This is a genomic window from Microcoleus sp. PH2017_34_RAT_O_A (assembly GCF_020737885.1).
Taxonomy (GTDB): Bacteria; Cyanobacteriota; Cyanobacteriia; order Cyanobacteriales; family Microcoleaceae; genus Microcoleus.
This window is the reverse complement of the sequence record NZ_JAEQDD010000086.1, coordinates 1-42,519: the sequence shown is the minus strand read 5'-3', so window position 1 is coordinate 42,519 and position 42,519 is coordinate 1. Positions and strand designations below refer to the sequence as shown.

General features: G+C 45.7%; 18 protein-coding genes and 1 pseudogene. 11 read left to right on the top strand and 8 right to left on the bottom strand.

Annotated elements, in window-relative coordinates; translation table 11 throughout:
- Nucleotides 1-274 precede the first annotated feature (274 nt).
- A complete protein-coding gene (locus JGK11_RS24785; RefSeq protein ID WP_293204727.1) occupies nucleotides 275-2,032 on the bottom strand; it encodes an alpha/beta hydrolase in 1,758 nt (585 codons plus the stop codon).
- A gap of 412 nt (nucleotides 2,033-2,444) precedes the next feature.
- Between JGK11_RS24785 and JGK11_RS24780 the strand changes: the two genes are divergently transcribed.
- The 4 genes from JGK11_RS24780 (at nucleotide 2,445) to JGK11_RS24765 (ending at nucleotide 8,249) form a co-directional block, all read left to right on the top strand.
- Complete coding sequence (locus JGK11_RS24780) at nucleotides 2,445-3,431, top strand: Npun_R2479 family HD domain-containing metalloprotein (protein WP_293204729.1); 987 nt, start codon at nucleotides 2,445-2,447, stop codon at nucleotides 3,429-3,431.
- A 293-nt stretch (nucleotides 3,432-3,724) separates the two neighbouring features.
- Nucleotides 3,725-4,789: a vWA domain-containing protein gene (locus tag JGK11_RS24775; RefSeq protein ID WP_293190629.1), complete on the top strand. Its 1,065-nt coding sequence runs from the start codon at nucleotides 3,725-3,727 to the stop codon at nucleotides 4,787-4,789.
- A 350-nt stretch (nucleotides 4,790-5,139) separates the two neighbouring features.
- Nucleotides 5,140-7,410, top strand: a complete 2,271-nt coding sequence (gene ligA / locus JGK11_RS24770) for an NAD-dependent DNA ligase LigA (RefSeq protein ID WP_293213235.1) — start codon at nucleotides 5,140-5,142, stop codon at nucleotides 7,408-7,410.
- A gap of 410 nt (nucleotides 7,411-7,820) precedes the next feature.
- The gene (locus tag JGK11_RS24765; RefSeq protein WP_293183047.1) at nucleotides 7,821-8,249 is read left to right on the top strand and encodes a hypothetical protein; all 429 of its coding nucleotides are present in this window, start codon (nucleotides 7,821-7,823) and stop codon (nucleotides 8,247-8,249) included.
- 461 nt (nucleotides 8,250-8,710) lie between these two features.
- On the opposite strand, the gene JGK11_RS24760 is transcribed toward JGK11_RS24765, so the two are convergent.
- The 3 genes from JGK11_RS24760 to JGK11_RS24750 all read right to left on the bottom strand — a co-directional run bounded on the left by JGK11_RS24760 (nucleotide 8,711) and on the right by JGK11_RS24750 (nucleotide 18,520).
- Complete coding sequence (locus tag JGK11_RS24760; RefSeq protein ID WP_293213237.1) at nucleotides 8,711-9,823, bottom strand: CHAT domain-containing protein; 1,113 nt, start codon at nucleotides 9,821-9,823, stop codon at nucleotides 8,711-8,713.
- A gap of 482 nt (nucleotides 9,824-10,305) precedes the next feature.
- On the bottom strand, nucleotides 10,306-17,250 hold the full coding sequence (locus JGK11_RS24755) for a filamentous hemagglutinin N-terminal domain-containing protein (protein WP_293213233.1): 6,945 nt from the start codon (nucleotides 17,248-17,250) through the stop codon (nucleotides 10,306-10,308).
- Nucleotides 17,251-17,365: 115 nt separating this feature from the next.
- A complete protein-coding gene (locus tag JGK11_RS24750) occupies nucleotides 17,366-18,520 on the bottom strand; it encodes a transposase (protein WP_293190622.1) in 1,155 nt (384 codons plus the stop codon).
- Between the two features lie 70 nt (nucleotides 18,521-18,590).
- Between JGK11_RS24750 and tnpA the strand changes: the two are divergent.
- Nucleotides 18,591-18,974, top strand: a pseudogene (gene tnpA / locus JGK11_RS24745) (IS200/IS605 family transposase); the annotation flags it as partial.
- Nucleotides 18,975-19,040: 66 nt separating this feature from the next.
- On the opposite strand, the gene JGK11_RS24740 reads toward tnpA, so the two are convergent.
- Nucleotides 19,041-28,580, bottom strand: a complete 9,540-nt coding sequence (locus JGK11_RS24740; RefSeq protein WP_293213231.1) for a CHAT domain-containing protein — start codon at nucleotides 28,578-28,580, stop codon at nucleotides 19,041-19,043.
- Nucleotides 28,581-29,500: 920 nt separating this feature from the next.
- Between JGK11_RS24740 and JGK11_RS24735 the strand changes: the two genes are divergently transcribed.
- The 3 genes from JGK11_RS24735 to atpC all read left to right on the top strand — a co-directional run bounded on the left by JGK11_RS24735 (nucleotide 29,501) and on the right by atpC (nucleotide 32,456).
- Nucleotides 29,501-30,301 (top strand): PEP-CTERM sorting domain-containing protein, encoded by an 801-nt coding sequence (locus tag JGK11_RS24735; RefSeq protein WP_293190619.1) that lies wholly within the window; start codon nucleotides 29,501-29,503, stop codon nucleotides 30,299-30,301.
- Between the two features lie 126 nt (nucleotides 30,302-30,427).
- Complete coding sequence (gene atpD / locus JGK11_RS24730; protein WP_293183033.1) at nucleotides 30,428-31,885, top strand: F0F1 ATP synthase subunit beta; 1,458 nt, start codon at nucleotides 30,428-30,430, stop codon at nucleotides 31,883-31,885.
- Nucleotides 31,886-32,048: 163 nt separating this feature from the next.
- Nucleotides 32,049-32,456, top strand: a complete 408-nt coding sequence (atpC, locus tag JGK11_RS24725) for an ATP synthase F1 subunit epsilon (protein ID WP_293151311.1) — start codon at nucleotides 32,049-32,051, stop codon at nucleotides 32,454-32,456.
- A gap of 179 nt (nucleotides 32,457-32,635) precedes the next feature.
- Here atpC and JGK11_RS24720 read toward each other — a convergent pair whose 3' ends face one another.
- Nucleotides 32,636-32,935, bottom strand: a complete 300-nt coding sequence (locus JGK11_RS24720; protein WP_293151314.1) for a hypothetical protein — start codon at nucleotides 32,933-32,935, stop codon at nucleotides 32,636-32,638.
- A gap of 460 nt (nucleotides 32,936-33,395) precedes the next feature.
- Here JGK11_RS24720 and JGK11_RS24715 point away from each other — a divergent pair, with 460 nt between their 5' ends.
- The 3 genes from JGK11_RS24715 to JGK11_RS24705 all read left to right on the top strand — a co-directional run bounded on the left by JGK11_RS24715 (nucleotide 33,396) and on the right by JGK11_RS24705 (nucleotide 41,469).
- On the top strand, nucleotides 33,396-34,316 hold the full coding sequence (locus JGK11_RS24715) for an aliphatic sulfonate ABC transporter substrate-binding protein (RefSeq protein WP_363319660.1): 921 nt from the start codon (nucleotides 33,396-33,398) through the stop codon (nucleotides 34,314-34,316).
- 120 nt (nucleotides 34,317-34,436) lie between these two features.
- Nucleotides 34,437-37,712: a response regulator gene (locus JGK11_RS24710; RefSeq protein WP_293213229.1), complete on the top strand. Its 3,276-nt coding sequence runs from the start codon at nucleotides 34,437-34,439 to the stop codon at nucleotides 37,710-37,712.
- 358 nt (nucleotides 37,713-38,070) lie between these two features.
- A complete protein-coding gene (locus tag JGK11_RS24705) occupies nucleotides 38,071-41,469 on the top strand; it encodes an ATP-binding protein (protein WP_293213227.1) in 3,399 nt (1,132 codons plus the stop codon).
- A gap of 446 nt (nucleotides 41,470-41,915) precedes the next feature.
- Here JGK11_RS24705 and JGK11_RS24700 read toward each other — a convergent pair whose 3' ends face one another.
- Nucleotides 41,916-42,188 carry a peptidoglycan-binding domain-containing protein gene (locus JGK11_RS24700; RefSeq protein WP_293213225.1) on the bottom strand — a complete coding sequence of 91 codons (273 nt, stop codon included), beginning with the start codon at nucleotides 42,186-42,188 and terminating at the stop codon, nucleotides 41,916-41,918.
- Nucleotides 42,189-42,258: 70 nt separating this feature from the next.
- A complete protein-coding gene (locus tag JGK11_RS24695; protein WP_293213223.1) occupies nucleotides 42,259-42,441 on the bottom strand; it encodes a peptidoglycan-binding domain-containing protein in 183 nt (60 codons plus the stop codon).
- Between the last annotated feature and the right edge of the window lie 78 nt (nucleotides 42,442-42,519).

The window sequence follows — 42,519 nt, the reverse complement described above, 5'->3', positions numbered from 1 at the left end:
AATGCGGTTGTCGGTGCTGGTGACCCAGTTGCAAAACTGCGACCACAGGTTGGCGCTTTCGCGCTGCTGTAAGGTAGCTGTCATGGTTTTATGATTGCTGTATTTGGTTTTCAATGTTCGTGACGGCTTTGTGTTCCGCCATGTAAATAAATATAAACCTTTTATTTCGGTTTGTAAAGGGGTGTGACAACAGCTTAACTGATGAGAGTCATCAGGAAAGCTGATGAAACGATAAAGAGGCGAAAAGATTGCGTCGCTTCGATCGCACTTAACCCTAACGGGGAACAGGAGCTACCCGAGGTGGAGCAACTGGAGAAGGTGGAGCAACTGGAGCGATCGCAGGTGCAGGTGCAGGGCTGCGAGGAGGTGGAGCACTGCTGAACTGTTGCAGTTGCTGGGGGGTGAGCGATCGCAAAATTCTCAGTCCCAAAGTATTTCGGGAGATGCCCAGGGCGTAGTTTGGCTCTAAATACGGGCGGAACTTTGATTTGTTGTTCAAATAGCTTTCCATGAACGCTAGGCTGAGTCCGTTGAGGTAGCGGCGGGCTAAGGCGGGTTCGGGCCCGATCGCCTGTGCTGGTGGCAAAAAGACGCTTTGAGGGGATTGGTCGATCGTGGAAAAGTGAGTCCCGTTGTTCATCAGCACCAGATATTTGTTCGGCGATGTCAGCCATGTGAAGGGTTGAATTTGTTCGAGCAAAGCGGGGGCGACGGTATCGGCGGTGCCTGCGATTACCATGACTGGGATTTGGATTTTGCTGAGGTTTGTTTCTCCTAAAATGCTGCTGACGATCGGGTTGATGGCGATCGCAGCTTTGACGCGCGGATCGCCGAAATTGTACTGGTTGCGATCGAGGCTGCGGGCGCGGCACTGCAACAGCAGCGAGAGGTTCCAAGTTTCATTTTCCAGCTTGCAGTCTTTGTCTAGCTGTGCAAAGTTAATCTCGGCTCCCGCTAATGTTAAAGCCGTATAGCCTCCGAAAGATTGGCCGATGACGCCGACTCGCTGCAAGTCTAGCTGTCCTCGGTAGACCGGATTGGTTGTCGAAAGTTGGGTTAAATAATCGAGCAGGTCTTTGATGTCTAGGGGGCGGTTGACAAATTCTGCTGGTTCTGCTACTTCGCTGGCTCTACCTGTTACTAGGTCTTGGATTTGTTGGGCGTTGCTGCCGGGGTGTTCGGGGACGGCGACCGCAAAGCCGTAGGAGGCTAGGTGTTTGGCTAAATACTCGTAGGAAATGCGATCGGAACCTAAACCGTGAGAAATTACTACGACTGGAGCCGGTTGCGGACTTTTGAGCGGCAGGTAAATGTCGATATCAAAGGTACGATCGCGATTTGGACTCGTCAGAGTTACCGATGATTTTTTCCAATTATAGGGGCCCTTTTCCTGGATCTGTAGCATTTCGGCGGGCGGTATCCCAGACTCCTCGGCTGCTTGTGTTTCCGACAACTTGGCGACTCCGGCGATCGTCCGATTGGAACGGTTGATCAGCGATGTCAGCTCGTTGGCGATACCCAAGCCGCGCGCAATGTCAATCCTGATGCCGTAAGTGGGGAATTTCCGCAGCACGTTGAGAATTGTCATGCCTTCTGGATCTGAGGCTGCTAAAATTAGGGCCGCTCGGATGGCATAAAATCCGGGCTGCCGAGCTTTGGTTTGAATTACTCGCCCCAAGCGTTCCAGCAGCAATTCTCCTTGAGGCGTGTAGAGGAATTGGGCGATCGTCACGTGGCTGATTTCTGCTTTCGCTTGCAGGCCGTTGCGAATCTCCGCTAGCTGTGATTTTTTGGCGTACTGAGCGAAGCCGTCCAAGTTTGAGTCTATTTTGCCTTCTTTGGCGAAGAGTGTCAGCGATTCGATCGGCACTGATACTTCTAGCGGCCCGTAAGTTATATAGATTCGTTCTGCTCCCAAGGCCGGTGCAGCAGTGCAAACAGCCGTGAATGCAAACAATCCTAGGTATTTTGGGGCGATCGACCGCCGAGCGCGAATTGCCGCAGTAGAGATACTCGGAAACAGACAGTTCATAACTTTAACACCTAGAACTTCTAATAATTAGTCGGTGAAACGATGTAAATTGTTTCACTAATATTTAATACCAAAAAATCGATCTTTTACTGGGGAAATTAGGTTATCGTGGGAAGTATATCCAAAAGAGCAATTTTCTGACCTAACAAGACTAGCTGAACTTTAAAATTCAACGCCGAGGGGTGAGTGGATTTGAGAGTTGAGAGTTGAGATTTGAGATTTACTCGGCAGATGAATCTGGAAGCTGAAACTTGGGTCTAAAATTTGGGTAGCATCTAGGACTTAAGCCGACGCTTGTATCCGTCTTTGGGCGAGGGGTCAAACCTATTCTAATGCCCATTGATTATTGTTTCAGCTATCCCAGATATTTGCGATCGAGTTTGCAACTATAGCCTGAGTGAGAGAATTTATCATGTTCAATGCAACTGCCATCCTGATTGACGCTTTTGTGCAAGAGCTACAGGCCGGCTACCGCCGCACCTACGGCAAGTACAAGCCTGACTACCCTGAAATTATCGCCTGGGCGGGGACTATGGCTCTCGAAAACATCGCTAACTGCGATGCTCTTTACCACAATGTGGAACACACAATGCTCGTGGCCTTGGTGGGACAAGAGATTCTTCGCGGCAAGCATATTCGCGAAGGGGGTGTGTCGCCGGAAGATTGGCTACACTACCTGATCTCGCTGCTGTGCCACGATATCGGCTACGTGAAAGGTGTTTGCCGCCAAGACCAAGAATCTGTGGGACTCTATGCTACTGGTATTGATGGAGGCATGGTTTCTGTGGCGATCGGCGCCACTTCTGCCAGTCTAACTCCTTATCATGTCGATCGAGGAAAACTCGTAATAGACGAACGCTTCGGCGGCCACACATTAATTGATGCCGAACAAATCAAGCGCAATATTGAGTTGACACGCTTCCCAGTTCCTGCTAGTGAAACCCATCAAGACAGAAACAACTATTCTGGGCTCGCCAGGGCCGCCGATTTGATCGGTCAATTGAGTGACCCAAATTACCTCCGCAAAATCAGCGCCCTATTCTACGAATTTGAGGAAGTCGGCACTAATAAAATCTTGGGCTACAAATCCCCGGGAGATTTGCGCCAAAATTACGCCAAGTTTTATTGGAACGGAGTTTTCCCATACATTCCAGCAGCTTTGAACTACTTGGAATTGACCCAGGGTGGCAAACAGATTATTGCCAACCTATACGCTAACGTGTTTCAAGTAGAACACGCTGAACCGCTTGCTTTCACCAAGCCGAACTCTCAAGATTCGCTCAAGTCCTGCGCCAACGGCAACTCGAAGGTTGAAAAAAATAGTGATAATCTTCAACCTTCCATGTCCGGTGGAGATAACAACAAGAAGTTTAGCGATTTTTCCGACCTGAATTTGTGAGAGTGTTTTCGCATAATTCATGATTTATCGACGCGAGTCATCATTAGAAAGTTTTAAGATTTTCTACTTGCTGGCTCCTTTTTGTTTGAGCTACAATAAATACTGTTTACTAGATTCGTAATACAAATTAGGTACGTTGTTGGGCTTTAGCCCTCTTTATAATATTCGGAAAGAGGGCTGAAGCCCAACAACGTACCTCATCTGCTTCCTTGCTCTTGTAGGACAAGATTAAGTAAAATGTATTGAGCTATAATAAGAGTAAGAAATCGTTGTCCCTTAGGGAAATTCAGGTCATGGCAACCAACAACATTGAAGTCGTTTTTAGCTTTGATACAACTGGCAGTATGTACCCTTGCTTGACGCAAGTTCGTCGGAAAATCAAAGAGACGGTAACAAGATTGCTTGATGAAATTCCTGGCATTCGCATTGGCATTATTGCTCACGGAGACTATTGCGATGCTGGCAGCACCTACGTGACTAAACACCTCGATTTGTCGGGCGATGTCGGCAAGATTTGCAATTTTGTGGAAAATGTCGAACCTACTGGCGGCGGCGATGCTCCAGAATGTTATGAATTAGTCTTGCACGAAGCTCAATCACTTTCCTGGACTCCCACTAATTCCAAAACATTCGTACTAATTGGCGACGATATCCCCCACGCACCCGCTCAAACTCCCCAAAAACTTAACTGGCGTCAAGAAGTAGATAAGTTAGCACAGATGGGAATTGCCGTTTACGGCATCCAAGCTCTCAACCGTCCCCATGCTACTTTATTCTACAAAGAACTAGCGGAAAAATCTGGCGGTTTTCACCTCAATCTCGACCAATTTTCCTACATCACAGATTTCTTTTTAGCAGTTTGTTACCAACAATCATCTGACGAACAACTACAAGCTTACGAACAAGAAGTTGTCAGTCAAGGTCGCATGAGTCGCGGCTTAAACAAGATGTTTGATACCATGATGAAGCGGGAAGGGACTGCTGTTTATGAGTCAGTAGAATTGCGCGCTGTCAAACCGGGGAGATTTCAGATTCTCGAAGTAGACAACGAGATTTCTATTAAAGCTTTTGTTCTGGAAAATGGTTTGGCTTTTAAAACCGGGCGCGGGTTTTATGAATTTACCAAAACAGAAACTATCCAAGGTAAGAAAGAAATTGTGCTGATGGAGCGTTTGACAGGGGATTTATTTGAAGGAGAAGCGGCCCGAGAAATGTTGGGTTTGCCAATGGGGGAGACAGTTCGCATCAAGCCGAGCAATCTAGAAAAGTATGCGGTTTTTGTGCAAAGTACCTCGGCTAATCGCAAGCTGATGGGGGGAACTCGTTTCCTTTATGAAGTTGAAGATTGGGATCGTTAATCGATTTTAAATGTCCTAACTACAACCACAGAGTAGGGTGCATCTCACTTTTGAAGAGGGCGAAGCATGACCGCATATAAGTTATTAGTTATAATCCCATATTGACTACGGTCGTGCTTCGCCCCTACAAACATATTTACCAAAAACAGATGCACCCCGCAGAGCAGCGCAGATAATGCTAAAATTTCTATGGTTTGTGTTTGTAGCCTTTCTCAAAAAGATGAGGTATGACTGACAGTTTAATATAACTACTAAACTAGGAGGGCTAAAGCCCAACTACGTACCCGATCTTTTTGAGAACCGCTATATTCTAGTATCTGCGGTTAGACAATATACACTTTTAAATTAATATGCAACCAGAAATTCAGCAGCGAGTTAAACAATTGAGGCAGCAGCTACAGGAAGCTAGCTATGCTTATTATGTTCTTGATGCGCCGATGATGGCTGATGAGGTGTACGATCGCCTTTACCGAGAGTTGCAAGAGTTAGAATCAGATTATCCTGAGTTGATTGCTGCGGAAAGTCCGACTCAGCGCGTGGGAGAAAAGCCGGCTACTCAATTTTTTAGCGTCAAGCACAATATTCCTCTCTACAGTTTGGAAAATGCTTTTAATTTTGAGGAATTGACCAAATGGCAGGAACGCTGGCAGCGAATTGCACCCCCCCTAACCCCCCCTTATCAAGGGGGGGGACAAGATATGATTTTACCTTCCGAGGATGGCATTTCACCGCCCCTAACCCACCCTTATCAAGGGGGAAATGCACCCCCCCTAACCCCCCCTTATCAAGGGGGGGGACAAGATGGAATTGCACATCTACCTAGCAATGACGAAAACAGGGAAATTACTCCCCCCCTTAGCAAGGGGGGGCTGGGGGGGGGTTCCTACCCGGAAATTACTCCCCCCCTTAGCAAGGGGGGGTTGGGGGGGGTTTCCTATGTTTGTGAGTTAAAAATTGATGGTTCTGCTTTAGCGTTAACCTATGAAAATGGGGTTTTAGTTCGGGGTGCAACGCGGGGAGATGGGATTGCGGGAGAGGATATTACTCAAAATGTTAAGACTATTCGCTCGATTCCTCTCAAACTTAATTTAGATAATCCGCCGCCTGTGGTGGAAGTGCGGGGAGAGGCTTTTTTGTCTTTGGCTGTGTTTGAGGATATTAATCGGGAACGGGAAAAAGCGGGGGAACAATTGTTTGCTAATCCTCGCAATGCTGCGGCGGGTACGCTGCGACAGTTGGATTCTAAGATTGTAGATAAGCGACGGTTGGATTTCTTTGCTTATACTCTACATTTAGATGAGGGTAATGAGGAAAAGACGCAAGGGGAATCTTTGGAATTGTTGCGAAGGATGGGGTTTAAGGTGAATCCCAATCGGAAAATTTGCTCTTCGTTGGATGAGGTGCGGGAGTATTACGAATATTGGGATACTGAACGGCGAAATTTACCTTACATGACTGATGGGGTTGTTGTTAAGATTAATTCGGTTTGGCTGCAAAAACAATTGGGTTTTACTCAGAGGTTTCCGCGTTGGGCGATCGCACTTAAGTATCCGGCTGCCGAAGTCCCTACAATTGTAGAAGCAATAACTGTACAAGTCGGGAGAACCGGCGCGCTGACTCCTGTGGCGGAACTCAAACCGGTGCAGTTGGCTGGAACGACGGTTTCGCGGGCTTCTCTCCACAATAGCGATCGACTTTCCGATCTCAATCTACACATCGGCGATACTGTAATTGTCAGAAAAGCTGGAGAGATCATACCAGAAGTTGTGCGAGTTTTAGCAGAACTTCGTCCCGCAAATGCTCAACTTTTTCAAATGCCTAGCTGCTGTCCCGAATGCACGCAGCCTGTGGTTCGCGAAAAGGGGGAGGCCGTGACTCGCTGCATCAACACGTCTTGTCCGGCGATTTTGAGGGGTTCCCTGATTCATTTTTGCAGCCGGGATGCTCTGGATATTAACGGTGTTGGGGAAAAGTTGGTGCAGCAGATGGTGGATAGCAATCTGGTGCAGTCGGCGGCGGATTTGTTTGATTTGACTGCTGACAGGTTGATGGGTTTGGAACGCATGGGTAAAAAGTTAGCAGAAAAGTTGGTAAGTGCGATCGCCCGATCGAAAAATCAACCTTATGCGCGGGTACTTTACGGCCTGGGCATCCGCCACGTCGGCAGTGTCAACGCTCAATTGTTGACTGAAAGGTTTGCCAATGTGGAAGAGTTAGCAGCGGTATCGGCGGCAGGAATTGAGGGAGTTTACGGCATCGGCCCGGAAATTGCACAAGCTGTTTATCAATGGTTTCGAGTTCCGGCAAATCAAAGTTTAATTGCACGGTTGCAAACTGCGGGATTGCAATTGCATTCAGAAATGAAAACTCAGAACTCGGCAGCTCAAAATTTACAATTTGCAGGTAAAACATTTGTACTTACCGGAACTTTGCCGACTCTGAAACGAGATGAAGCTAAGGATTTGATTGTCAAAGCTGGAGGGAAAGTCACAGGTTCTGTAAGCGCTAAAACCGATTATGTGGTTGTAGGTGAAGATGCTGGTTCTAAGTTGGAAAAGGCTCAATCTTTGGGGATTGAGCTACTGTCGGAGGCTGAGTTTATGGAACTTTTGGCAACTTGAAAATTGATAATTGTTCGTAAGGTGTAGCCATCAGCAATGTTTGTAGTCAGGAATGAAGTCCTCTAAATTCATGAGGACTGAAGTCCTCACTACGAACCTGTTTTGTGTTTGATATTCGGACTTCATTCCTCTGATTTTGATAAGGACTGAAGTCCTCACTACGAACCTGTTTTGCGGCAGGCGCAAAATAGCCGATCGCAAATTACGCAATACCTCAAAAGGCATAGAAATTGCGTTAGCGAAGCTTGCAAAAGAGGATCGCACTTCGTCAATATACATACTTCTCTCGCCTGGGCGCCCGAATCGGTTGTCGGCACAGGCTAGTTTTGCTAAAATTTGATATAGTTGGGATTTGCGATCGCGCGTAACTGCCAACCGAACAAAGTTCCAGCAATCAGAGGAGATACGTGATGTCGGAAACCCCAGAACAAACACAAACAAATTTGTCGGCTCCAGAAACAAGTTCCGAAAGCTCTATTTCTTGGACTGAAAACGTAAAAAGTAGCGTGGGAAACATCCTGAGCAGTTGGAAGGTGAAAGCAGGATTGGGAGTGGCTGTACTATTGGGAGTCTTAGTGTTGTCGTTTTTCTGGCAGCACATGATTGCAGTTGTAGGTATGAACAGTTGGGCGGCTCGATCGGGCGCTAGGGCGATCGAATGTATGGTAAGAGATACTAATAACGACGAGTATGTCAGTTGCAGCGCCCTCCTCGACCAGCAAATTGTCCCTCTCGAATGCAGTTCTAGTTTGTTAAACATCGGTTGTCGCGTCAATTATGGAACTGCGGCACCTAATTTGAAACAGCTTGGGCCCAGAGCTGCTGCTGGTTTTAGATAATTTTTGACTAGCTTTGCCATCCTAAAAATATGATGCCGATGCCAAGCATAAATGAGGGAGGATCTCATTTTTTCAAAAAGCATTTTTTATTGTAGTGCGAGCGTCCCCGCTCGCGAGTCTTGCATCGCTCGCGAGCGGGGACGCTCGCACTATTAAATGCAAAACTGAGATACTTCCAATAAATGGTGCGTCAGAATGAGATGAGGGTGATAATTAAAAATTACCTTTCCTGACGCACCCTACCCTTGAATTGTTCTTTCTTCCTTCTTCCTTTGCTAGTTTGAGAGAATTTTTGATTAGCTTTGCCGAAAATATGATGCCGATGCCAAGCATAAATGGTGCGTCAGAATTAGATTAGGGGTGATGATTGAAAATTACCTTTCCTGACGCACCCTACCCTTGAATTCTTCCTTCTGTCAACTGTCAACTGTCAACTGTCAACTGTCAACTGCCAACTTTTCTTACCAAGGATTTCCGATGAGGGTGAAACTGCTCCAGTAGTAAGGATGAGAAAAATCTTGGGTTTGTTGTTGTATGTTATTCGGTAAATTTAAGTTGCCCGCTGTTGTCAATAATTGCCGATTTTCAATCCGAACTTGACGAGCAATCATCGCCTGTTGAGTAAGTTGCAGAGTTTCTGCCTTAGTTTTGCCTCCTCGAAGCTGGTGGTAAAATTCGCTCATTAGTCCCAAAGTGCCTCCGTCATCAACATACCACAAACTCCCTAAGGCAGATTTGGCGCCGGATTTGACCGCTAAACCTCCAAAACCTAACTCTGCTTCCCGATCGCCCAAAGCAGTTCTACAAGCACTCAACACTAACAAGTCTACCTGCGGATTGCGCCAATTTAAACTCTCCATGTCATTGAGCTGCAATTTGTAATTCCAGAGTTGAATGTAAGAATTGCTCGGTTGTCCCGAGGTGAAGTTAGCATGGGTTGCTAGGTGAACAATCCGAAATCCTTTGTTGGCGTGTTGCGAGTTGAGATTGTCTATAGTGAAACTCGAATTGAGGAAAGATTGCCCGCGCCACTGGGCAGAAATCGCTTCTAATTCGATCGGCACACTGGGCAAAGGCTTGTTATCGACAAATTCTGACCGTCCCATTGCTAGCACTGTGGCGTCTCTAACTGTCTTATATTCGCGATTAGTCAAGCTAAAACTCGGAATTAGGCTGAAACTGTATTTTTGAATCAAGAAGCCTTTACCGTCGTGCAAAGCGGCAAAGGGCACACTCCGCAATCCGGGATCGACTGACAGCAACAAGGTGTCAATTCCTAAGTTTTGCAAGTCTTTTTCTAGAGGTGCGATCGCCCATTGATACAGTTGCTGGGCGGAGGGAAGATAACTGCTAGTACCGATTTTTGCGGGATTGGTGATTTGTTCGCGGAACTCCTTAACGATGGGATCCAGAGCTTTTCTATTGGCTTCGGGGACGCTGTAGTGAATCGGCCGCCCTACGGGAGGCACTAAAATTAATTCCAGTCGATCGACTCGCGAGATTATATAGATAATACCAGACCGCTTGTGAGTTTCCTGTTCGATATTTCTTAATGTTTGTTGGAATTGCGCCATCATCACTTTTTGGTTGGGAAGGTTGGCTTTGACGCCTAGGTATTCTCCAAACTCTTGATTCCTGATTTGTTCGATTCCCCAGACTGTTTTTTCTATGTCGTTACCTTCAAAAAGTCGATCGGGAGGCGGAACATATCCCAGCACTAAATTAGGAGTAGGGTTGACTGCTGGCGGTGTTTCGCGGCGGGGCACTACTGGCGATTGGCTGGGGGGTAACTTACTGGTGATACTTGAATCCAGTGTTAAAATTTGACCCGCAGCAGGGCCGGGAGTGTCTAACGGTGGAATTCGACGGCGACTTGGAACGTCTTCTGGATCGGAGGTTGAGGCGATAGGTGCGGGCGTGGCGGATGCTGCTGGTGTGGCGATAGGCGCGATCGGAGTTGGAATTGCTATGGGAGTCGGAATTGCTATGGGAGTCGGAATTGCTATGGGAGTTGGAATTGCTATGGGAGTCGGAATTGCTATGGGAGTTGGAATTGCTATGGGAGTTGGAATTGCGATCGGAGTCGGAATTGCGATCGGAGTCGGAACCACAATCGGAGTCGGAATTGCGATCGGAGTCGGAACCACAATCGGAGTCGGAATTGCGATCGGAGTCGGAACCACAATCGGAGTCGGAACCACAATCGGAGTGGGAGTTGGACTCGGAGTTTGAATTGCGATCGGAGTGGGAGTTGGACTCGGTGAATTGCGATCGGAGTGGGAGTTGGACTCGGAGTTTGAATTGCGATCGGAGTGGGAGTTGGACTCGGAGTTTGAATTGCGATCGGAGTGGGAGTTGGATTTGGAGTTGGAGTTGCGATCGGAGTGGGAGTTGGATTTGGAGTTGGAGTTGCGATCGGAGTGGGAGTTGGATTTGGAGTTGGAATCGGAGTTGGAGTTGGAGTTGGATCGATCCCATCATCAGTAGGAAATACAATACTAGGCACACCACTAGCTGTACGAGGAAACGACTGCGATGTAATGCTAGATGGCCCAGTTGTAATTGCAGCCGCCGTACCATTTATAGTTGCATTTCCCACGACAAACGGTTGAATCACTCCCCCTCCATCTCCTCCAGTGTGGGCAATTGAAATATTTCCTCCATCGGTGCCACCAGCAGTGGAAATACTAGCAAATCCTGTCGGCGAAAAAGTTGTTGGGAAAGAGCCTGTAGCTCGGAAAAAATTTCCCGCGACGGCTGTAACATTGCCGCCCTTGCCGTTAGTACCGCCTTGGGCATTGATGAAACCGACTTGAATATCGCCGATCGGATCTAAGAGCACATTGCCACCATTTCCGGCTGTACCGCTGGAGTTAATTTGTCCTGCTGTAATTGAAATTTTCGCATCAACAGTGATATTCCCGCCCGTACTTCCCGATGTATTCAAATTACCTGCTGTGAAAACGTTACCGCTTTTGAAGAAAATTTCTCCACCATTAGTAGTAACGTTTTTAACGCTGATATCGCCAGTGGCAGTAATATTAACGTTGATATTCTCGCTCGTACTTCCCGATGTATTCAAATTACCTGCTGTGAAAACGTTACCGCTTTTGAAGAAAATTTCTCCACCATTAGTAGTAATATTTTTAACCGTGATATCGCCGTTGGAAGTAATATTAACTTTGCCTGCGGTTACATCTCCCAATAAGTTGAATGTTTTCGTGTTTTGTGCTGTCACTTGTGCTGCATTAATTGTCGAATTGGCTGTGACATCGCCAGCATTTTTAATCAGAATATTTCCTAATTTGCTGCTGGCGCCCACCGATCCATTGAAAGTGATGCTGCCACTACCAGAGTCCAGAGTTAGGTTCCGGGCCGCATCTATACTGTCGATCGCACTTCCAAACGCAATATTCCCCCCAGCCGTGCTCAATACAGCATCATTCGTCAGCCCGATCGCACCATCAATATTGATATTGCCGTTATTCGTGGTAACATTGCCACCCAACTTAGTATTTAAGGCAGTCACATTCAAACCTGTCAGTGGCGTTGTTTTTCCGATATCTCCTTGCAGCAGCACATTACCTTTAGTAGCATTGATGTTCAAGCGCCGAGATCCATCGATCGCACCTGCGACACTAACATTACCTGTGTCACTACTGAGAATGGCATCACTGCCGAGTTGGACTTTGCCGTTAAGAGTAAGACTGCTGTTGTCTTTGCCGGTAATATTGGCGTTAAGTGCGATCGTACCAGTTCCCGTTTGAATCGTGACTGGATCGGAAAAAGTGCGATCGCTAGGAATAGTAATATTACCGGTGCCATCCGATCGCCCGATCGCGATCGAGCTAAATCCCTTTTGAATCAACTTAATTTCCGATGGAGTCAAATCTAAAGCGGGAGTAGTGTTATCAGTTCCTCCAACCACAATATTTTGTCCTGCTGTTGCCGGTTGCAGTGTGAGCGCACCAGTACCAGAAACTGGCCCAGCAAAATTAATTTCACCTGCTTTTAAAGTCAGCGGGTTACTTCCTGCCGACAAACTCGAATCGAAAGCAATAGTTGCATTTCCTAGTGTAAAAGTTACAGCAGCATTTAATGTCACTGCATCTCCGTAAGTTTGATTGCCGGTTGTCGTGACATTTCCCTTTACCTGAGTTTTCCCGCCTGCATCTGTAGTCAAACTCGCTGCATTGACTGTTTGATTAAATGCGGTTGTTCCTGTAGAGTTAGTTGTTAAATTGCCGAGATCCTTTGGACTTCCAACTGCACCGTTGAATGTAATATTACCACTACCCGCATTGACTTTCAAATCCCCGCTACCGTCAACTGTATTGTTGAAAGTAACGTCGCTACCTGCTTTGAGAATCGGATTGTTGGCGATTGTAACTGCATCTGTGTAGGTTTGAGAGCCGGTTGTCGTGACATCTCCCTTCAGTTGAGTTGTGCCGCCACCACCAGCAGTCAAACTTGCGGCATTGACTGTTTTATTAAATGCAGTTGTTCCTTGAGATAGAGTTGTTAAATTGCCGATCGCACTTTTATCCCCAACTGCATCCTTAAATGTAACATCACCAGTAGTCCCATCCACAGTCAAATCGCTGATGTTATTAGACTTAACAGTATTATTGAAAGTAATGCCTGTGCCTGAGAGAGTGAGATTCTTGGCAGTCGTGACAGCATCTCCATAGGTTTGAGGGCCGGTGGTAGTGACATCGCCATTGAGTGTAGTTGTGCCACCACCATCTGTAATCAAACTTGCGGCATTGACTGTTTTATTAAATGCAGTTATTCCTTGAGAGTTAACTTTAAGATTGCCGATCGTACTTAGATTCCCAACTGCACTACTGAACGTAACATCACCAGTACCCCCATCCACAGTAAAATCGCTGCCACTGTTACTGAGGTTAACAATATTCTTGAAAGTAATGCCATTACCTGCTGTGAGAGTTGGATTTATTTTGGTGATTGTAACTGTATTTTGATAGGTTTGACTGCCGGTGGTTGTCACATTACCATTGAGTATAGTTGTACCGCCAGTATCTGTAGTCAAACTTGCAGCATTGACTGTTTCATTGAATAGAATTGTTCCTTGAGAGTTAACTTTAAGATTGCCGATCGCACTTTTATCCCCAACTGCACCGGTGAATATAATATTTCCCGTACCTGCCGTTAAACTTAGGTCTTTGGTTCCTGTCAGTGCGCCCTTGACGGTGTTGTTGAACAGAATATTTGCACCTGCACCTGTGTTGACAGAAGCATTATCTTGGACGAGTACAGGACTTTGGAAAGTGATATCTTGCTTGATGGTGCTAACGCCTGCGTTGAGTGTTGTCTTGCCGTCAAAAACGATCGAGGCATTATCTTTTCCGGTGAGTGGTTGATTGATAACGATCGCACCGCCGGGAGATTTAACAGTCACCGGATCTTGGAAACTGTGAGGTCTGTCAAAGGTAATTGTACCAGTGCCGTCTGTTCTGCCGATCGCGATCGACTTAAATCCATCTTGCAGGGCATCTTGAAACTGCTGTCCCACATAAATAGTATTCGGATCGACAGGATTAGCTAATCCATTTATGAACTGAATATTACCGCTTGCATCAAACGGTTGCAGAGAAAAAGTACCCGTACCTTGAACAGAATTAGCAGCCCCACCAAAGTTAGCTTCTTTCCCAATTAACGAAATATTTCCCGTGCCGGAATTTATTTGAGCCACATTAACATTCTTAGAAGCTTTCAGAGTGATATCTCCCCCCGAAGCACTCGTGTTAACTGATCCTGATGTTGTAATATTGCCCTTATTGCTCGTAAGCGCGATCGCCCCTCCGGGATTCTTAGTAGTAATATTGGCCGTGGCAATATCGCCAGTTGTTTTGATACTTATAGCGCCAGTGCTGGTAATATTGGCTTCTGGATTTACCCCAAGTGCAGCCAAGGGATTAGTGTCACCGACAGGCCCGTTAAAATTGACAGTACCAGTTCCAGCAGTAATATTTAATTTATTGTTGCCGTCAACAGTGCCGCCAAAGGTAATATTCCCACCGCTGAGGTTTTTAGTGTTGAGAGTGACATCATTACCGAGGGAAACTTTGCCGACAAACGAGATACTCTTGTCTTGAGTAGTAATTGGGCCATTGACTGCGATCGCGCCTCCGCTTGGAGATTGCAAAGTTGTCGAGTAAGGGAAAGTAACACCAGCGGGGTTAATGGCGATCGTCCCCTTCCCGTCAGCCCGTCCGATTACCATTTCATTAAACCCCTTGAACCGTGCAAGTTCAGCATTCCTGAGCTGCAAAACATTAGGATCATCGAGATCGGTGCCGCCAACAGTAATACCTAAACTCGGCGTCAGAGGTTGCAACCGAATTGTACCAGCACCCTTGACTTCAGATGGGGCTAACAGTTGAATTCGATCGCCTGTCAAAGTAACATTTCCGCCGGTGCCTTTGGATTCCACCAACCCTAAAATTGCAATGCCGATGTTGTCCTTCCCGCTTCCCTTACCTGTTCCAGTAAACGTGATATCCCCACTTTTGGTCGATCCAACTTGAGCCGGAACATCAATATTTATCCCTTGATTATTATTCCCCTTCCCATCACCGCCAACACCGTTTAGAGTCACTTTCCCGGTGCCTGTGGATTCCACCAACCCTTGAATCAGAATGCCGGTGTTGTTATCCCCGCTTCCCTTGCCTGTTCCAGTAAACGTGATATCCCCAGTGTTCGTCGATCGAACTTGAGCAGGAAAAGAAATCAATATCCCTTCATTATTGTTATTCCCATTCCCATCACTGGCAACACCGTTTAGAGTCACTTTCCCAATGCCTGTGGATTCCACCAACCCTAAAATCGCAATGCCCGTGTTGTTATCCCCGCTCCCCGAACCTGTTCCAGTCAGGGTAATATCTCCATCCTTCGATAGAACCTTCGATCGAACTGGTAAGCCATTGTTAGCAATAAATATCCCTCCAGTGCTACCTATCCCATTACCACCCGTACCCGTCAGGTTGACTTTTCCCGTCCCCGTTGATTCCACCAAGTCGTTATTCACTAACCGGATGCCGTATTTAGCAGATCCGCTGCCAATACCAGTGAAAGTAATATCACCATCGACTGAAGTTATCGTAGAGCTACGCAAAACTATCCCGTCACTATTGAGACTACTACCGCTAGTCCCATTGAGGGTAATTTTTCCTGTTCCAGTTGTTGTTAACGTGCCAGTAAATATCTCAAGACCAGTGTTGTTTGCTGTGTTTCCTGCACTACCATTGAGGTCAATGTTTCCACCATTAGCATTGATTTTTCCACCAACATTAATTCCTGGTGTAGTGGCAACATTCGCGCGACCAATACCTGTAAAATTCCCACCATTTGTATTGATCGTCACATTGCCAATGGTGAGACTACCACCATTGAGATTGTCGGCATCAGCATTCAGAGTAACGTTACCTGCTTTAGTTGTAATATTAGCCTTGACATCAATGTTGTTATTAGCTAAAGCCGTCAATCCAACTCCCGGAGTAGCTATATTGACCGGAGCATTAAAAGTAATATCATTGGTAGCTTGCAAAATCACATTAGTCGCAGCACTATTAATTAGAGCAGCATCAATCGTATTTCCCCCAATGTCAGGATCGGCAAATTGATCTACCTGAGTTAGTGCAGTAAAAGTTCCCGCGCCATTTTGAATCGTAATATTTGTGGGATCGAGCAACAATAATCCAGGATTACCGTTAGCAGCCAGAGTATTAACATTGCCTCGGAAGTCTAAAAATTGTTTTCCCGACACCTCCACAAACCCGCCATTCCCCGACAACAAGCCACCTCGGGCAGTAATATTGCCATTAAACCGAGTAGTTTCATCAGCCCAAACGATCGCTCGCCCGCCATTCCCGTTGCTAATCGCATCCACATTAATCGTCGAATCTGCACTCACAAATGTCCGCAAAGCATTCGGTACAGTCCCCAAACCCTGAAAATCTCCCCCAATCAGTACATTCCCACCGCCGTTAATACCCGAAGCATCGATGTTAGCCGCGATCGCACCTACACGATCGCCCAATATGCTAACATTACCCCCAGTATTGCCCGAGACGTTGATACTGCCACTGGCGATCGCAGTTCCAGGCACAACAGGCACAGCCACATTCCCCGCCAGCACCACATCCCCATTGGCATTTACCGTCAAATTCGTTGCTTGTTCCTGGCTTTTTCCAGTCAGCAACTGCGGCAAAGATAGCACTGGCTGCGCGAAATTATTCGGCAAGGAACTTTGGCTAGCTGTCGGCTGAATTTCCAGACTCAGCAAATTTCCGGTTTGAGCGATCCGTACCAAATTTTGACCGGGTACGGCCATCACGGTAATATTGCCAGACGGCGCAGTTAACTGACCGGTATTGACTACCGTACCACCGATTAAACTTAAACTTTGACCGGGCGCCACCGTCAAATTCCCTGCATTTACAATGCTTCCTGCTTGCGGACTGGTAAATGCGAAACTGTTCGGATTCCCGATTAAGCTTGCCCAGTTGTTATTGCCGATCGCACTAAACCACTGATTGTTCCCAAAACCGATACCTGTGGCCGCCGTGGCGTTAAAAGAACCAGGTACGTTGAGCAGGGCATTCTGCCCAAAAATTATCCCCGACGGATTCATCAAAAACAGGTTAGAATTGCCACCTGTCACTTGAATTAAGCCGTTGATTAGAGAAGGATTTCCCCCGTTAATTCTTCCTAAAATATTTTGAATGTTGGGATTGGTTAAAAAGTTTGCCGTTTGACCGGAACTGAGACCAAACTGAGTAAAACTGTGAAACAGGTTAGCTTTATCTCCGCCCAATGACCCCCCGGAAATGTCGTAGCGATCGCCATTGGGTGTCACGACGGTGTTCGTGCCGTCTGCTGCGGGGGTAATGGGTTGCGCGGAAGCGGAACCAGCCGCTGCATTGAGCCAGCCAACTATGAATAACCATCCGAGCAAATGTAGTTTGTTGGCTGCCATTGTGTTTAAAGATTTGTGCTAAAAGTGCGATGTATTTATCTATCCTTAGTCTTACTCCTCAAAGTTCCTCATTTGAAATACTCACCGTGCTGAAGCAACGGTGATTCTTGACGCTTCATCGGGGAAAAGCTACCGAAGTAGTCTGACAGTCCCTCTGCGCCCGTTTAGAGTCGTGGCGATTCCCCATCCCGACTTTCTCAATATTCTTAGCGGCGTTTTCATCTCTATCTTGCTCAGTACCGCAATTCAAACAAAGCACTGAGCGAATAGACAAATCGATTTGCCCCCACTTAAAACCGCAGTCTGAACAAACCTGACTGGTAGGTTCCCATCGACTGATGACCTTGAACTCTCTGCCAAACTTCTCTGATTTAGCCTCGCACAAAGTTCGGAATTCATACCATCCTTGTTGGCTAATTGCTCTTGAGAGTTTGCGATTCTTTACCATGCCAGACACATTTAAATCTTCCAAAACAATCACTTGGTTTTCGTTGATTACTTTGGTTGAAAACTTGTGTAAGAAATCTTTGCGAGTATCGGCAATTTTATTGTGCAGCTTGGCGATTCTAATGCGAGTTACATTCCTTCTCTTGGAATCTTTGGGCTGACGGGCTAACTTGCGTTGCAATTTGCGAACTTTGCGGTCTAGTTTTTTATAGCTAGGGCTTTCGGCTTTCTCGCCGTTGCTCATCACCGCAAAGGTTTTGATTCCTAAATCGATTCCGATGCTGGGGTTTTTAGCCTCAGATGAAATGGGTTGAATTTCTATTACAAAGCTCAGCAAATAACGATTTGCACAATCCTTGATTACCGTGACGGAACTAGGTTCAGATGGTAACGCCCTCGACCAAATCGGATTGACAATTCCAATCTTGGCTAGATAAACTCCATCACCTTTGATTGAAAATCCTCCAACTCTAAAACGCGCCGATTGACTGCTGGTTCTTTTTTTGAACTTAGGATATCCGACTTTACGACCTTTTCTCTTTCCCTTGCAGGAGTTGAAAAAGTTCTTAAAAGCAATATCCAGGTCGGCAACTGATTGTTGCAGCGGGACGCACGACACGTCTCCCAGCCAAGCCCTTTCTTCAGTATTTTTAGCCCCAGTTATGACGATTTTTTGCAAATCTGCCGAACTTGGTTTTTTGTCTGACTGTTTGCAAAGTGCGAGCGCATCGTTCCAGACTACCCGGACGCAGCCAAACAACCGAGCTAGGCTCTGCTGTTGTTGGTCGGTTGGGTAAAATCTGTAACGAAATTTTGCTTTCACGGGTTGTGTTAAAATTGGTCTATTATTTGATTATATATTGGTCTACAGGCAATGACAACTATTTACTTACCGCCGAGAACGGCATTCTGTTACAGAACTTAAAATGCACTTGGTCTGCGTGACAAAGTACCGTCGGCCTGTATTTACGGGCGAAAGTCTTGATTTGATTGAAAAAACGTTTCGAGAGGTTGCTGAAAAAATGAATTTTCAGGTTCTGGAGTTTAATGGTGAAGGTAATCACATTCATGCGCTGATTGAGTATCCGCCTAAACTTTCTATCTCTCAAATAGTGAATGCTTTGAAAGGAGTTTCTAGCCGTCGCTACGGACAGGCTGGATACAAAAAACCTCACAAAGAAGCTTTATGGAGTCCTAGCTATTTTGCGGTTTCTGTAGGGGGCGCGCCTCTAGAAGTCTTAAAGGAATATATTAGAAATCAAGAAAAGCCGTCCTAGAAGGACGGGGCTTGTATCCCAATTTTTTGGTCAGTTAGGTAAGTTCGGAATCTTGCATATGGTAGCTTACCAAGGACTGCCGATCAGGGTGAAACTACTCCAGTAGTAAGGATGAGAAAAATCTTGGTTTCTTTGTTTGATATTAGCTGGTAAATTCAACTTCCCTCCTGTTGTCACTAACTGTTGGTTTTTAATTCCAACTTGACGAGCAATCATTGCTTGTTGAGCAAGTTGCAGGGTTTCTGCCTTAGTTGTGCCTCCTCGAAGTTGGTAGTAAAATTCGCTCATCAGTCCCAAAGTGCCTCCATCGTCAACATACCACAAACTCCCTAGGGCAGATGCAGCGCCGGATTTGACCGCTAAACCTCCAAAACCTAACTCTGATTCGCGATCGCCCAAAGCAGTTGTACAAGCACTCAATACTAACAAGTCTACCTGCGGATTGCGCCAATTTAAACTTCCCATATCATTGAGTCGCAATTTAGAATTCCAGAGTTGAATGTAGGAATTACTCGCTTTTCCTGGTTGGAATTCCGCATGGGTTGCTAGGTGAACAATCCGAAATTCTCCCTTGGCGTGTTCGGAGTTGAGTGTATCTAAGGTGAAAGCTGAATTGAGGAAAAATGGCCCCTGCAACTTACCAGAAATCATCTGCAATTCTAGGGGGACGCTGGGTAATGGCTTTTTGTCCACAAATTCCGATCGTCCCATTGCTAGCACTCTGGTGCTATTAACCGATTTGTAATTAGTGTTAGTGGCACTAAAACTCGGAATTAGGCTGAAATTGTATTTTTGAATCAAGAAGCCTTTACCGTCGTGCAAAGCGGCAAAAGGTACACTCCGCAATCCCGGATCTACTGACAGCAATAAAGTCTTAATTCCTAACCTTTCTAAGTCTTTTTCTAGAGGTGCGATCGCCCATTTATACAGTTGCTGGGCGGAGGGTAGATAACTGGTAGTATTGCGTTTGGCGGGAGTGGTGATTTCATCCCGCAACTCTTTGACAACCGGGAAAAGAGCTGCTCTGTTGGCTTCCGGAACGCTGTAGTGAATCGATCGCCCTACGGGAGGAATTAAAATTAGTTCCAGTCGATCGACTCGCGAGACTATGTAGATAATACCAGACCGCTTGCCGGTTTGCTGTTCGATATTTCTTAATGTTTCTTGGAATGTCGAAACCAAGAGTTTTTCGTCTGGGATGTTGCTTTTTATCCCCAGGTATGATTCAAATTCTTGATTCCTCAGTCCTTCGACTCCCCAGACTATTTTCTGGATGTCGTTAGTTTCAAAAAGTCGATCGGGAGACGAGACATATCCCAGCGCTAAACGAGAATTAGAGTTGGCTGCTGGCGCTGATTCGTTGCTGCTTTGTGTTGGCTGTGATTCGCCCGAGGGCAAGTTACTGATGATACTAGAATCAAGTCTTAAAATGCGATCGTTAACAACACCGGAACTGTTTAGGCGTGGAATACTCCGGGGCTGCAAGTCTTCTGTTTCGGGGGTTGAGGGTGTAGCTGCCGGTGTGGGTGTAGCTGCGGGTGCGGACGATGCTGATGCTGCTGTTCCTACTGTGCTGCCACGTGCGATCGACAATGGGTTAGAATCGATCGCAGGTACTGCTGCTTCTGTTGTTGTCGGCGAAACTGTCGAGCGATTTGTCGGCGCAATTCCTTCGGTTGTCGGCGAAACTGTCGAGCGATTTGTCGGCGCAATTCCTTCGGTTGTCGGCGAAACTGTCGATCGATTTGTCGGCGCAATTCTTGTCGGCGCAATTCCTTCGGTTGTCGGCGAAACTGTCGATCGATTTGTCGGCGCAATTCCTTCGGTTGTCGGCGAAACTGTCGATCGATTTGTCGGCGGAATGATGTCAGTTATGGGCGACGAAATTGTTGACCGATTTGTCGGCGGAATAAGACCCTCGATCTGCCCATTTGTCGGCGGAATATTTTCCGAGATTAGCCCATTTGTCGGCGGAATGATACCAGTGTTCGGCCCATTTGTCGGCGGAATGATACCAGTGTTCGGCCCATTTGTTGGCGGAATGATACCAGTGTTCGGCCCATTTGTCGGCGGAATGATACCAGTGTTCGGCCCATTTGTCGGCGGAATGATACCAGTGTTCGGCCCATTTGTCGGCGGAATGATACCAGTGTTTGGCCCATTTGTCGGCGGAATGATACCAGTGTTTGGCCCATTTGTCGGCGGAATGATACCAGTGTTCGGCCCATTTGTCGGCGGAATGATACCAGTGTTCGGCCCATTTGTCGGCGGAATGATGCCAGTGTTTGGCCCATTTGTTGGCGGAATGATGCCCGTGTTCGGCCCATTTGTCGGCGGAATGATGCCAGTGTTCGGCCCATTTGTCGGCGGAATGATACCAGTGTTTGGCCCATTTGTTGGCGGAATTACTTCAGGTGTCGGCCCATTTGTCGGCGGAATGATGCCCGTGTTTGGCCCATTTGTTGGCGGAATTACTTCAGGTGTCGGCCCATTTGTCGGCGGAATTACTTCAGGTGTCGGCCCATTTGTCGGCGGAATTACTTCAGGTGTCGGCGGGATTGGCTGCCGATTTGTTGGCGCTGGATCTTTGCCGTCGTCAGTCAACAACACAATATTACCCACAATACTAGAACGCGGAAACGACTGCGATGTAATTCTAGATTGTCCAGTTGTAATTGCACCCGCCGTACCGTTAATAGTAGTATCTCCCACGACAAACGGTTGAATCGGTGGGCCTTGATCTCCACCAGCGTGCACAATTGTAATTTTGCCACCACCGGCGCCACCCGCAGTAGAAATACTAGCAAATCCTGTCGGCGAAAGTGCGGTGGAAAAACCACCTGTAGCGCGGAAAAAATTCCCCGTCGAAATAAACACATCGCCACCAGTGCCACGCGTACCGCCTTGGGCATTAATTGACTCTACTTGAAGATCGCCGATCGGATCTAAGAACACATTGCCACCATTTCCGGCTGTACCGAAGGAGGTAATTTTTCCCGCCGTAATTGAATTTAAAGCTTTAACGGTAATGTTCCCGCCAGTATTTCCCGCTGTATTCAAATCTCTAGCATTCACTTTTCCGGTAGGGCTCGAAAGCTCGATTGTCCCTCCATTTTGCCCGTTTGAAGCAGTGACATTTCCCAACAAATTGATATTTCCGGTGCTATTTACTTGCAAGCTTTGCGCGTTAATATTCGAGTTTGCTGTAACATCCGCAGCATTGGCTGTCAGATTTCCTAGGGCTGTGGTTGCGCCCACCGATCCATTGAAAGTGATGCTGCCGCTACCTGCTGCGAGATTTAGATTCCGGGCGCCATCTATACTGTCGATCGCACCCCCAAAGCCAATATTCCCGCCAGCAGTCTTGAATACAGCATCTTTCGTCAACCCGAGAGAACCGTTAATATTGATATTGCTGTTATTAGTGGTAACATTGCCACCCAACTTAGTATTTAAGGCAGTAACATTCAAACCTGTCAGTGGTGTTGTGTTTCCGATATTTCCTTGCAGCAGCACATTGCCTTTAGTAGCATTGATGTTCAAGCGCCGATCGCCATCGATCGCACCTGCGATACTAACATTACCGACGGCACTGCTGAGAGCGACATCATTGCCGAGTTTGACATTATTGCTGTTAAGAGCAATACTGCTGTTGTCATTTCCGGTAATATTGGCGTTAAGTGCGATCGTACCAGTTCCCGTTTGAATCGTGACTGGGGCGGTAAAAGTGAGATCGTTAGGAATGGTAATATTGCCACTACCATTCAATTTCCCGATCGCGATCGAGCTAAATCCCTTTTGAATCAAATTAATTTCTGATGCCGTCAAATCTAAAGCGGGAGTAGTGTTGTCGGTGCCACCAACCACAATATTTTGTCCTGCCTTTGTCGGTTGCAACGCTAGCGAGGCCGTACCAGAAACCTTATCGGAAAAATTAATTTCACTTGCTGTTAAATTCAGCGAGTTACTTCCTGCTGCTAAAGTCGAACCGAAAGCAATAGTTGCATCTCCCGGTGTAAAACTTACAGGAGCTTTTAGTGTCACCGGGCCTTGAAAACTGATGTTATCATTAGTTGTGGCGATATTGCCGCTAACCGCAACAGTTCCCGCCCCTTTTTGACTGAATGCACCGTCTAAATTCAGGTTTTTCTCAATATTGAGATTAACCTTATTGGTAATTGTGAGCGCCCCGTCATTGGTGGTTGTGACAATTCCTTTGAGATTAACATTGTCAGCAGCAATACCGAGATTGCCAGCTACGTCAACAGTCTTGTTGAAAGTAATATCGGTGCCTGCGAGAATCGGATTGTTGGCAATTGTCACTGCATCTGCATAAGTTTGACCGCCAGTTGTCGTAACACTGCCACCTAAAGATGTTTTGCTGTTGGCAGTTAAACTTGTCAGAGGAGTTGTTTTGCCGATCGCACTTGTGAAGGTAACATTACCGCTAGCCGCCTTCACCGTCAAATCGCTGCCACCATCAACAGTATTGTTAAAAGTTAATTCGCTACCTGACAGAATCGGATTATTGGCAATCGTGACTGCATCGTTATAGGTTTGAGGGTTAGTTGTAGTGACATTTCCCTTCACTTGAGTTGTGCCACCCGCATCTGTAGTCAAACTCGCGGCCTTGACTGTTTGATTAAATGCAGTTATTCCTTGAGAGTTAGCTTTCAGATTGCCGATCGCACTTGCAGCCCCAACTGCACCGCTGAATGTAATATTGCCACTACCCGAATTCACAGTCAAATCGCCAGTGCCGTCAACATTATTATTGAAAGTCACAGCGCTGCCTGAGAGAATCGGATTGTTGGCAATTGTGACAGCATCTCCATAGGTTTGAGGGCCAGTTGTAATGACATTGCCCTTGAGTATAGTTGTACCAACCGCATTGGTAGTGACGCTGGCAGAACTGACAGTATTAAATGTGGTTGTACCTGTAGAGTTAGCTGTCAGATTGCCGATCGCACTTATAGTCCCAACTGCACCGCTAAATGTAATATTACCGCTACCCCCATTCACCGTCAAATTGCTGCTACCGTTCACAGTATCGTTGAAAGTAACGCCCGTGCCTGCGAGAATTGGATTGTTGGCAATCGTGACAGCATCTCCATAGGTTTGAGCGCCGGTGGTAGTCACATTGCCATTTAATTCAGTTTTGCCGCCAGCATTGGTAGTGAAACTGCTAGCAGTGACAGCATTAAATGTAGCCGTACCACCACTGTTGACAATAATATTTCCTAAGGGTACGGTATTACCTATAGCACCTTTCACCGCAATATTTACCGTACCTGTTTCTAAAGTGAGATTGCCACTGCCATCAATATTATCATTCAACAGAATCTTGCCACTTGCTGAATTTCCATTGCCGATCAAGACGCTATCTCCGACTAAGACATTACCCTTAATGGTGATATCTTGAGCGGCGGTGGTAATATTTCCCTTCAGGTTATTAGTAGTAGCGTTGAGAGTAACTGAAGCATCATCAGTTCCCGAAATTGCTTGAGCTTTATTTACAAAAATTGTGCCTTGAGTATTGAAAGTCACAGGATCTTTGAAAACAGCAGGCAAATTGTCTACCGTGATATTGCCTGTTGTATTATTCGTTCCGATCGCAATTCCACTAAATCCATTAGCCAAGGAGGAGAAAAATTGTTTTCCTAAATCGATCGCCTTCGGATCGTCAGCAAGTGCATCCTGGAAGCGAATTCCGACATTGGGCGAAGACGGCGCAATTGACAAAGTACCCTTACCCTGTACGGAATCTGGGCCTCCCGAAAAGCTCATGTCATTACCGCTAATGCTAATATTTCCCGTACCGGACAATCCCCTAGCATCAATGATATTGATCCGAACTAGATTGGGTGTGGCGATCGCGATATCGCCACCCGCACCGTTCGTAGAACTAGAGTTCCAAACTACTCCGGGATCTGCTAAAATGTTGCCTGTTTTACCCGTGAGGGTAATTTTTCCACCATCGCCCGCCGTGGAACTTGAGTTAAGATTACCAGGAGTAATATTGTTCGCACTCAGTGCAATCGGGCCGCCACTTCCAGTAGTAGAACTGGTATCGATCGCCCCTGTGGAACTCCTCGTAATGTTACCATTGTTGCTCGTAAGCGCGATCGCCCGTCCGGGATTCGTAATATTGCCTGTAGTAATATCGCCAGTAGTGGTAATCGCGATCGGACTGGTACTGGTAACATTCTGAGAATTGACTATTGTCAGGGAACCCAAAGGCACAGTCCCCCCAACAGCCCCGTTAAGATTAATAATACCTGTTCCCGAAGTCAAAGTTAGCTTCCCATCGCCGTCAACAGTTCCCTTAAAATTAATATCGCCTGCCTTCGTTAACCCAGTATCGAGAGTGACATTAGAACCCTGAACGAGAGACACTTTACCACCAAAGGTAATATTCTGTTCGTTGGTGACAACATTTGCATTTAAGTTAGTAGTGGGAGCATCAAAACTAATTGAAGCATTATTTACACCTTTAATGTTGCCATTGACTGCAATTGTGCCGCTAGTTGTGGCGCTAGTTTGGGGAGATCGAAATGTGACCGGAAAATCAAAAGTAACAGCACTGGGGTCAGCAATTGCGATCGTCCCACTGCCGTCCGCCCGCCCGACAATCATTTGGGAAAATCCCTTGAAAGCTGCGAGTTCAGTAGTGCTGAGATTCAAATCAGCAGAATTACCGGCAGTGCCAACAGTAATACCTAAACTCGGAGTCAGAGGTTGCAACAGAATAGTACCGTTGCCTTTGACTTGAGACGTGGGTGAAACCGTAATTGCATCACTGGTCAAAGTAACATCATTACCGGTTCCCGCCGTCAGGTTGATGTTGCTATTATTCAGGTTAATTTCATTAGTACCGCTTGGCCCATTACCAGTCAGAGCAACATTTCCCACCGTCGATTTGAGCGCTCCATTATTCAGATAAATTGCCGCCGAACCGATTGCTGCCTTACCATTCAGATCGATACTTGCCTTCGTCGATTCTACTGCTGAATTACCCTCAACAATAATGCCATAATTTGTTTTATTGATACCAGTCCCCGCACCTGTGCCAGTCATGGCGATATTTCCACTCGCCGATCGCACGTTAGAATTAGCAACAGATATCCCGCTGTTATTGTCTGTGCCCGCACCAGCCGTACCGTTGAAAGAAATACTTCCGCTTCCAGTTGATTCAACTAACGATCCATTTAGAAGTGGTACCTCTGACGACGGCAGGTTTTCCATGCGAATACCGTGGTTACCAATTCCAGTGCCACCACCTGTCCCTGCGAAACTGATGTTTCCATTGTTTGATAGCACTTTGGCGGCGTTAATCAATATCCCGGAGTTATTGTTTTTGCCCGCACCGCCGGTACCGCTGAAACTAATACTTCCAATGCCTGTTGATTGCACTAAGGCCGCGTTGTCGATCGCAATACCGTAATTACTGCTTCCACTGCTGCCACCTTTTCCAATAAGACTGATATCTCCATCGAATGATTTAACGCTGCTATTTGTCTCAATAGATATCCCTCTATTGCTGCCATTAATCCCATTGCCGCCCGTACCAGTCAGGCCAACTTTTCCCGTCCCCGTTGATTCCACCACGGCATTACTCAAAATCAGAATGCCGTTACCAGATCCGCTGCCGTTACCAATCAGTGTAATCTCACCATTGGCTGAACTTATAGTAGGCCCGCGCAAAATTATCCCGTCACTATTGAGGCTGGTACCGCTAGTGCCAGTAAGGGTAATCTTTCCCGTTCCAGTAGTTACTAAAGTAGGTGTAATGGTTCCGCCAGATACCTGAAGGCCGACGTTGATTGCCGTGTTTCCTGCACTACTACCAGTGAGGTCAATATTCCCACCACCAGCATTAATCGTACCACCATTAATATTAATCCCATTTCCATTGACAGTATTCCCGCGGCCAATACCGGTAAAATTGCCACCATTTGTATTAATCGTCGCATTGGTAATGGTGACATTACCACCGGCGAGATTGTCGGTATCAGCATTCAGGGTGATATTGCCTCCCTGAGTTGTGATATTGTTGTTAACAAATATGCTATTACTGGCATTCAGAGTCAGGGAATTTTTATTAGCCCAAGCAATCGGAGCGCTAACTGTAATATCCCCTGCACTCGCACCAAGAGATGTAGTAGAAATAGTGACATTACCTAAACCCAATTGCGTTTGCAGCGTCCCGTTATTAATTGTAGCCGTAGGCGCAGCGATACCGGGAGTAAACACTCCTCCCCCGAATGCACCGGCTGCATCCGGAGCTGTGCTAATAGTAATATTAGTAGGATCTAACAATAAGGTTCCGGCACTGCCGACAGTCGATCGCAAATCCACCAACCCAGCGAAATCCAGCGATTGTTTTCCCGATACCTCCACAAACCCGCCATTCCCAGAAAACAAGCCACCTCGGGCAGTAATATTCCCATTAAAACGAGTAGTTTCATCAGCCCAAACGATCGCTCGCCCGCCATTACCGTTGCTAATCGCATCCACATTAATTGTCGAATCTGCACTCACAAACGTCCGCACAGCATTCGGCACAGTCCCCAAACCCTGAAAATCTCCGCCAATCAGTACATTCCCGCCGCCGTTAATACCCGAAGCATCGATGTTAGCCGCGATCGCACCTACCCGATCGCCCAATATGCTAACATTACCCCCAGTATTGCCCGAGACATTGATACTGCCGCTGGCGATCGCAGTTCCCGCCACAACAGGCACAGCCAAATTCCCCGCCAGCACCACATCCCCATTGGCATTTACCGTCAAATTCGTTGCTTGTTCCTGGCCTTTTCCTGTCAGTAACTCCGGCAAAGATAACACCGGTTGCGTCCAATTATTCGGCAGCGATCCCCCAGTTGCTGTTGGTTGAACATCCAAACTCAATAAATTACCAGCTTGAGAAATCCGCACCAAATTTTGACCGGGTACAGCCGTAATCAGAACACCGCCTCCTGGCGCGTTTAGCTGGCCGGTATTCACAACCGTCCCCCCCGTCAAACTTAAACTTTGACCGGGTGCCACCGTCAAATTCCCGGCATTTACAATGCTTCCTGCTTGCGGACTGGTAAATGCGAAACTGTTCGGATTCCCGATTAAAGCTGCCCAGTTGTTATTGGCGATCGCACTAAACCACTGATTGTTCCCAAAACCGATACCTGTCGCCGCCGTGGCGTTAAAAGAACCCGGTACGTTGAGGCTGGCATTTTGTCCGAAAATTATCCCCGACGGATTCATCAAAAACAGGTTGGAATTGCCGCCTGTAACTTGAATTAAGCCGTTGATTACAGAAGGATTTCCTCCGTTAATTCTTCCTAAGATATTTTGAATGTTGGGATTGGTTAAAAAGTTTGCCGTTTGACCGGAACTGAGACCAAACTGAGTAAAACTGTGAAACAGGTTAGCCTTGTCACCGCCCAATGACCCCCCGGAAATGTCGTAGCGATTGCCGTTGGGTGTCACGACTGTATTCGTGCCGTCTGGTGCGGGGGTGATGGGTTGCGCGGAAGCCGAGCCGGCCGCTGCATTGAGGCAGCCAAGTATGAATAACCATCCGAGCAAATTTAGTTTGTTGGCTGCCATTGTGGTTAAAGATCTGTGCTAAAAGTGCGATCGTATTTATCTTTCCCTATTCTGACTCATGAAGGTTCCTCCTGTCAATAGGATTTACGGTATTTTGCCTCGAAAAAATATAGCAAATCCGCAGGAAATCTATCTATTTAATTACCATAAATAATTGGTTTAAAGCCGGAACCCTTTTAAGGATAAATTAAAAGCAGACTATTCATTACTCCAATCCTCTTCTTTCCTTTGTCAAGTGCTATCAACTGTCAACTATCAACTGTCAACTGTCAGTTGTCAACTGTCAACTGTCAACTGTCAGTTGTCAACTGTCAACTGTCAACTGTCAGTTGAACAACCTTGACGATTAGCAGTCAAAAATGCGTAAGTACCGATCGCCAGTGAAAGCAACTTGCTGCTAGTGCCAAACAACTCGCTCCAATTCCTACTCTGGACAGCGCCACAGCCGATTCCAGGGCGAGCAGCTTGCAGTCCGCTTCCAGGAGCAACTCACCCAACAGCCAAATTTTTCTGAGAAACTTTATAAGTTTGGGATGAGCTTTACCAAAATTTCACAAAAATTGACAAAAAAAATTTATATATTTTTGATGAAAGCTAATATTTGCAAGTCTTCCAGTCAATTTGAGACAGTTAGCGATACCAATAGATGTAGTAGCTTGTAAATCTATACTGAGTGAAAATCTGGCTGTGACAGATGAAAGTAGTCTGCCACTAGAGTGTCAGTGAAAACTCTTAAAACAAGCACTCATTGACTCAAAAAAACACCTAAGTGATATCAGTCCGTAGAGTCACTGCCGTAGAGTCTGTTTTGTCGGTTTGACGATCGCCCTTAATATCCGAGGGTCGCGATCGTCTATTCCTGTCTTGACAAGATAGCATTGACCAGCTTACTAACTAACAATATTGGAGGAATCAGGGTTATGACTACCTTAACGCTAGTCAAAAAAACATCTTTTACAGTCGCCAGCTTGGCAACCACAATCTTGCTCAGCATCTGCACGCCCGCCCGAGCTTTCATGTTTGGCAGCACTGGCATCCAGTTCGATCGAGATACCAATATCAACTTTACATTCGACCAATCTCACGGCGCTTACCAGTCTAGCTTGTGGGTAGCCCAAGCTCAGACAGGAGCCAATGGCTACAGCAACATCACCCGACTGTTTTACGAGTTCAAACCCTCAGATAACGGGAACGCCGATGAATGGAAAGGAACCTTCGGCAACTCCGTGGGATCGAACAACGGCTCCCCAACTCAAACCTTCACCTTTTTGCAGGATCAAGTTTATGCCCTGCTGCTCTGGAGTGACAGCGGCAGTGGCAAACAATTCGAGCAGTACGCCTCCAGCAGCACCTTCATGAACAGCCCCGAATGGTTTGCCGCCAACACCCAGTTTCGCAGAGATGACTGTGTGGTGGCCGGATGTCAGCAAGCCGTATTTGGCGAATTTGGGCTCAACCCCCGCTCCCCCGACTCATTTACAAGTATCAACGGCGGTAAAGGCCCAGAACAATATTCATCGCTCACAATGGCCCAACTGGCTCAGGGAAGCAAAATCTCCTTCGACGATGCCGGAGGAGGAAACGATCGCGACTTCCAAGACTTCACCGTCTCCGCCGAGCTAGCACCCGAGCCTGTGACAGTGTTCGGCACCATGCTGGGGATCGGGGCTTTGGCGGCGGCTCGCGGCAAAAAAAAGCGACAGCAGCAACCAAAAAAATGACTCTTAAGCATCCCCATACAAATCTAAATAGTGAGTCTGTTCAGTGGTACTCTGAGAAATAGCATTTCTAAATGTTAAGACTTTTTCCACAACGGGAAAAATAGAATCCTAACAAAGGCACTATTCATGGTATCCACCGCAACAAAAACGAACGTAGGCTACATCACCCAAATCATCGGGCCAGTTGTAGACGTAAAATTCCCAGGCGGCAAACTGCCCCAAATCTATAACGCTATTACGATCGCCGGCAAAAACGAAGCAGGTCAAGACATTTCTGTTACCTGCGAAGTTCAGCAACTCCTCGGAGACAGCCAAGTGCGTGCAGTTTCCATGAGTACCACCGACGGCTTAATGCGCGGTATGGAAGTATTAGATACCGGGGAAGCGATCCAAGTTCCCGTCGGAATCCCGACTCTCGGCCGTATTTTTAACGTCATCGGCGAACCCGTAGACAACCTCGGCCCGGTCAATACTTCCGAAAGTATGCCCATCCACCGCCAGCCGCCGGCTTTCACCGAACTAGAAACCAAGCCTTCGGTGTTTGAAACAGGGATCAAGGTCATCGACCTCCTGGCTCCCTACCGTCGCGGTGGCAAAATCGGTTTGTTCGGCGGCGCAGGCGTCGGCAAAACCGTGATCATGATGGAACTCGTGAACAACATCGCCAAGGCTCACGGCGGCGTGTCCGTGTTTGGCGGTGTGGGCGAGCGCACCCGTGAAGGTAATGACCTTTACAAAGAAATGATCGAGTCTGGGGTTATTGACGAAAAAGACCGCAGCAAATCGAAAATTGCCCTAGTATACGGTCAAATGAACGAGCCACCAGGTGCTCGGATGCGCGTGGGCCTGTCGGCTCTAGCGATGGCCGAATACTTCCGCGATGTCAGCAAGCAAGACGTACTCTTGTTCATTGACAACATCTTCCGGTTCGTACAAGCGGGATCTGAGGTATCGGCTTTGTTGGGTCGGATGCCTTCGGCTGTGGGATATCAGCCGACTCTCGGTACAGACATGGGCGACTTGCAAGAACGGATTACTTCGACTACCGAAGGTTCGATTACTTCGGTTCAAGCTGTGTACGTACCTGCGGATGACTTCACTGATCCAGCGCCGGCTACGACTTTTGCTCACTTAGACGCTACAACTTTGTTGTCTCGCGGTTTGGCTGCGAAGGGTATTTATCCGGCTGTTGATCCCCTGGAATCTACCTCCACAATGTTGCAAATTAGCATTGTAGGCGAAGAACACTATGGTGTTGCGCGTCAGGTGCAGTCTATTTTGCAACGCTACAAGGAATTGCAAGATATTATTGCGATTTTGGGTTTGGACGAGCTGTCGGAAGATGACCGCTTGACTGTTTCTCGCGCTCGCAAAATTGAACGCTTCTTGTCTCAACCGTTCTTTGTAGCAGAAGTGTTCACCGGTTCCCCCGGTAAGTACGTCAAGTTGGCTGATACCATTAAGGGCTTCCAAATGATTTTGGGTGGCGAACTTGATGAGTTACCTGAACAAGCTTTCTATTTGGTTGGCGATATCAACGAAGCGATCGCCAAAGCTGAAAAAATGAAGGCTGACGCTAAGTAGAAAGTAGGGAATGGGTAATGGGTAATGGGTAATTGGTAATTGGTAATTGGTTATTGGTTATTGAAACTAACAAATAACCAATTACCTGTTTGGCCAATGCCCAATGCCCAATGCCCAATGCCCAATTCCCAATGCCCAATTCCCAATTCCCAATTCACTATTTATGACATTAACTGTGCGCGTAGTGGCCCCAGACAAAACTGTTTGGGATTCTAATGCTGAAGAAGTAATTCTGCCAAGCACGACAGGCCAATTGGGTATCTTGACCGGTCACGCTCCGATGTTGACTGCTTTGGATACCGGAGTGATGCGCGTCCGTCCTGGTAAGGAATGGGTGTCTATTGCTCTGATGGGCGGCTTTGCAGAAATCCAAGAAAACCAAGTAACTATCCTTGTCAACGGCGCTGAGAAAGGCGAAACGATTGATAAAGAAGCTGCTCGTACTGCTTACACCGAAGCAGAAGCTCGTTTGGAAAGCTCTGCTAGTGGCACTTTGCAAGAGCAAATTCAAGCTAAGCAAGCAATCAAACGCGCGAGAGCTCGTTTTCAAGCGGCCGGCGGCACGATTTAGATAAGACGTACGGTTGAAACCGCGCCTACAAAAACAAAGTCCGCCTCCGCGGACTGAAGAAAATAACGTAATGTTAACCGCCAGTTCTTCAACCCGCACTAGAAGGGTTTTGTTTGTATAGACGCGGTTTCAACCGCCCGGTGTTCTTGTATAGACGGCGGTTGAAACCGCCCGGTCTTCTAAACTCCGGCTTCGGACAAGAGAAATTGCATTGTTTCCCAAGATAGCCCTTGCTCGATATAGCGGGGGTTATTTGGATTGTAGGGACTATAGAGCCGATCGACACTAACAATCTTTGCTGTCTCCGGCAAAACTGGCACTTCTGGATCGCTCGCGGTCGATCGCACCAGGGAGCTAGAAAACCCTTTAAAAATAGCAATTTCGTCGAATTCGCCGTCTATTTCGGCCTTCACGATTAACACTTCGTGCGATCGGGCGATCGTGTATTGTTCCAAACGGCGAGCAATAGAGTCAGCCATAGCAAATCTCACATTCCTGAAATCTGCTATAATATAGCTTAATTTGGTCGCTAATTTCAGAGACAGCCAGCCAAAATTTTATATTTAATTCTACCTTTTTTAACACCCGGAAATCAGCGGACATAATATAAGTCAATACGCTTGGGTTAGCGAAGTATGTCATTGCGAGCTCTTAGCGAAGCAATCGCAAAGACTATGGTGCTTCTCAATGAATTTATCTGCGCGCAAAGCAATTAGATTGTTAACTGAACCGTATTGTAATATAAGTATTGTCAAAAACATCTGGAAAATATTACTCCTGCACAACCTACTTCGACGATATTTTATGAGCCACAAAAAGCCGAGGTTTCAATTATCGTTTTTGATTCAAAATATTAAACAGCATTTGGCTTGGAAATATTCGCTGCTATTTATACTATTTTTTTGCTTGAGTTTAACTGTAGCAAGTTGCAACTCCGATCTGATAAATAGCTTTACAGCAAAAAAAACAAACTCATTCTCAAACTTAACAAAAATAGTAAGAATCGGCCATCAGCCTTTCGGATCCCTGTTTTATCTCAAAGCTAAAGGATCTTTGGAAACCCGTTTAGCAAAAATGGGATGGTCTGTAGAATGGACGGAATTTGTCACAGGGCCACCAATTTTAAAAGCAATAGGACAAGGAAAAATCGATCTGGGTTATGCAGGAGTTACGCCGCCAATTTTTGCCCAATCAGAGGGCATACCTTTCGTTTATATTGCTAATGATTCAGCTTTACCTGGCAGCATTGGCATCATAGTTCCTGAAAATTCTCCTATTCGGACTCTCGCAGATCTTAAAGGCAAGAAAATAGCAGCCACTCGGAAAACATCAGCTCACTATTTGTTAATTCGGGCGTTAACTCAAGGCGGATTGAAGTTAAAAAATGCCGAATTAGTCGATTTGTCTCCGCCAAAAGCTCAGGAAGCATTTCTGAGAGGCGAAGTTGATGCTTGGGCGGTTTGGCAGCCGTTTTTAGCTAAGTTACAGGAAACCATGCCTGCTCATTTCCTGACTGATAGCGAGCAACTGATCAATGACAGAAACTTCTATTTGGCAAGTCGCTCTTTTGCTAGCGACTTTCCCGATATTGTTAAAACAGTCATGGGAGAAACGCGACAGATGGCTAATTGGATAACTAAAAATCCCGAGCGAGCAGTAGACTTTATTACCGCTCGAACCGGAATGAAAAAAACCACAGCTAGAAGTTTAACTAAAAGCCGTACCTACGATTTGTTACCAATTCAAGATAGGGCAGTTGAAGAACAACAACGCATTGCTGAAATTTTCTTTAGGTTGGGACTCCTGCCGGATCGAATTTGGATTGAAGATCGGATCTGGAAACAAAAATTAGATTTATAAAACCACAAGTTAGCCAAAGGTAACGATAAATTAAAGGTGGCGATTGTAGCAGCGCTACGAAAAATGAAATTAGGTGTATCCTAGAGAAAGAGAGTTAAAACTGTTAAGTAGCAGAATCAAATGTCCTCAATTGCCAATCAACTGCGTTATGGTTTTGTCTCGATTGTTGTGGCAAGCGTATTGATGGCAGGGAGTACGTTAGCTTACCTCAGCTTTCGGGGACAAATAGAACAGACAAAACAGCTTCAGTACGAGCGATCGCAAGCTGCGGCCGCCCAAATTAGGGCTTATCTGGATAACTTGCAGCGCCAACTCAATTATTTGTCAGAATTGCGTGGCTTAACAGAATTCAATGCTGAAACTCAGCGCAGCATTCTTGAAGGATTAATCAATAGCAACAGCGCCTACGAAGTGGTAGGAATTTTAAACAGTAAAGGTCAAGTCGTACAAGTAATGTCGCCTTACGAATCATACTCTACATCTAGCTTGAGTTTGGCAGGTATTTCGGGAGATTCGCCTCTATTTTGGGAGACATTTCGACAGGCTCAAAATTATGTGAGTTCAGTAGATGTCGATATGAAGACAACGGTTAATGTTGTTAATTTAGCCGTGCCTATTCGCGACAGTAAAAATAAAATTGCTGGAGTATTATTTGCCAGAGTAAGTCTAAACTTTTTAATTCAAATTGCAGCCCGATCGCAAGTTGGAAAAACTGGATACAGCTATGTTATCGACAACCGCTCGGTGCTGATTTCGGAAACAGGAAACAAGGTTAATCCGTATTTACTCCCAGATTTGAAAGGGCGATCGTTTGTGGGAGAGTTATCGAAATTAGCTTTAGCTTCGGGAATGCAATCTCCGCTGGTTTATCGAGGCTGGCACGGGGAAGAAGTCATGGGAACGGGTGCGATCGTCCGTCGGGTACAGTGGATGGTGGTTGTAGAGCTACCTACAGCCGAAGCTTACGCTCCTGTGCGATCGCTCATCTACGTCATGGGTGCAGTTACCACCGTCAGCGCCCTCGCCGCCGTGGGCTTGGGAGTCGCTTTTGCGCGATCGCTCACAAATCCTTTAAAATCTCTAACATCCGCAGCTACTCAAATGACTAGCGGCATATTGGAAACTCGGGTAAATATTGCCTCATCTAACGAACTAGGAAAATTAGCTAATGCCTTCAACAGCATGGCCGGTCAATTGGAAGTATCTTTCACAAAATTAGAGCATCAAAATGCTCAATTGCAGCGACTTGACAAACTCAAAGACGAATTTTTAGCCAATACTTCTCACGAACTCCGCACCCCACTAAACGGCATTATCGGTTTAACAGAATCTTTGATCGATGGTGCTACAGGACAATTACCAGCACTGACTATTTCCAATCTAGAAATTATTGCATCTAGTGGCAGAAGACTGTCAAATCTCATCAACGACATTCTCGATTTCTCCAAGCTGAGACACAAAAATATTGAACTGCAAATCAAGCCCGTCGGCATTCGAGAAATTGTCGATATCGTAGTAACTCTTTCTCAACCTCTAATTGGCACAAAAAACTTGCAGTTGATTAATTCAGTCACTCCCGACATTCCCCTGGTGGATGCCGACGAAAATCGGGTGCAACAAATTCTTTACAACTTGATCGGCAATGCGATTAAATTTACCGACAATGGTACTGTAGAAATTTCGGCGAATGCGATCGGCTTGGAATCGCCGCAGTTGGCAAAAAAAGAAAGTTCAGTAACGAGCCAGCTTCTATCTTTAATTGTCAGGTCAAAACTGCAAATTACCGTATCCGATACGGGAATTGGCATTGCTGAAGATAAGTTAGAACGAATTTTTGAATCCTTTGAACAAGCAGACGGCTCCACTGCTAGAGAACACGGAGGAACTGGTTTAGGTTTGGCAGTTACAAAGCAGTTAGTCGAGCTGCACGGTGGCGAAATTCAAGTATCTTCAGAACTCGGTGTTGGTTCCCAGTTTACCTTTAGTTTGCCAATTTCTAAAAATCAATATCTCGATGACAAGCAGTTGCCAGCAACTGCTCGACATTCTTTAGTTTCGAGAACAGAAGAGCGCAAGTTGATAATTAATGAAGCTGCTCCACCAAATTTTAACAATAACAGTTCGAGTGCGATTAAATGTTCTTTGAAAAACAACAAAGTAAAAATTTTGATTGTAGATGACGAACCTGTAAATATTCAGGTATTAACTAACAATCTACTTCTTGAAAATTATACAATCGCCGAAGCTAGCAGCGGTAGAGAAGCTTTAGCTCTTATCGAGAGAGGCTACAAACCCGATCTAATATTGCTAGATATCATGATGCCACGGATGACTGGTTACGAAGTTTGCGATAAAGTCAGGGAGAAATTCACGGCTAGCGAATTGCCAATCGTCATGCTAACCGCGAAAAATCAAGTATCTGACTTAGTGCAAGGTTTCAATGCAGGAGCCAATGATTTTTTAACTAAACCTTTTCTCAAAAATGAATTGCTAGCTCGAATCAAAACTCACATCCGTCTCACAAAAATAAATGCAGCTTATGGTAGATTTGTGCCCCACGACTTTCTGCGATTTTTGGGACACGAAAGTATTGTTGATGTTCAACTAGGCGATCAAATCCAGAAAGAAATGACAGTTTTATTTTCTGATATTCGCTCCTTTACAACTATCTCCGAAGCTATGACTCCCCAAGAAAATTTTAATTTTCTCAACAGCTACCTCAGTCGAGTCAGTCCGGTAATTCGCGATCACAAAGGTTTCATTGATAAATATATTGGCGATGCGATTATGGCACTATTTCCTGAGTCGGCAGATGATGCTGTTCGCGCGGCAGTGGAAATGCAAAAACAAGTTATTCTTTTCAACGATCGCCGACAAACAAGGGATTACGCACCAATTACGATCGGTATTGGTTTGCACGCGGGCACTTTAATGCTGGGTACGATTGGCGAAGAAGAACGGATGGAGAGTACCGTGATTGCTGATGCGGTGAATCTCGCGTCTCGTTTGGAAGGATTGACTAAGGTTTACGGCTCTGGAATTCTCGTTACTGAATCAATTTTAGAGCGTTTGGGCGATCGATCGCAATATCTGTGCCGATTTGTCGATCGAGTCACCGTAAAAGGGAAAACATCTGCCGTGTCGGTGTTTGAAATTTATGATGCAGAAACAGAACAAAGCATTCAGCTAAAACAGGAAACTGCTGCTGTATTTCAACAAGGTATACAGCTTTATGTCGAGCAAAATTTTCCTAAAGCGCAAAAAATCTTTAAGAATATTTGCGAAACAAATCCTCAAGATAAGTTGGCAGCAATCTACTACCAGCGCTCTCTGAAACATCAAATGTATGGAGTTCCAGAAGGATGGTCGGGGATAGAATGTTTGGATGAAAAGTAGTAAAAGTAGCATCAATCTGAAGTCAGAAATTTTCAGGTCTTCATCGATTTTTCTGGAGCTAGTCTCAGTCATAATATATTCATACCGAAGCCTGAAGACCCAAAATGGGGAATTTCCCCGAAAATCCGCTGTAGAGTTCGCTAGGTTTGACTTCATAATCGAATATAATGCGTAAAGCTATGCGAAAAAAAACCTGGTTTCTATAAAAAATCTCAGGTTTGACAGCGATTCAGGAAACAACCTAGAATCAGGCTGTTATTGTGTAACTTTTGTTCAACTACAACAAGGTTTACAATACTTAACAGTGGTGTAGCTTCCCTCCGAGTATAAACCGTGTCTTTTAATCTAAATTAATGTTATGTCAACTTTTTCTCTCAATCGCTTAGCTGCCAAACTTTCAGGAAAAACGACGCTGCAAACTGTACTCATAGTTCCGTTTGTCTTGCAAGTATTTGCGGCAGTGGGAATTGTGGGATATTTATCATTTAAGAACTCTCAAAAAGCCGTGAACGATCTTGCAGATCAGTTAATGGGGGAAGTGAGCAATCGCATTGAGCAAAATTTGATAACTTATTTGCAAACTCCGCACCAGATCAATCAAAGCAAGCTGGATGCACTGAAGTTGGGTTTTGTGAACATCAAAGACTTGCCAGCTTGGGAAAAGTATCTGTGGCGGCAAGTGCAATTATATCCTTATATCAATTTTACGTCGTTCGCCAATCGCAATGGAGAATACCGCACTGGCGAAAAGATGTCGAATGGGACTTTGTTGATTAACGCCTCCGGCCCGTCTACCAAATTTAATTTTTATTCCTACAATACTAATGATAGTGGCGATCGCACAAAAATAGCAGCCACCATCAAAAACTTCGACATCCGACAGAACCCTTTATACAAAGATGCCTCTGTAGCAGGCAAAACCACTTGGAGTTCAGTGGATGTCTCCTCGCTAGAACCCACACTGCTCCTCAGCGCGCTGCAACCAGTTTACAACAACCAGAAACAGCTAGACGGAGTATTAATTACTGCTTTACGTCTGGACAGTATCAGTGAATTTTTAAACAGCCTCAAAATAGGCAAATCCGGTCAAACTTTTATTATCGAAAGAAAGGGAACGCTGCTGGCAACTTCCACCCCAGAAAAACCTTTCCGCAACAAAAACGGTAAAAAACAACAGTTTCAAGTCAAAGAAAGCAGCGATATCGTAACCCAGAGTACAGCTAAATACTTAGAAAGTCACTTTCAAGACTTGCAGCAAATTACCGAATCGAAACTAATCCATTTTGAAATCAATGGGAAGCAGCAATTTTTAAAAGTTATGCCATTCCAAGATGGCAAAGGTTTAGATTGGCTCATTGTCGTCGTCGTTCCAGAAGCCGATTTTATGGAACAAATAAATGCCGGCAATAGAACTACAATCTTGCTATGTCTGGCAGCTTTGGCTGTAGCTACTGCGATCGGAATTTGCACTTCTCGCTGGATTACCAAACCAATTTTAAAATTAAAAGATGCAGCAATAGATTTGTCTCAAGGACAATTTGACAGAACTGTCAAGCTCGATCGTTCCGACGAGTTGGGCGTGCTTGCTACCGCTTTTAACAGCATGGCAGCACAACTGCAAACATCTTTTAGTGCCTTAGAAACTAAAAATACCCAATTGCAGCAACTGGACAAACTGAAAGACGAATTCTTAGCCAATACTTCCCACGAACTCCGCACTCCCCTCAACGGCATTATTGGGATTGCAGAATCTTTGATAGACGGTGCTACCGGAAAACTGCCAGAAACGACCAATTTCAACTTAGCTTTGATTGCATCGTCAGGAAAAAGATTGGCTTCTTTAATAAACGATATCCTCGACTTTTCTCAGCTCAAACACAAAAGTCTTGAACTGCAAACTAAGTCAGTCAACCTCCGAGAAATCGTCTTTGTGATTCTCAAATTATGTCAGCCATTGGTAGGCACAAAAAAATTGCAATTGATTAACTCAGTTGCTCCGGAATTGCCACCAATAGCAGCCGACGAGAATCGTTTGGAGCAAATACTTTATAACTTAATCGGCAACGCGATTAAATTCACTGAAAGCGGCACAGTTGAGATTTCAGCAGCATTGATAACGAGCCCTGAAGAATCATCACCTAATCCCCAATTGGCGATTACTGTATCCGACACAGGCATTGGCATCCCCGAAAATAAATTAGAGCAAATTTTTGAATCATTTGAACAAGCTGACGGTTCCACTGCTAGAGAATATGGTGGGACGGGTTTAGGGTTAACTGTTGCCAAGAAATTAGTGGAATTACACGGCGGTAAAATCTCGGTATCTTCAAGTGTAGGCGTAGGTTCCCAATTTATTTTTACTTTACCAGTCTCAGAGAGTCAGCCGGAAATTAACAGCAAACAGCCTGGTTTAACCGAGGGCGAGGAGATTTTGCTTGCTCCTGAATTAGACTCCGAATCATCTCTAGTAAATTCTACTATCTTAACCAAAAGGGACTTGATAGAAGAAGGTGAAAAAGTAAAAGTTTTAGTGGTCGATGATGAACCAATTAACATTCAGGTCATTATCAATAATCTCGCTCTGGAAAACTATGCGATCGCTCAAGCGATCAACGGCAGAGAAGCTTTAAATCTGATTGAATCAGGATTTAAGCCAGACTTGATTTTACTCGACGTAATGATGCCGCAGATGACTGGTTATGAAGTCTGTCGAGCAGTTCGCCAACAATACTCACCTTTAGAAATACCAATTCTGATGGTGACGGCCAAAAATCAAACGAGTGACTTGGTAGAAGCTTTTAACTCAGAAGCGAATGATTATATAACTAAACCTTTTATCAAAAAGGAATTGTTAGCCAGAATCAAGACGCAAATTAGTATGGCAAAACTGAATGCAGCTTACGGCAAGTTTGTGCCGCATGATTTTTTAGATTTGCTTGAAAGACCGAGTATTATTGAAGTCAAATTAGGCGACAATCAGGAAAAGAATATGACTGTACTTTTTGCTGATATTCGCTCTTTTACGGTACTTTCAGAACAGATGACACCAGCCGAAAACTTTGCATTTATTAATAGTTACTTGGGAAGGGTGAGTCCTGCAATCAGGGAAAACAACGGGTTTATCAACAAATATATTGGCGATGCAGTCATGGCTTTGTTTCCGACATCTCCATCAGATGGTGTGCGAGCAGCAATTGATATGCAAAAAGAATTGAGTATCTACAACGAGCAGCGAGAACAAAACGGCTTGTTGCCGATCGCGATCGGTATTGGTTTGCACGCGGGCAATTTGATGTTAGGTACAATTGGCGAGCGAGAACGGATGGAAAGTACCGTGATTTCTGATGCGGTGAATCTCGCCTCTCGTTTGGAAGGATTGACTAAGGTTTACGGCTCGGGAATTCTCGTTAGCGGTGAAATTATCGATCGCCTGGACGATTCAGAAACATACAACTACAGATTTGTCGATCGAGTAACGGTGAAAGGAAAGACAACTGCTGTGTCGGTATTTGAAATTTATGATGCAGAAACAGAACAAAGCATTCTCCTCAAACAGCAAACTGCGGAGATTTTTCAAGAAGCTCTCAATTTTTACTACCAGAAAAAATTTGTTGCTGCTCAAAAAGTATTTGAGAATATTTTAGAAATCAATCCTGAGGATCTGGTAGCAACGCTATATTTCAAGCGCTCTCGCAAGTATCGAATGTATGGAGTACCCGAGGGGTGGTCTGGGGTGGAAGACGGGGCGGAAAAGTAGGCAGCTTTTCTAAGGAAGGAGAATTAAATAACTTACAATTTTTATTGTTCTTGTGGGATGGGCGTCCCGCCCGTCTTTTCTGGATGGGCGGGACGCCCATCCCACAAATATGTGTAAATTATTTAATTCGCGCTCCTAAGGAAGAGGGTTCGCTTCGGCTTTGCTCTTCTGGTAAAAACAGGGATTCGGGAAGAAGACTTTAGTTGGGAGCATCTCAGTTTTGCAAGAAGCATTTTTTAAAGAGCGGACTGAAGTCCGTACTACGATCCTTTTTTGAGCGGGGACAGCACTATAATAAAAAATGCTTTTTTCAAAAATGAGATGCTCCCGAATCGATCGCATTGGTGTCAGCATTTAAAAACGTTCTCAGCATCGGGCGCGGTTGCTATAAAAGATAGGGCGCGCACGGCACGCCCTACTCTGTTTAAAATATGGTAGTACAAACTTTAAAATATAGTTGTACAAACGCCCAATTTATTCCAAGTTTTCGGGCCGACAATGCCATCAGCAGCGATTTTTTGTTGCTGTTGAAAACTGATGACTGCTTGTTGGGTTTTCGCGCCGAACGATCCATCAGTATTTAGGGAAGCTCCACTGACATTTAAAACTCGTTGGAGGTAGCGGACATCCTCATTTTGGGTGACAGCATCGTTGCGTTGGAGTAGGGGAAAATAACGGCAGGAAGGTAATTCAAGGCGAGTTGCGTTTGTGGTTTGCATGGTTGGATTCTCCATTTATTGTTTGCAAGTTGCGATCGACAAAGAAGTGCGGGCAAATGTTGGCAGTGATTTAACAAGGAGGTTCGCTAACGCAAGCGCCTAATTTCGTCCAAGTTTGCTGGCCAACAATGCCATCAACAGTAATCTTATTTTTCTTTTGAAAATTGATGACTGCTTGTTCGGTTTTGGCACCGAAGAATCCATCAGTTGCTACGGGATATCCTTTTTTAACTAGGGCTTGCTGAAAAATCAATCACATATTGCGTGGCATAGGTTTAGATGGCGCGAGGGAGAAAAAAGTGCAAGATAAACAGGTAATATAGATCAAAAC

Bases quoted from the DNA above. Each gene is read 5' to 3' on its own strand.
- JGK11_RS24785 (WP_293204727.1), bottom strand. From the start codon at position 2,032: ATGAACTGTCTGTTTCCGAGTATCTCTACTGCGGCAATTCGCGCTCGG.
- JGK11_RS24780 (WP_293204729.1), top strand. From the start codon at position 2,445: ATGTTCAATGCAACTGCCATCCTGATTGACGCTTTTGTGCAAGAGCTA.
- JGK11_RS24775 (WP_293190629.1), top strand. From the start codon at position 3,725: ATGGCAACCAACAACATTGAAGTCGTTTTTAGCTTTGATACAACTGGC.
- ligA (WP_293213235.1), top strand. From the start codon at position 5,140: ATGCAACCAGAAATTCAGCAGCGAGTTAAACAATTGAGGCAGCAGCTA.
- JGK11_RS24765 (WP_293183047.1), top strand. From the start codon at position 7,821: ATGTCGGAAACCCCAGAACAAACACAAACAAATTTGTCGGCTCCAGAA.
- JGK11_RS24760 (WP_293213237.1), bottom strand. From the start codon at position 9,823: ATGGCGCAATTCCAACAAACATTAAGAAATATCGAACAGGAAACTCAC.
- JGK11_RS24755 (WP_293213233.1), bottom strand. From the start codon at position 17,250: ATGGCAGCCAACAAACTACATTTGCTCGGATGGTTATTCATAGTTGGC.
- JGK11_RS24740 (WP_293213231.1), bottom strand. From the start codon at position 28,580: ATGGCAGCCAACAAACTAAATTTGCTCGGATGGTTATTCATACTTGGC.
- JGK11_RS24735 (WP_293190619.1), top strand. From the start codon at position 29,501: ATGACTACCTTAACGCTAGTCAAAAAAACATCTTTTACAGTCGCCAGC.
- atpD (WP_293183033.1), top strand. From the start codon at position 30,428: ATGGTATCCACCGCAACAAAAACGAACGTAGGCTACATCACCCAAATC.
- atpC (WP_293151311.1), top strand. From the start codon at position 32,049: ATGACATTAACTGTGCGCGTAGTGGCCCCAGACAAAACTGTTTGGGAT.
- JGK11_RS24720 (WP_293151314.1), bottom strand. From the start codon at position 32,935: ATGGCTGACTCTATTGCTCGCCGTTTGGAACAATACACGATCGCCCGA.
- JGK11_RS24710 (WP_293213229.1), top strand. From the start codon at position 34,437: ATGTCCTCAATTGCCAATCAACTGCGTTATGGTTTTGTCTCGATTGTT.
- JGK11_RS24705 (WP_293213227.1), top strand. From the start codon at position 38,071: ATGTCAACTTTTTCTCTCAATCGCTTAGCTGCCAAACTTTCAGGAAAA.
- JGK11_RS24700 (WP_293213225.1), bottom strand. From the start codon at position 42,188: ATGCAAACCACAAACGCAACTCGCCTTGAATTACCTTCCTGCCGTTAT.